Raw genomic sequence first — 50,711 nt, forward strand, 5'->3', positions numbered from 1 at the left:
TGCCGCTTCGTCTAAAAAGCAGGCTCGGCGAACCGGGCCGCAATAAACCGGGCGGGGGCCACGCGTCGCGCCCGCTTGTCAGGGAGAATGCGATGTTAACCAACCACTTCAAGCGTGCGCTGCAGGAAAAACGCCCGCAGATCGGGCTGTGGCTCGGGCTGTGCAGCAGCTACAGCGCCGAGCTGCTGGCCGGCGCCGGTTTCGACTGGCTGCTGATCGACGGCGAACATGCGCCCAACAACGTGCAAACGGTGCTGGGGCAGCTGCAGGCGGTCGCGCCTTACCCGAGCCAGCCGGTGGTTCGCCCGCCGTGGAACGACGCGGTGATCATCAAGCAACTGCTGGACGTCGGCGCGCAAACCTTATTGATCCCGATGATTCAGAATGCCGAACAGGCGCGCGACGCGGTGCGCGCCACGCGCTATCCGCCGCACGGCGTGCGCGGCGTCGGCAGCGCCCTGGCGCGCGCCTCACGCTGGAACCGGGTGCCCGATTACCTGCAGCAGGCCGATGAGCAGATGTGCGTGCTGGTGCAGATTGAAACCCGCGAAGCGGTGAAAAACCTCGACGCCATTTTGCAGGTGGAAGGGGTGGACGGCGTGTTTATCGGCCCGGCGGATCTCAGCGCCGACATGGGCTTTGCCGGTAATCCGCAGCACCCGGAGGTGCAGCGCACCATCGACGATGCCATCGCGCGTATCCGCGCCGCCGGCAAGGCGCCGGGCATTTTGATGGCCAACAAGGTACTGGCGCAGCGCTATCTGGAGGCCGGCGCGCTGTTCGTTGCGGTGGGGGTGGATACCACCCTGCTGGCGCGGGCGGCGGAAGCCCTGGCGGACGAGTTCAAACAGGGCGGGGCGCAAGCGCCTTCATCGGGAGTCTACTGAACCATGAACCACGTCGATTCGCTGCCGCCGGCCAACCCGGCGCAGCAACATAAAGCGTTAACCGCCGCCGAGCAATCGGTGATTAAAAAGTTGTTTCGGCGCCTGATCATTTTCCTGTTCGTGTTGTTTGTTTTCTCTTTCCTCGATCGTATCAACATCGGCTTCGCCGGGCTGACGATGGGCAAAGATCTCGGCCTCAGCTCGACCATGTTCGGGCTGGCGGCGACGTTGTTCTATGTCACCTACGTGATCTTTGGCATACCGAGCAACATGATGCTGAGCCGGGTCGGTGCGCGGCGCTGGATCGCCACCATCATGGTGCTGTGGGGCATCGCCTCCACCTGCACCATGTTCGCTACCGGGCCGACCAGTCTGTACGTGCTGCGCATGATTGTCGGCATCACCGAGGCCGGCTTCCTGCCGGGCATTCTGGTGTACCTCACCTACTGGTTCCCGGCGTTTTACCGCGCCCGCGCCAACGCGCTGTTCATGATCGCCATGCCGGTGACCATGGCGATCGGCTCGCTGGTCTCCGGCTATATCCTGGCGCTGGACGGGGTGATGAACCTGAAGGGCTGGCAGTGGCTGTTCCTGCTGGAAGGCATACCATCGGTGCTGCTGGGCGTGGTGGTGTGGTTCTATCTCGACGACACCCCGGCCAAGGCCAAGTGGCTGACCGACGAGGAAAAAGCCAGCCTGCAGGCGATGATGGAGGCCGACAAGCTGCAGCTGGTGCAGCCCAACGGGCCGAGCAGCCACCGCGCGCTGCAGCAGCGCAGCCTGTGGCGTGAGATCTGCACGCCGATTGTGCTGATGTACACGCTGGCCTATTTCTGCCTGACCAACACCCTGAGCGCGATCAACATCTGGACGCCGCAGATCCTGCAGAGCTTCAACCAGGGCAGCAGCAACGTGACGATCGGCATTCTGGCGGCGATCCCGCAGATCTGCACCATCGCCGGCATGGTGTGGTGGAGCAAACGATCCGACAGGCTGCAGGAGCGCAAGCATCACACCGCGCTGCCGTGCCTGTTCGCCGCCACCGGCTGGCTATTGGCGTCCGCCACCGATCACAGCCTGATCCAGCTGCTCGGGATCGTGATGGCCTCGGTCGGCTCCTTTACCGCCATGGCGATCTTCTGGACCACGCCGGATCAGTCGATCAGCCTGGAAGCGCGGGCGGTGGGGATCGCGGTGATCAACGCCACCGGCAACATCGGATCGGCGCTCAGCCCGCTGCTGATCGGCTGGTTCAAGGATCTGACCGGCAGCTTCAACTCCGGGCTGTATTTCGTTTCGGCGCTGTTGATCGTCGGCGCCGTGCTGGTGTGGCGCATTCCGATGAAGGATTCGCGCCCGAGAGCGACGCCTTGATGCGCAAGTGGGCATGATTGCAGGAGGTCATGAGGTGCGGAAAAGTACCGGCTTTATCGCCAACATCGATATTTGCAAAGAGTATGACGCGCGCTACGCCGCCGACGAGGTGCACTACGAAACCTTCGCCGGGCTGGCGGCATTCTTCGGCCGCGACATGCAGGTGCACTGGCACGACTGCTTCTTCCAGGTGCATTTCCTGGAGACCGGCAAGATAGAGCTGCAGCTCGACGATCAGCACTATTCGGTGCAGGCGCCGCTGTTCATCCTCACGCCGCCGTCGGTGCCGCATGCGTTCTTCACCGAACCGGACAGCGACGGCCACGTGCTGACGGTGCGCCAGGAGCTGATTTGGCCGCTGCTGGAGCGCCTGTATCCCGGCAGCAATCTGGCGCTGGACATGCCGGGCATCTGCCTGTCGCTGGCCGATGCGCCGCAGGAGCTGACGGCGCTCAGCCACTATTGGGCGCTGATCCGCCGAGAGTTCGCGCAGAATCTGGCTGGGCGCGAACAGACGCTGGCGCTGTTGGCGCAGGCGGTGTTCACGCTGCTGCTGCGCAACACCGCGCTGGAAGACAGCGCCAACAGCGGCGTGCGCGGCGAACTGCAGCTGTTTCAACGCTTCAACAAAATGGTGGACGAGCGTTTTCGCGAGCATCTGCCGGTGCCGGAGTATGCGCAGGCGTTGGGGGTGACTGAATCGCGGCTCAACGACCTGTGTCGGCGCTTCGCCAACCGGCCGCCCAAACGGCTGATCTTCGATCGGCTGCTGCGCGAGGCCAAGCGCATGCTGCTGTTCAGCGCCTGTACGGTGCATGAAACCGCCTACAGCCTCGGCTTCAAGGATCCGGCCTATTTCGCCCGTTTTTTCAATCGGCTGGAAGGCTGTTCCCCCTCGACCTACCGCGCGGCGCAACACGCCCTTTCGTAACCGCGATCACAGTTTGCCGCGAAAGCGGCAAACTGACCTGAAAAGTACCGGCGATTGCCGCAAAAGTCTCTTCTCGAAACCGGCTTTGGCAGCTTCAATTAAGCAACCAAAAGAAAACATTATTTTAACAAATGGCCGACTCCACGGCCTGAAAAATGCCGATGACGAGGAAGACCCGATGAAACCAGAAGACTTTCGTGCCGACAGCAAACGCCCGTTCACCGGCGCCGAATACCTGAAAAGTTTGCAGGATAGCCGCGAAATCTACATTTACGGCGAACGCGTAAAAGACGTCACCACCCACCCGGCGTTCCGCAACGCGGCGGCGTCGGTCGGCCAGCTGTACGACGCGCTGCACGATCCGGCCAGCCAGGATCGCCTGTGCTGGAACACCGACACCGGCAACGGCGGCTATACCCACAAGTTCTTCCGCTACGCCCGCAGCCCGGAAGAGATGCGCCAGCAGCGTGACGCCATCGCCGACTGGTCACGCCAAAGCTACGGCTGGATGGGGCGCACGCCGGATTATAAGGCGGCCTTCGGCTGCGCGCTGGGCGCTTATCCGGAGTTCTACGGCCAGTTCGCCGATAACGCGCGCCACTGGTACAAACGCATTCAGGAAACCGGGCTCTATTTCAACCACGCCATCGTCAACCCGCCGATCGATCGTCATAAGCCGGTCAATGAGGTGAAGGACGTCTACATTCAGGTGGAGAAAGAAACTGACGCCGGCATCGTGGTCAGCGGCGCCAAAGTGGTGGCTACCAACTCGGCGTTGACCCACTACAACTTCATCGGCTTCGGTTCGGCGCAGGTGATGGGCGATAACCCGGACTTCGCGCTGATGTTCGTGGCGCCGATGGACGCCGAAGGAGTGAAGCTGATTTCGCGCGCCTCCTACGAGCTGGTGGCCGGCGCCACCGGATCGCCGTTTGACTATCCGCTCACCAGCCGCTTCGACGAGAACGACGCGATCCTGATCATGGATCATGTGCTGATCCCGTGGGAAAACGTGCTGATCTACCGCGATTTCGACCGCTGCCGCCGCTGGAGCACCCAGGGCGGTTTCGCCCGGCTGTTCCCGCTGCAGGCCTGCGTGCGCCTGGCGGTGAAGATGGATTTCATCACCGCGCTGTTGCAAAAGAGCCTCTCGTGCACCGGCGTGCTGGAGTTCCGCGGCGTGCAGGCCGATCTGGGCGAAGTGGTGGCCTGGCGCAACCTGTTCTGGTCGCTGAGCGACGCGATGTGCGCCGAAGCCACGCAATGGGAAAACGGCGCCTACCTGCCGGATTCCGCCGCGCTGCAAACCTACCGCGTGATGGCGCCGATGGCCTACACCAAGGTGAAACACATCATCGAGAAGAACGTCACCAGCGGCCTGATCTACCTGCCGTCCAGCGTGCGCGACATGAACAACCCGGAGATCGACAAGTACCTGGCGCGCTACGTGCGCGGATCGGACGGCATGGATCACGTCGAGCGCATCAAGATCCTCAAGCTGATGTGGGACGCGATCGGCAGTGAGTTCGGCGGGCGCCACGAGCTGTATGAGATCAACTACGCCGGCAGCCAGGATGAGATCCGCCTGCAGTGCCTGCGCCATGCGCAGGGATCCGGCAATATGGATCGCATGATGCAGATGGTCGACAAGTGCCTGGCCGATTACGATCAGCACGGTTGGAAGGTGCCGCACCTGCGGAACAATGACGATATTAATCAGTTGGATAATCTGCTGAAGTAATTCAGGAGGAGGTTGTATGTCTCAGGAAAATGAACAGCGCCTGCGCTTTCGCGACGCCATGGCCAGCCTGTCGGCGGCGGTGAATATCGTCACCACCGACGGCCCGGCGGGGCGCTGCGGCATCACCGCCACGGCGGTGTGCTCGGTAACCGATACGCCGCCGACGCTGCTGGTGTGCATCAACCGCAACAGCGCGATGAACCCGGTGTTTCAGGAAAACCGCAGGCTGTGCGTCAACGTGCTCAACCACGAGCAGGAGCTGATGGCGCGCCACTTCGCCGGCATGACCGGCGTCAGCATGGAAGATCGTTTCCGGCTGGAAGAGTGGCAGCTCGGCGCACTGGGGCAGCCGGTGCTGCGCAATACCCTGGCCAGCCTGGAAGGGGAAATCGAGCAGATCCAGAGCATCGGTACCCACCAGATGTACCTGGTGCAGATCAAGCAGATCGCGTTGAGCGAAGCCGGCAACGGCCTGATCTACTTCAAGCGCAACTTCCATCCGGTGATCCATCAGATGGCGGTGCTGGCCTGAGACGTGGGGGCGCAGCCAGCTGCGCCCCACATATCAACTCTTGTTGGCTGCCAGATCGCTCACCAGGCGGTTGACCGGATCGCTCATGTTGGTGAACTTGCTCAGCTCCGAGCGGGTCACCACCACGAACACCCCGACATTTTTCGCCGGGATCATCGCCATGTAGGTGATGAACCCGCCGCCGCCGCCGGTCTTCTGAATGATGCCCGGCAGCCCGTCCTTCGGCGCCATATACACCCAGCCCAATCCTAATGCATCCGCTTGCCCCGGCACGTCCATGCCCTTCAGCGACACCAGATCGTGGCGCTGGAAGTACATGGTTTGTTCGCTGGCGGCGGTGGCTTTGCGCGGGCCGCTGGCGCTGGAGGAGAGGAACTGCTGCATCCAGCGCTGCATGTCGCGCGGGGTGGAGTAGACGCCGCCGCTGCCGGCTGCGGCGGTGGTGTCGCGGCAGGCGCTCGGGCCGGCCGCCGCCACCATCAGGCGCGAACACTGTTCAGGGCTCGGCGTCAGCGTGGTATCCACCATGCCGAGCGGCGCGGTGATGTTCTCTTTCAGCAGCGCGTTATAAGGCTTGCCCGCGGCGCGCGACAGCGCATCGGCCAGCAGATCGTACGCCAGGTTGGAATACGCGGCGTGCACGCCCGGCGGCGTCGTGATGTTGGCATGCGCCAGCCACTGCCAGCGCTGGGCCTTGGTCGGCCAGGTGAACACCGGCGTTTTCGGCGGCTTCTTGCCCGGCTGCTCGCGCGGCAGCGCGCTGGTGTGAGTGGCCAGGTTCAATAAGGTGATCGGCTGGCCGGCGTTGTAAGCCGGCACATAGGCGCCTTTGGGGGCGTACTTGCGCAGCGGATCGGTCAGTTTGACCTGGCCTGCCGCCGCCATTTTTACCATCACTTCACTGGTCATCAGCTTGGTGATCGACGCGATGCGGATCAGCGAATCCGGGCGCGGGCGCAGGTTGTTGCCGGGCTTGGTGTCGCCGAAGCTGCGGTTAACCACCTGATTGCCGTCGATCACCACCAGCGCCATGCCGGTGGCGCCGCTGTTGTAGAAAATATGTTCGGCATACTGGTCGACGATTTGCGAAGCCAGCTGCGGGGGCGCGGCCTGCACGGCCAGCGGCGCGGCGCACAGGCCCAGCGCCAGCAATAAAGCGGAGACAGAGTTCTTCAACGGTCGTTATCCATTTAACAATGCAGCGGGGAAAGGGCTTATTCGTCGCCCAGTGTAATGCCCCCAGGCCCCGGCTGCATGTAGAAAAAAGAGCGGTGGCGATAAAATTTTTTCACCGCCGGCGGCCTACTGCGCGCGGGCGAAAATGGCGATCACTTCGTCCAGGTGCGCCTTCATCGCCTTGCGGGCGCCGCGCACGTCGCGCGCTTCGATCGCCGCCAGGATCGCCCGGTGTTCCAGCTCGGAGCGGTGCGGCATGTCGTCCGGCGTATAGTGGCGCTGCAGCACGCGGAACATGCTGCCGTAACGGTGGCCGAGCAGGTGGCCGATGATGAACGCATAGGCCGGGTTGCCGCTGGCCTGGGCGATGCGGATGTGGAACAGCCGATCGCCGGGGTGGGTGGCGGAACCGGCGCGGTTATCGCGGCAGTTCTGTTCATAGGCGGCGCGGATACCCGCCAGCTCTTCGTCGGTGGCGTGGCGCGCGGCCAGCGCGGCGGTCTCCGGTTCGATCAGCAGGCGGGTTTGCAGCAGAGAAAACGGCGGCAACTCGGCGTTGAAATCCAGCTCGATGTTCAGTTCGTCGTCGATCTCCGCCCACTGGTTGCGGCCGGCCTGGGCCATCACCGGCTCCTGCGACGGCGCCAGCGGCGTTGGCGAGCGCACGATCACCCCGTTGCCGACCTTGACGTCTACCAGGCCGATCACTTCCAGCGCGATCAGCGCCTCGCGCACCGACGCGCGGCTGACCTGCAATTGCTGGGCGAGATCGCGCTCCGAGGGCAGACGGCTGCCCGGCGGAAATTCGTTATTTTCGATAAGACGTTTGAGTTGGTCAGCTATCTGTCTGTAAATTCTTGGGTTTTCCAGTCGGGTAATCGGCATTTTTGACCTTTGACGATTCGGCGTTCAGTGATTTGGCGCACAATTATGCGATAAGGCGCTTGAGTAATCGTTATTCAAGTGTAAAAAAATGGTTAATTGAAATGCGGTTTCAAGGCTGTTTTTATTAACTTCTTCCCCCAACGATAACGCGTAAAGCGTCTTTTGTCATGTTAGAGGCCTGACCTTTAACCGCCTTTAATGGCCTGACCATTAGACCTTTAGGCCGAGGAGTCAAGATGGATTTAACCGGGAAACGCGTACTGATCACCGCCGCCGGGCAAGGGATCGGTTTTACCACCGCCAGGCTGTTCGCCGCCGCCGGCGCTGAAGTGATCGCCAGCGACATCAACCTCGAGCGCCTGCAGGGCTCCGCCGGGATCCGCGCGCTGACGCTGAACGTCACCGATCCGGCCGCCATCGCGGCGGCGGCGGAAGCGATCGGCCCGATCGACGTGCTGTTCAACTGCGCCGGCGTGGTGCACAGCGGATCGATCCTCGACTGCAGCGAAGATCAGTGGGCGTTCGCGCTCGATCTCAACGTCACCGCGATGTTCCGCATGATCCGCGCCTTCCTGCCGGGCATGTTGGCGCGCGGCAAAGGCTCGATCATCAACATGTCTTCGGTGGCCTCGAGCGTGAAAGGGGTGCCGAACCGCTTCGCCTACAGCGCCAGCAAGGCGGCGGTGATCGGCCTAACGCGCTCGGTGGCGGCGGATTACGTCACCCAGGGCATCCGCTGCAACGCCATTTGCCCCGGCACGGTGGAATCGCCGTCGCTGCGCCAGCGCATCGCCGAGCAGGCGCGCGAGCAGGGGCGCAGCGAGCAAGAGGTGTATCAGGCGTTCGTCGCCCGTCAGCCGATCGGGCGCATCGGCACCACCGAGGAAATCGCCCAATTGGCGCTGTATCTGGCCTCCGACGCCAGTTCGTACACCACCGGCACGGTACAGATCATCGACGGCGGCTGGAGCAACTGAGCCGCCATTTTTGAGAGAGGAACGCATGAAACTTTTACGTTATGGGGAACCCGGGCAAGAGCGCCCCGGCATGTTGGATGAGCAGGGCCGCCTGCGCGATCTGTCGCAGCATATCGCCGACGTGGGCGGCGCCGCGTTATCGCCGGCGTCGCTCGCCAAACTGCGCGCGCTGGACAGCGCCGCATTGCCGCTGGTCGAGGGGCAGCCGCGTCTCGGCGCCTGCGTCGGCGGCATCGGCAAGTTCATCTGTATCGGCCTGAACTACGCCGATCACGCGGCGGAAACCGGCGCGGCCATTCCTGAAGAACCGGTGGTGTTCAACAAATGGACCAGCGCGGTGGTCGGCCCCTACGACCGGGTGGAGATCCCACGCGGCTCGCAGAAAACCGACTGGGAAGTGGAGCTGGGCGTGGTGATCGGCCTGGGCGGGCGCTACATCAGCGAAGCGGATGCGATGCGCCACGTCGCCGGTTATTGCGTGATCAACGACGTCTCAGAACGCGAATATCAAATTGAGCGCGGCGGCACCTGGGACAAGGGCAAAGGCTGCGACACCTTTGGGCCGATCGGCCCCTGGCTGGTGACCGCCGACGAAATCGCCGATCCGCACAGCCTGAACCTGTGGCTGGAGGTGGACGGCAAGCGCTATCAGGACGGCAACACCAGCACCATGATCTTCCGCATTCCACAGATCGTCAGCTACCTCAGCCGCTTTATGAGCCTGCAGCCGGGCGACGTGATCTCCACCGGCACGCCGCCGGGCGTTGGCATGGGGCAAAAACCGCAGCCCATCTACCTGCGGGCGGGCCAGACGATGCGTCTGGGCATTGAAGGGCTGGGCGAACAGCGCCAGCAAACCGTACAGGCTTAACCGGGAGCGCCGCCATGACCACCATTACCGCACTGCGGGTTGAAGACATTCGTTTCCCCACGTCGCTGGGGCTGGACGGATCCGACGCCATGAATCCGGATCCCGACTATTCCGCCGCCTACGTGATCCTGGAGACCGATCGCGCGGATCTCAGCGGCCACGGGCTGACGTTCACCATCGGCCGCGGCAACGAGATCTGCTGCGCGGCGATCCGCGCGCTGGAGCATCAGATCGTCGGTGAGCGGCTGGAGACGATCGCCGCCGATATGGGCGCCTTCTGGCGGCGCTTCACCAGCGATAGCCAGCTGCGCTGGATCGGGCCGGACAAAGGTGCCATTCACCTGGCGACCGGCGCGGTGGTCAACGCGGTGTGGGATCTGTGGGCCAAATCGGTCGGCAAACCGGTGTGGCGGCTGGTGGCAGAGATGACGCCGGAGGAGCTGGTACGCTGCATCGACTTCCGTTACATCACCGACTGCATCACGCCGCAGGAAGCGCTGGCGCTGCTGAAACAGCGGGCCGAGGGCAAAGAACGGCGCCTGGAGCGGCTGCTGCAGGAGGGGTATCCCTGTTACACCACCTCCGCCGGCTGGCTGGGCTACCCGGACGACAAGCTGCGCCGCCTGTGCCAGGAAGCGGTCGACGCCGGTTTCTCCTACCTGAAGCTGAAGGTCGGGCGCGATCTGGAAGACGACATCCGCCGGGTGCGCATCGCCCGCGAGGTGATCGGCCAAGATCGCCGGCTGATGATCGACGCCAACCAGGTGTGGGAAGTGGACGAAGCCATTCCGTGGGTGAAGCATCTGGCGTTCGCCAAACCCTGGTTTATCGAAGAGCCGACCAGCCCGGACGACGTGGAAGGGCATCGCCGCATCCGCGAAGGGGTGGCGCCGGTCAAGGTGGCCACCGGTGAGATGTGTCAGAACCGCATCATGTTCAAGCAGTTCATCATGCGCGGCGCGGTAGACGTGGTGCAGATCGACGCCTGCCGTCTCGGCGGCGTCAACGAAGTGCTGGCGGTGATGCTGATGGCGGCCAAATACCAGCTGCCGGTCTGCCCGCACGCTGGTGGCGTCGGGCTGTGCGAGTACGTGCAGCACCTGTCGATGATCGACTACCTGTGCATCGCCGGCACCCACGAAGGCCGGGTGATCGAGTACGTCGATCATTTGCATGAACACTTTGTCGATCCCTGCGTGATCAACGGCGCGGCCTACATGCCGCCGAGCCGTCCCGGCTATTCGATCGAGATGCATCCGTCGTCGATCGAGCAGTATCGGTTCCGCGGGTGAGGCGGGAGGATCGCATGCCGCGCATCGACGCGCATCAGCACTACTGGCGCTATCACCCACGGCACTACCCGTGGATCGACGAGCGGATGCGCGTGCTGCGGCAGGATTTCGATCCGCCCCGGCTGCGGCCGCTGTTGCAGGAACACGGTTTCGACGGCGCGCTGGCGGTGCAGGCGCGCCCCAGCGAGGACGAGACGCTGGCCCTGCTGGCGCTGGCTGAGCAGAGCGAGGGCGTATGCGGCGTGGTGGGCTGGCTGGATATCGCCGCGCCGCAGCTGGCGCAGCGCCTGGAGGCCTTGCGGCCTTACAGCGCGCTGCGCGGGGTGCGCCATCAGGTGCAGGACGAAGCGGATCCGGTGGCCTGGTTGGCGCGGCCGGAGGTAGAACGCGGCATGCAAACGCTGCAGCGCGCCGGGTATGTGTACGAGATCCTGGTGACGCATCGGCATTTGGCGGCCGCGGCGGCGTTCGCCGCCCGCCATGACGAACACTGGCTGGTGCTGGATCACCTTGGCAAGCCGGACATCGCGTGCGGCGTGCGGCACTGGGCGCAGCAAATCCGGCCGCTGGCGGCGCTGCCGCACGTGGCCTGCAAGCTGTCGGGGCTGATCACCGAGGCGCCGGGCGGCCGGTGGCGGGCGGAAGAACTGCTGCCGTTCTTCGACGCAGCGCTGGAGGCGTTCGGCCCGGAGCGGCTGATGTTCGGCTCCGACTGGCCGGTGTGCCTGCTGGCCGGCGACTACCGCCAGGTGGTGCAACTGTGCGAACGGGCGCTGTCGACGCTGGGGGCCGCCGAGCAGGCGGCGATTTGGGGCGGCACCGCCTGGCGAATTTACGGTTTAACGGAGTCTGGTTATGGATCTGTATCTGCAAGATAAGGTGGTGCTGGTCACCGGCGGCGGTGCCGGCATCGGCGCGGCGATTGCTCATGTGCTGGCCGAGGAGGGGGCGATCCCGGTGCTGGTCACCAACGCCGCGCCGGAGGCGGCGCTGCTGGCCGATTTGCAGCGGCTGCAGCCGCGCACCGAGGTGATCCTCACCGAATTGTGCGACGAGGCGGCCTGCCGCCGGGCGGTCAGCCAGACGCTGGCGACCTTCGGCCGCATTGACGGACTGGTGAACAACGCCGGGGTCAATGACGGCGTCGGGCTGGAGGCGGGGCGTGAAGCGTTCGTCGGCTCGCTGGAGAAGAACCTGGTGCACTACTACCTGATGGCGCACCTGTGCCAGGCGGCGCTGCAGGAAAGCCGGGGCGCCATCGTCAATATCGCTTCCAAGACCGCGCTCAGCGGGCAGGGGGGCACCAGCGGCTACACCGCCGCCAAGGGCGCGGTGCTGGCGCTGACGCGCGAATGGGCGGTGTCGCTGCGCCATGACGGGGTACGGGTGAACGCGGTGGTGCCGGCGGAGGTGATCACCCCGCAGTACCAGCGCTGGCTCAACACCTTCGCCGAGCCGCAGCGGCAGATGGAGAAAATCACCGCGCGCATTCCGCTCGGGCAGCGCATGACCACGCCGCAGGAGATCGCCGATACCGTGGCGTTTTTGCTGTCGTCGCGGTCATCGCATACCACCGGGCAGTGGCTATCGGTGGACGGCGGCTACCTGCATCTCGATCGGGCGCTGACGTGAGCGGCGCGGCGGCAGGGCGGCGCCGTTTCTGCCAGGCGCTCGATCTGATTGACTCACCGGCGCTGATTGCGGAGTACCAGCAGCATCATCAGCGCATCTGGCCGGGCATCGCCGCGCATTTGCGCAAGCACGGCATTCTGGACATGGAGATTTACCGGTTGGGCACCCGGCTGTTCATGATCGTGGAGGTCAGCGCCGATTTCGACGCCGCGCGTTTTGACGCCGCCAGCCTGAACAACCCCGAAGTACAGCGATGGGAAGCGCTGATGTGGCACTACCAGGCCGCCACCCCCTGGACGCCGCAGGGCGAAAAATGGGTGGAAATGGCGCGGATTTTCTCTCTGCAACAGCAATAACGCCAACATCATCATCGCCAGACGATACGAGGGTATCACCATGCTTGCTGAAAAAAGTGCGGCCTCCGCGCAGCCGGGCGTCCCCGTGACCGCCAATCTGCGCTGGGCCTTTATCCTGGTCACCAGCCTGTTCTTCATGTGGGGGCTGTCCTATGGCCTGCTGGACGTATTAAACAAACATTTTCAGGAGACGTTGCACGTCACCAAGGCGCAGTCGGGGCTGCTGCAGGCGGCCTATTTCGGCGCCTATTTCCTGGTGGCGCTGCCCGCCGGGTACTTTATGGATCGCAAGGGCTATAAGGCGGGCATTCTGGTCGGGCTGTGCCTGTATGCGCTGGGGGCGCTGCTGTTCGTGCCGGCGGCGTCGGCCAACAGCTTCGGCGTATTCCTGTTCGCGCTGTTCGTTATCGCCAGCGGCCTGGGCTGCCTGGAAACGGCGGCCAACCCGTACGCCACGGTGCTGGGCGATGCGCAGGGCGCCGAACGGCGGCTGAATCTGGCCCAGTCGTTCAACGGCCTCGGGCAGTTTATCGGCCCGCTGATCGGCGGCACGCTGTTCTTCTCCGCCAGCCAGTCCACCGGCGGCGGCGATCAGAGCGCGGTGAAGATGACCTATGTGGCGATCGCCGTGCTGGTGCTGCTGATCGCGCTGTTGTTCAGCCGCACACGGCTGCCGGCGATCCGCGAAGAGGAAAAACCGGTGCACGGCGTGATAGCGCAAGGATTGTGGCAGCATCCGCATTTCGTCGGCGGGGTTATCACACAGTTCTTCTACGTGGCGGCGCAGGTGGGCGTCGGGGCGTTCTTCATCAACTACGCCACCGAGCACTGGCGCGAGGTGTCTAACCAGAGCGCCTCTTACCTGCTGTCGATCGCCATGATCTGCTTTATGGTCGGACGCTTCTTCAGCACCTGGCTGATGGGGCGAGTCAAACCGGCGACGCTGCTGGCGGCCTATGCGCTGATCAACATCGCGCTGTGCGGCGTGGTGATGCTGAGCGTCGACGGCGTATCGGTGGTGGCGCTGATCGCGGTGTTCTTCTTTATGTCGATCATGTTCCCGACCATTTTCGCCCTGGGGGTGAAAAATTTGGGTAAACACACCAAGCGCGCCAGCTCCTTTATGATCATGGCGATCGTCGGCGGCGCCATCATGCCGTACTTTATGGGGGCGCTGGCCGATCGTTACAGCACCGCGCTCTCTTATCTGCTGCCGCTGCTGTGCTTCGCGGTGGTGCTGGTTTACGGCCTGCGGCAGCGCCGCGCTTGATTCAACCCGGCGGCGAATCGGCCTTCGCCGCCGTTGCCAGCGCCTGCGGGCGGGTTCGTATCAGGATCGCCAACGCCAATAGCAGCACCATGCCGGACAGCACGCCGTTTATCGTCAGGCCTCCGGTGTCCACCACCAGCCCACCCGCCAGCGAACCGCAGGAAATCGCCAGATTAAACAGCGCGATATACAGAGAAGAGGCGACCTCGACCGCATCGGGGGCCGCCTTGAGCATCCATGCCATCAGCGAAACGGAAACGCCGCCGTAGGCGATGCCCCACAGCAGGAGGAAGGCACTGCCGCTCAGCGGCGCGTGGCCCAGCAGCGGCAGCAGCAGGACGGCGAGCGCCAGCCCGAGGGCGATCAGCGCCAGGGTGCGGCGCAGCCGTTTGGCGGCGGCCTGGCCGGCGATGAAATTCCCGGCGATACCGGCGACGCCGTAGGCGAACAGCAGCGGCCCCACCCAGCGGCCCTCGATGCCGGCGACCGTCTGCAACAGCGGGCGAACAAAGGTGTAAGCCATAAAGTGGCCGGCGACCAGCAGAAACGTCAGCAGCAGCCCAAGGAGCAGTCGGCGATTCGCGCGCTGCGCGGTGAACGACCGCCAGCTTATCGCCTGCGTGACCGGCAGCGACGGCAGCACGCACAGCAGCAACAGCAGGGTCAGCGCCGCCAGGACGGCGACGGCCAGAAACGCCATGCGCCAACCCAGCGCTTCCCCGAGGAACACCCCGAGTGGCACGCCGAACACCGAGGCCGCCGCTACGCCACCGAAGATGACGGACAACGCCAATCCGACGGAGGCCGGCGGCACCAGGCGTTCCGCCAACCCGCCGGCGATGGCCCAGATACCGCCGATGCAAAAGCCCAGCAGGATGCGCGCGGCGAACAGCAGGGCCAGGGAGGTGGCAGCGGCGGCCAGCAGGTTAGCGGCGATCAGCAGCAGCAGAAAGCCCACCAACAGGCTGCGGCGATCCGTGCGCCGGGCGCCCAGCACCACCAGCGGGGCGAACAGCGCGGCGAACAGGGCCGGCAGGGAAATCAGCAGCCCGGCACGGCCTATCGATGCGTTCAAGGTGCTGACGATCGGAGTCAGCAGCCCGACGGGCAGCATTTCTGCGGTGACGACGGTAAAGGTGGACAGGCCGACCGCGAAGGTCGCCAGCCAGGGTTTTGCGCCGCCGTCGGCGTGTAAGGCATTCATAAGGATCCTCCCAACAGATGAATAACCTCAGTGTATCCGCGCCAAAATGGCTGATAAACTGGCCTGATTGCGCAACATTGGGGACAAATCGTGGCTAATTTACCGTCTATGCCGTTGGATAACCTGACAGACCTGCTGGTGTTCATCCGCGTCGCCGACGCTTGCAGCTTCACGCTGGCGGCCGAGAGGCTGGGCATCTCCCGATCGGCGGCGGGCAAATGCGTGAACCGATTGGAGGAGCGATTGGCGACCCGGCTGCTGCAGCGCACCACGCGCAGCGTCAGCCTGACCGAAGACGGCGCGGTGTTTTACGAGTATGCGCAGCGCATCCTGTCGCAGGCCGAAGAGGCGGAAACGGCGCTCAATACGCGGCGGCAAACCCCGCGCGGGCGGCTGCGGTTGGATCTGCCGGTCTCGCTGGGGCGGTTGCATATCCTGCCGATTTTACGGGAGTTTTTGGCACAGTGGCCGGAGGTGGACGCCGACGTCAGCTTCTCCGATGAGTACAGCGATCTGGTGCGCGACGGCATCGACGTAGCTATCCGGGTCGGCGGCAGCGACGACAGCCGGCTGGTGCGGCGAGTGCTCGCGCCGCATCGCCTAATCACCTGCGCGGCGCCGGACTATCTGGCGCGCTACGGCACGCCTGCAAAACCGGAGGCGTTGGGCGATCACGAGACGCTGGTCTTCAGCCATCAGGGGCTGCCGGCGCCCTGGCGCTATTTGGTCAACGGCCAACTGCACGAACAGCCGGTGCGCGGCCGGATGCGTTTCAACAACGTCGAGGCCTTGCGGGATGCGGCCGTCGCCGGGGCCGGCCTGTGCCAAGTGGGGGCGTTTCTGGTCGGCGAGCAGATTGCGGCCGGCACGCTGGTGCCGGTGCTGGAGCGCTATTGTCGCCCGGGGCCGCCGATCTGCGCCGTCTATCCCAGCCGGCGCCATCTCTCCCCCAAGGTGAAACTGTTTCTGACGGCGATCGAACGGCGCTGGCAGGGCAAGGCGATTTGGGAAACCGCTTAGCGCGGGCGATTCACGCCGCTTTCAAGGCCAGCGTTCGCTGCATTAAGCGGTAGCCGCCGGCTGCCACCAGCAGTACGACCAGGCCGGCCGTGAGCGTGACGCCAAAGCCGGCCGTTATCCCCGCAGCGTCGATCGCCAGGCCCGCCAATGCGGCGCCGAGTGCCACGCCTATCCCCAGGCCGGTGACCATCCAGGTCAACCCCTCCGTCAGCCGGGAGGGCGGCACGATGTTTTCAACCAGCCCCATGGCAACGATCATGGTCGGCGCAAAAAACAGTCCGGCGACAAACATCGCCGCCGCCAGCGTTAAGACATTGTGCACCCACAGCAGCGGCAAGGTGGTGAAAGCGGTGGCGAACGCCGCGTATAAGAACAGACGAGGCAAGGGGACGGGGATCTTCATTGCGCCGAAAATCAGCCCGGCCAGGCAGGAGCCGAACGCGTAAACCGACAGTACGAGGCTGGCGGCGGCCGGCTGCCCTTGCTGCTCGGCGAAGGCCACGCTGATGACGTCCACGGTGCCGACGATGGTGCCGAGGGCGATCAGCGCCAGCACCAGGATCTGCATCGACGGCATGGTCAGGATGGCGCGCTGCCGCTGGTTATTGTGGGCGTAAACCGGGGGCTGGGTGCTTTTTTGCGCGGCGAATGCCGCAACGCCCGCCACCAGAAGCAGCGCGGCCACCAGAGGGCCGGCCTCTGGGAAGAGTGAAACGCTAAGCCCCACGGCGATCGGAGGGCCGACGATAAAGGCCACCTCGTCCAATACGGACTCGAATGAAAATGCCGTGTGCAGCTGTGGCGTGCCGCGATAAATTTCGCTCCAGCGGGCCCTGACCATCGCGGAGATGCTGGGCATGCCGCCCGCGAGCGCGGCGAAGACAAACAGCGTCCAGTCCGGTGCCCGATAGTGGGTGCAGAGCAACAGCAGCAGCAGGGCGATCGCGCTGATCCCGGTGGCATACGGCAACACGCGGCTTTGGCCGTGACGATCCGCCGCGCGCGCGATTTGCGGCGCAAGCAGCGCCATGGAAAAGGCGAACGTCGCTGCCACCGCGCCCGCCAACCAATAGGAACCGCGTACCTGCGAGAGCATGGTGATGATGCCGATACCGGTCATCGAGACCGGCAGGCGCGCGATTAGCCCGGCAGAGGAAAACGCCTTGCTGCCCGGGGCGTTGAACAGTTTGAAATAAGGATTTGCCATGGAAAGGGCTCCGGAATGTTGGCGGCTCGGTATTCGCTCAATGTCCATCATTGACATACGCCACGTATGTTACGTTAATTGACATACATGGCGTATGTCAATTATAACGTCATCAATAATGAGGCGGAGTGGACCCATGGCACGTAAAGCGCGCACCGAAATGATTGAAGAAACCCGACAAAAGCTGGTGGCGGCGGCCCGCCGGCAGTTTGGCAGCGTGGGGTATGCCGAGACGGTGATGGATGATCTCACCGCCCAGGCCGGCCTGACGCGCGGCGCGCTCTATCACCATTTTGGCGATAAAAAGGGGCTGTTCCTGGCGGTGGTGCAGGCGATAGACGCGGAGATGGATGCGCATCTGGCTGACATAACCGCGAGTACTGCGGATGACTGGGAGGCTTTTGCGGCGCGTTGCCGCGGTTATCTGATCATGATGACGGAGCCGCAAGCGCAACGCATTCTGTTGCGTGATTCACCTTCGGTGCTGGGAGCTGAATATCTGCGGGCCAGCAAGCTGGCGTGCATCAGCTGGATGACGGGCGCATTGCAGGCCTTGATGGCGCAGCGGCGCATCGCCGTCGCCGAGCCGGAATCGCTGGCGCATTTAATCAACGGCGGACTGATGGATGCCGCGCTGTGGGTCGCCCATCATCCGGAAAAAGACGTGGGGCTGGAACAAGCCTTGGTCAGTTTGAACCTGTTGCTGAACGGGCTGCGTTCCACCGCCGTATAGCCGTATAAGTGTTGATGTCAGCCGCCGCGCCGTTACGGCGGCGGCTTAAGGGTGAACGGCGGCGGGCTCGACGTTTTGCGCCAGCTGAATATTGTTGCGGCCGCTGTGCTTCGCCAGATAGAGCGCGGCGTCGGCTGCGCCTATCGCCGATTCGATGTCCAGTTTTTCCAGCGCGGAGATGCCGGCGCTGAGCGTCAGCGTGCCGCTGTGCTGCGGACTGGCGCCGTGTGGGATGTTCAGCTCCGCCACCCGCTGGCGCACCCGTTCGGCCAGTTGCGCCGCGTAGCCTTCGTGCACGTTGGTCAGCAGCACCAAAAACTCTTCCCCGCCGTAACGCACCACGATGTCGCGCGAACGCACCGCATCGCGAATGGCGACCGCTACCTGCACCAGCGCCCGGTCGCCCATGGCGTGGCCGTAGCTGTCGTTGTAGACCTTGAAGTGGTCGATATCCAGCAGCAGCACGTAGTGGCGGCCGGTTTGCGGTTCCAGCAGCATAGTGATCTTATTTTCCAGGCCACGCCGGTTATAAAGGCCGGTCAGGGGATCGAGCATGCTCAAATTATTGAATTTGTCCCGCTCGTTATACAGGTTGGCCACCAGCGCGTGGGTAAAGATTTCACTGCGTTTCAACATCAGGTGATGAATGGAGAAAGCGATAATAGGTAATAGCGTGGTGAATAATATCCGCAGGGTATTATGCATGCCGTCTAAAGCCAGGATCACCATTGCGGAAGGCACGGCGTGTAAACAAAAGGCGGTAAAGTTATCCGTCAGAGAAATAGCGCTGATAAAAAAGATGCTGAACAAACTAATTAATAAAAAATCTTGGTTATTCGGCAAGCAATATTGACTTTTAACGTAAATATGTGCGGCCCACAGCAGGCCAAGCACGCTGGAGAATAGGTTGAGTTTGCACAAATATTTACGTGGCGTTTGCAGAGAAAATAGCGCTGCTACCAGACAAAATAGCGGTATACATAATAAAGGTAGGGTAAATGCGGGCGTATCCCTAAAAGGGAACAATAATGTAAATACGGAAGAGGCGGCATTCATTATCAGAAAAAGAAATAATGCCAGGCGCTGCTTGCTGTTCAGTAATTCCTGATAAGAACGGGCGTTCATACGGAGGTCACTCTTTGCAAAGTCGTTCTGTCGAATAATTAAGGTTGAGAAGCATTCCCTTGGCGCGAATATCCACTTGAATTGCATGGTTGAGGATTGTGATTATTATCATGCAAACAGGACTAGGAATTTTCTTATGTCAAATTATCATTTTTTCCTGCTGGTGTCATCTGAGTTTGGTCAGCGCAGTGAAAATGATGCGGCGGCCAAAAAAGTGTTATATGATATTGGTTATCATTATCACTTGAGGAGGGTTGTCATGCTCACTGCCATGATTGCCGCGTGCGGACTGTGGGGCGTCAGTTGGTGCCTCGGCGATCGCCTGGCCAGCGCCTGGGGCGTTTTGCTGCCTTGTGCGTTGATGCCGCTGTTGGCCCTGATCAACCTGGATATGCTGCAGTTGCGCACCCTGATCGTGATAGCGATGTTGGCCACGCTGGTGATGCTGTTCAACAGCCGGCTGCGCCACTATCTGCTGCTGCCTTCCTGTATGGCGCTGGCGGGCGGCCTGGCGGCTGTCAGCCTAAACTTCAGCTTCGCGTAAACGCTGGAAACGGTAAAACCACGCTTAAGCGTGTTGTTCATCAATGCGTTGGTATTTTTTCGGGGAGACTACCGGAGAGAACATCAATTGGTGCGAAGAGAGGGACTTGAACCCTCACGTCCGTAAGGACACTAACACCTGAAGCTAGCGCGTCTACCAATTCCGCCACCTTCGCACAGTCGATGTTGTTGCTTTGATTTATATTACGTCGCCAGCGTGGTGCGAAGAGAGGGACTTGAACCCTCACGTCCGTAAGAACACTAACACCTGAAGCTAGCGCGTCTACCAATTCCGCCACCTTCGCATCGATGCTGAGTGCAATATAAATCATGTGGTTATTTGGTGCGAAGAGAGGGACTTGAACCCTCACGTCCGTAAGGACACTAACACCTGAAGCTAGCGCGTCTACCAATTCCGCCACCTTCGCGTACCAGAAACATTACCGGAGTAACGTTACCACGGAGGCGAATTCTAGAGATTTTGGCGGGCACGTCAACAGTTATTTCCCCGCTTTGCGGGCGTTTGCTGGAAAAACAGCCATATCGCCGCTTTTCTGCTGGTCAAACAGCCAAATCAGCCAATCAATCAACACCCTGACCCGTGGCGCCAGGAAACGGCCAGGCGGATACATGATGTAAATCGGCATCGGCGGGGGCGGCGTTTCCGTCAATACTTCCACCAGTTCGCCCTGTTCCAGCCAGGGGGCAAGCGAATAGCGCGCCGCCTGTATCAATCCCATACCGGCTCGCGCGCCGGCGATATAGGCGTCGGCGCCGCTGACGCTCAGCCGGGCGGGGAGTTCGCGTAGTTCCAGCTTGCCGCCGCGGCAGAACTCTAGCGGGTAATCGCGGTTGCTGGCCAGCGAAAAATACCCCACCGCGCGGTGCGGCGCCAGGCTATCGATGTCGAGCGGCGTGCCGCAGGCCTGCAGGTAAGCGGGGGAAGCGCAGGTGATCTGTGGCAACTGGGCGATGCGCCGCGCCACCAGGCTGTCGTCTTCGGTTTCCCAGGCGCGCAGCACGCAGTCAACGCCTTCGCGCAACAGATCGACGTGGGTGTCGTTGGCACCCAGCGCCAGGGTGATGTCGGGATAACGCCGATAAAAGTCGTCCAACGCCGGAATGACGATCTGGCGCGCCAGCGAATGGGGCATATCGATGCGCACCTTGCCGGACGGCTGCAGCTTATGGTGACTGAACAGCGTGTCCGCCTCCTCCAGTGCCCCCAGCAACTGCACGCAGCGTTGATAGTAGAGGCTGCCTTCGCTGGTCACCTGTACCTGGCGGGTGGTGCGGATCAGCAGGCGAACGCCCAGCCGCTGCTCCAGCCGTTTTAACGCGTTGCTGACCGTGGCGCGCGGCAGCTGCAGGCGTTCGGCCGCCCGGCTGAAGCTGCCCAGTTCGACGATGCGGGTAAAAATGCGCATGGCTTGAACCTGATCCATGTCCACTCCGGATTGTTGGTGATTGTTGAACAGTGATGTGCAATCTGCATTATTTATCTTTGTAGTGTAAACAACCAGACTTTGCTGCGTTATCCATTCACCGCATGAGGGCAGCACAATGCAACAACGTAAACTGGGTTCCCACGGTCCCGTCGTCTCCGCCCTGGGGCTGGGATGCATGGGCATGAGCGACTTCTACTCCACCGGCGCCGATCGGCAAGAAGCCATCGCCACGCTGCACCGGGCGCTGGAGCTGGGCGTCACGCTGCTCGACACCGCCGACATGTATGGCCCGCACACCAACGAGGAGCTGGTGGGGGAAGCGATCAAGGGCAAACGGCAACGGGTGTTCCTGGCCACCAAGTTCGGCATCCTGCGCGATCCGGCGGATCCTTCGGCGCGCGGCGTCAGCAGCCGCCCCGAGTATATCCGGCGCTCCGTCGAGGGCAGCCTGCGGCGCTTGGGCGTGGAGGAGATCGATCTTTATTATCAGCACCGGGTCGATCCGCAAGTGCCGATCGAAGACGTCGTCGGCACGATGGCGGATCTGATCCGCGAAGGCAAGATCCGCCATATCGGCCTGAGTGAGGCGTCGGTGGCCACGCTGGAGCGGGCGCACAAGGTACATCCGATCACCGCGCTGCAGACCGAGTATTCACTGTGGACGCGCGACGCCGAGCAGGGCGTGCTGGCGGCCTGTGAGCGCCTGGGCATCGGCTTTGTGCCTTACAGCCCGTTAGGGCGCGGTTTCCTCACCGGCGCTATCCGGCGGCCGGAGGATCTGGCCGAGGACGATTTCCGCCGAGGCAACCCGCGTTTCCAGGGGGAAAACTTCGCCCGCAACCTGGCGCTGGTGGAGAAGGTGGGCGAGCTGGCGGCGCAGAAGGGCGTCAAACCTTCGCAGCTGGCGCTGGCCTGGGTGTTGGCGCAGGGCGAGCACATCGTGCCGATCCCCGGCACCAAACGCCGTCGCTACCTGGAAGAGAACGTCGCGGCGGCGGAGATAACGCTGAGCGCGGCTGAGCTGGCGGCGATCGACGCGGTGTTCCCACTGAGTGCGGCGGCCGGCGAACGCTACGGCGCCGAGTCGATGACCTATATCAACGGCTAAAAAAAAAGCGCGGCCTCAGGCCGCGCTCTGTCGTTTTCCGCCAACGGCGAATTATTTCTTCTTCGGCGCGCGCGGCGGGCGGCCGACGGTGGCCTGATACACCTTGAAGCGGCCGTTCTGCGCCAGCACTTCATGGCTGCCGAAGGTGGCGTCCAGAATGTCCGGGTACGGCAGGAAGGCGTTGGCGACGATGCGCAGTTGGCCACCGATCGGCAGGTGCTTCACCGCGCCGCGGATCAGGGTTTCAGCAGCGGTCAGGCTGGTCTGCAGCCCGTCGTGGAACGGCGGGTTGGAGATGATCATGTCGAAACGGCCGGTGATGTCGGAGTAAACGTTGCTGACGATCACTTCGCCTTCGATGCCGTTGGCGGCCAGCGTTGCGCGGCTGGATTCCACCGCGGCGGCGTTGACGTCGCTGAGGGTCAGTTTCACCTTCGGCGACAGCTTGGACATTACCGAGGCCATGACGCCGGCGCCGCAGCCGATGTCCAGCACCTTGCCTTTCATGTGTTTTTCCAGCGTCGACAGCAGCAGCGAGCTGCCGACGTCCAGACCGTCGCGGCTGAACACGCCCGGCAGCGTTTTCACTTCCAGATCGTGCAGCTGATAGCTGTCCCACCAGTCGTTCAGGTCGAACTCGGTCTGCGCGTCCAGGCGGCCATGATACAGGCCGCAGCGGCGCGCACTGTCGATTTTCACCAGCGTGACGTGGCCTTCCAGCGTTGGCTCGGCGCTGCGCACGCCGCTGCGGTTTTCACCGACCACGAACACGTCCGCGCCCACCGGCAGCAGCGCCAGGAGGTTGCACAGCTGGAATTGCGCTTCCTGCTTGCTCTTCGGCCAGTAGTAAACCAGCGTGTCGCAGTCGGCGACGAAAGCGGGATCGACGGTCAAACCGAACTGCACGTTATCGCCCATCGTCCGGTTCAGTAACTGCCAGTGATGGTATTGCTGAGTGTGGACGCGCACGTCCGCGGCCTCGAATTGGGCCGGCAGGCTGTCCTGCAGGTCGCCGGCAAACAGCACGCGGCGTTCGATAAATTCATCACTGTGGCGCAGCATGACTTCACTGGCGGGGGTTAATGCAGACATCAGATATTGGCTCCTGGAAATGAGACCGGGGATTATAGAGCTTTGTGGCGATATGTTCGACGGGTTTGTTGGCGCGGGCTGCGCGGGTTTGTTAGCATAGCGCGGCGCATGGCAGGCATGGCGCACCACAACGGGTAGGAATCGGCATGGCATCAAAACGCGACTGGCTGTTACAACAACTGGGTATTACGCAGTGGACATTGCGCCGCCCGAGCGTGTTGCAGGGCGAAGTGGCGGTCAGTCTGCCGCCCGAGGCGCGCCTGCTGGTGGTGGCGCAGACGCTGCCGGCGCCCGACGATCCGCTGTTTTGCGACGTGCTGCACAGCCTGGGGCTGACGCCGGCGCAAACTTACAGCCTGACGCCGGAACAGGCGGCGATGCTGCCTGAAGAGACCGCATGCAACAGTTGGCGGCTGGGCGTGGCGGAACCGCTTGCGGTCGCCGGCGCGCAGCTACACAGCCCGGCGCTGGCCGAGCTTTCCCAAGACGCGGGGGCCAAACGCGCCCTCTGGCAGCAGATTTGTCATCATGAACACGATTTCTACCCTGACGGCGGCCGATCTGGCCACGGCCTTCACCATTGAGCAAGCCAGCCACGCTTTTCCCTGGACGGAAACCACCTTCGCCAGCAATCAGGGCGATCGCTACCTTAACCTGAAGCTGAGCGCCGACGGGGCGATGGCGGGGTTCGCCATCACGCAGATCGTGCTGGACGAAGCCACGCTGTTCAACATCGCCATCCATCCGCAGTACCAGCGCCGGGGCTTTGGCCGCCTGCTGCTCAACGCGGTGATCGAACAGCTGGAGAGCCGCGGCGTGGTTACGCTGTGGCTGGAGGTGCGCGCTTCCAACCAGGCGGCGATCGCGCTGTATGAAGATCTCGGTTTCAACGAGGTCACCGTGCGCCGCAATTATTACCCGAGCGCCCACGGCCGCGAAGACGCGATCGTGATGGCGCTGCCGCTGGGGTAATCTAAAACATCCTGTTTATTGTTTGCATTCCCTTTTACAACTAAAAAGTTGTTTCTTCATTAATTTACATCAAAAAAGTTGTTTTTCACTGTCTCGACAACTAGTTTGTTGTTTATTGCTGGTGAGACAATCAATGCGTTGTTTGGAGGCGCGGATGAGAAAATTATCCGAAGTATCAGCGTTGCTGAAAGAAAAACGCAGTGAGTTGGGTTGGAGTCAAAAAGACTTTTTAATGAAGATTGGCATGACCCAACAGCAATATCAGCGTATTGAAGCGGGGAGCGATCTGCGGGTAAGCACGTTGCTACGAATATTGGCGGCGATGAATTTGGAATATGTCATCGTGCCAAAAAAGTCTGCCCGTGATGTGGAGTGCCTGCTGCAACAGGAAGTGAGTAGCGCACCGGAAGTCGGTAAGCCGCAGGATTTTGAAAAAAAACTGAAAGATCTCGAGGACTAGCTGATGAAAGGGCTGCGACAGGTTGAATCGGTACAGGCATTAGCCTTGATATTGCATGGCGTGCGTGTTGGCGTGCTGGCGCATTACAGCGGCGGCAGAAACATCCTGACGTTTGATCCACACTACCTCGCTTTGCCGGAGCGTGTTCGTCCTTTGTTTACGCTCAGGCAGAAGGCGCACGCGGGGTATCTTGAGCAAGTTTTACAGTCATCGCAGCGTCTGCCGCCCGTTTTATCCAACTTGTTACCCGAAGGCGCACTGCGCGCTTGGGTGGCACAGTCGTTGAAAGCCCATGTGAATGAGGAGTTTCCTTTAATTGCCTGGGCCGGTGGAAACTTGCCGGGAGCGCTTGAAGCACGGCCGTTGGCTGCCAGTGACATACCCGCCTGGGCGTTAAGGTCGCGCGGCGAGTTGGAAGCCGTGCAAATTGATGTTGGGATGGAGGCGCAAAAGTTTTCTCTGGCAGGGGTACAAATGAAATTTTCCTCTGTGCGCAAAGAGGGCCGCTTCAACATTTCTTCTCAGGTGGGCGCTGATAGCTGGATCATTAAAACGCCTTCAACGGTTCATCGTCATCTCCCTGAAAATGAATATACGGCAATGCGTTTGGCGCAAGCCATCGGCGTGGATATTCCTGATATTGAGCTGGTTGAACTGACACGACTTGAACACTTGCCTGATATTCGCTTGGCGGATGAACCCTATGCTTATGCCACCCGTCGTTTTGACCGCAGCGAAAGCGGGCGAGTGCATGCAGAAGATTTTGCCCAGATATTCGAGATTTACGCGCACGATAAATACCGCGGCAAAAATTACGATCAAATAGCGGCTTATCTCTATGAGTATGGCAGTGAATCTTTAGCGGATGTGCAGCAAATGGCGCGCCGTCTGTTGGCGAATATTTTGCTCGCCAATGGCGATGCGCACGTAAAAAATTGGTCCATGTTCTATCCAAACCAGACTGATATTCGGCTTTCTCCCGCTTATGACATCGTCACTACGTTGGCTTATATTCCTGGTGAGTCTGAGGCTGCGCTCAATATGGCGAAGGAAAAGCGCTGGGATAGGATCTCAATGCAAACCTTCGAACGCTGGGCTGAGCGGGTCGATATTCCCTGGTCTGCGATACGGGTGCACCTGGTGGATGCCATCGACAAGGCGCGAAATTTGTGGCCGGCCTTATTGGAAGAGCTGCCGATGGCGGACGATCACAAATCGGTATTGCGCCGGCATTGGGCCGCTTTGTCTCCCGATTTCCGCCTGCGTTAGCGGGAAATCGGATCCATTGATTGTCACCGGTTGGCAAATCGGCGAAAATGCCCGGCTGTTATCTTTTATTCACCGCTTTGCCCGGCGCCGCGATCGGCGCGTTCTGATGATGTCGCAGGGCGGACTAACCGTAGAACCTGAAAACCATGTCTCCTAGTGAATTTGCCCGCGAAGTCTCCAAAAGAAGAACTTTCGCCATCATCTCGCACCCCGATGCCGGTAAAACCACCATTACCGAAAAAGTGCTGCTGTTCGGACAGGCGATCCAGACCGCCGGTACGGTAAAAGGCCGCGGCTCCAGCCAGCACGCCAAATCCGACTGGATGGAAATGGAAAAGCAGCGTGGGATCTCGATCACCACCTCGGTGATGCAGTTCCCGTATCGCGACAGCCTGGTCAACCTGCTGGATACCCCGGGGCACGAAGACTTCTCCGAAGATACGTATCGCACCCTGACCGCCGTGGACTGCTGTCTGATGGTGATCGACGCCGCCAAGGGCGTTGAGGATCGTACCCGCAAGCTGATGGAAGTCACCCGTCTGCGCGACACGCCGATCCTGACCTTCATGAACAAGCTGGACCGCGACATCCGCGATCCGATGGAGGTGATGGACGAAGTCGAACGCGAACTGAAAATCGCCTGTTCGCCTATCACCTGGCCGATCGGCTGCGGCAAGCTGTTCAAAGGCGTTTACCACCTGTACAAGGATGAAACCTACCTGTACCAGACCGGTAAAGGCCACACCATTCAGGAAGTGCGCATCGTCAAAGGCCTGAACAACCCGGAACTGGATATCGCCGTGGGCGAAGATCTGGCGGCGCAGCTGCGCGATGAGTTGGAACTGGTGCAGGGCGCTTCCCACGAGTTCGATCAGGAGGCCTTCCTGAGCGGCGAGCTGACGCCGGTGTTCTTCGGTACCGCACTCGGCAACTTCGGCGTGGATCATATGCTGGACGGCCTGGTGGCCTGGGCGCCGGCGCCGATGCCGCGTAAAACCGACACCCGTGAAGTAACGGCGGCGGAAGAGAAATTCACCGGTTTCGTGTTCAAGATCCAGGCCAACATGGATCCGAAGCACCGCGACCGCGTGGCCTTTATGCGCGTGGTGTCCGGCCGTTACGAGAAAGGCATGAAGCTGCGCCAGGTGCGCACCGGCAAAGACGTGGTGATCTCCGACGCGCTGACCTTTATGGCCGGTGACCGTTCGCACGTGGAAGAAGCCTACCCGGGCGACATCATCGGTCTGCACAACCACGGTACCATTCAGATCGGCGATACCTTCACCCAGGGCGAAGACATGAAGTTCACCGGCATCCCGAACTTCGCGCCGGAACTGTTCCGCCGCATTCGCCTGCGCGATCCGCTGAAGCAGAAACAGCTGTTGAAGGGGTTGGTGCAGCTGTCCGAAGAGGGCGCGGTGCAGGTGTTCCGCCCGATCGCCAACAACGATCTGATCGTCGGTGCGGTCGGCGTGCTGCAGTTCGACGTGGTCGTGGCGCGTTTGAAGAGCGAGTACAACGTGGAAGCGCTGTATGAGTCGGTCAACGTGTCGACGGCACGCTGGGTCGAGTGCGACGACGTGAAGAAGTTCGAAGAGTTCAAGCGCAAGAACGAGATCAACCTGGCGCTGGACGGTGGGGACAACCTGTCCTACATCGCGCCGACCATGGTGAACCTCAACCTGACGCAGGAACGCTATCCTGACGTGACCTTCCGCAAAACCCGCGAACACTGATAACTCTGCAGGGCGCCCGGTGCGCCCTGCCAGCTCCCCGTATTCTCACTCCGCTAATTAATAAAACTTCCTCATATTTTATCCTGCGAATCGACATCGCCAAGGCGAGACGCGATTGGCCTGCGTTTTCCGCCGCATGGTCTATCTTTAACGAGATGTCCGCACATTGCTTGAGAGTAAATCACTGCAATATGCTGATTGTTTGGTGAGTTATTCTGATGTGTTGCCGATAGGAGACAGTCTGTTTCCTTAAATATCAATGAGATGACTATTTTATCGTTTCGTGTCACTTAGTCTGTCGTCAATAGGCGACAGTTTTTTGATTAAAAATCCGACTCAACGCTTCTTTTGCTTGATTTTAAAGGTGTTTATTGAGTTGGCACGGCTGTTGCAATATTCCTATCGTGAACGCTTAATCGTATAGCGATGATGAAGTATTTACCGAGAGGCCGCGTGAAGGTGGCTGAAGGGTTCCGGCACTCTGGCGCTGCGGGCCCCCAACAAAAGGAAGAGATCGATGAAAAAGACCAAATTTGCACACTCGCTGATGGCTGTTGTTTTGGGTTCTGCTTTGGTGAGCGGCACTGCGCTAGCCGAAGACAGTCTGCTCAACAAGGCGTCTAACGCCGCGGACAGTGCCGGTGCCAAAATCGATAGCTCCATGAAAAAAGTTGACGGTTACATGGATGACAGCGCGATAACGGCTAAAGTTAAAAGTGCGTTGGTGGACGATAAGACCATCAAAAGCACTGACATTTCGGTGAAAACCGAAAAAGGGACCGTGATCCTGAGCGGGTTTGTCGGCAGCCAGGCGCAGGCGGAGCATGCAGTTGCGGTTGCCGGCAAGGTGGAAGGCGTCAAAACCGTTAGCGACAAGCTGCACGTGAAAGATGAAGCCAATCAATCGATCAAATCGTATGCCGGCGACACCGCCACCACCAGTGAGCTGAAAGCCAAGCTGCTGGCCGATGACATCGTGCCGTCGCGCAATGTGAAAGTGGAAACCACCGATGGCGTGGTGCAGCTTTCCGGTGAAGTGAAAACGCAGGCGCAGTCTGAGCGTGCCGAAAGCATCGCCAAGGCTATCGATGGCGTGAAAAGCGTGAAAAACGACCTGGTGGTTAAGCAGTAATCCCGCCAGGCGCCCGTAACAAGTAACAACAAGCCGCATCTGTCGGGCCGTCAAGGCGGCCCGACGTGTACCACCAAAAAAAGAAACTGATTTGCCGTCGATGTCCCGTTGTCGGGGCGGTAGACGGCAGCGAATTTTTTCACAATGGTAAGGAGAAGCTTATGTTTCGTTGGGGCATTATCTTTTTAGTTATCGCGCTTATCGCTGCGGCACTGGGGTTCGGTTCGCTGGCGGGCACCGCCGCCTGGGCGGCTAAAATCGTGTTCGTCGTCGGCATCATCCTATTCCTGGTCAGCCTGTTCACCGGCCGCCGGCGCCCTTAGCCGGCCGGCATTTTCCCGTAAACTGTAACAAAGCTTAACTCCTTTTCTCACGTCGGGGAGGGCCGGACATGAACAGCGACATCATCGTCGGGCGCTGGAAACAGCTGAAAGGCCAGGTATGGCAGGCGTGGGCCGAATGGTCCGGCAGCGATTGCGCCTGGCTGGCCGGCAGCAACGATTTCCTCGCCGGCGTACTGCAAGAGGATTACGGAAGAGAGCGAGACGCGGTATCCTCGGAGAAAACGTCTCACTGAGGATGCCAAGTTGGGATACAGAATACCCATCACGCTCGGCAATATAGAACCGCTGGCGTCTAAACCCTTTCGGCCAGGCAAAATGGCGCTGGTCTGCGAAGGCGGCGGCCAGCGCGGCATTTTCACCGCCGGCGTGCTGGACGAGTTTCAGCGCGCGGGCTTTAACCCTTTCGATCTGTTGATCGGCACGTCGGCCGGCGCCCAGAATCTGTCTGCCTATATCTGCGGGCAGATGGGCTACGCGCGCCGGGTGATCACCCGTTACACCACTTCGGCACAGTTCTTCAATCCGCTGCGCTTCGTGCGTGGCGGGCATCTGATCGATCTCGATTGGCTGGTTGATACGGCGGCGGCTCAGATGCCGCTGGCGATGGACGTGGCGGAACAGCATTTTACCGACGGGCGCGAATTCTTACTGTGCGCCTGCCGCAGCGACGATTTCGAGCCGACCTATCTGCCTGCGCAGCGCGAACGCTGGCTGCCGGCCATCAAGGCATCCAGCGCCATTCCCGGCTTCTATCGCCAGGGCGTGGAGCTGGACGGCGTCAGCTATCAGGACGGCGGCATCAGTGATGCGATCCCGGTGGAAGAGGCCTATCGCCGCGGCGCTGACACTATCGTGGTGATCCGCACCGTGCCTTCGCAGATGTACTACACCCCGCAGTGGATGAAGCGCATGGAGCATTGGCTGAGCGACAGCAGCCTGCAGCAGATGGTGCGCATCCTGCAGCATCACGAGCAAAGCTATCACCGCATCCAGCGCTTTATCGAAAAGCCGCCGGGCAAGCTGCGCATCTTCGAGATCTTCCCGCCGAAGCCGCTGGCCAGCAATGCGCTGGGCAGCCGATTGGGAGCGCTCAATCAGGATTATCACCTGGGGCGCCGCTGTGGCCGCTACTTTCTGGCCACCGTCGGCCAGTGGATGGCACAGCCGGAGCCCGACGGCATCAAGGTGCGAAAAGCGTTGTCGCGCCGCCTGATCCAGCCGGAGAACGTCAGAATGCCTTCGCCGATCGTGACCGACATCGCCATGCCCACCGAGCGGGCGGCGCAGCCGGAGGCGGCAGTAGCGGCGCCGAAAATCATCCTGCCGGGCGATCTGCCGCCGGGTGAAGGGGGGGCGCTGTGAGTTACGCCTTTACCGATACCCACTGCCATTTCGATTTCCCGCCCTTTACCGGGCATGAAGTCGAGAGCCTGGCGCGGGCGGCAAGCGCCGGCGTGCAGCGCATCATCGTCCCGACGGTCACTGCCGATCGCTTCGCGCGGGTGCTGCGGCTGGCGCAGGAGCATGCGCCGCTGTTCGCCGCGCTGGGTCTGCACCCGCTATATATCGCGCAGCATCATGAGCCGCAGCTGGAACAGCTGGCGATGCTGTTGGCCGAACGGCCGCACAAGCTGGTGGCGGTGGGGGAGATCGGGCTCGATCTGTATATGGACAACCCACAGTTCGAGCGGCAGCAAAGCCTGCTGCTGGCCCAGTTGAAGCTGGCGAAACAGTATGACCTTCCGGTGATCCTGCATTCGCGCCGCACCCACGATCAGTTGGCCGCCGCGCTGCGGCGCATGCAGCTGCCGCGTCGCGGTGTGGTGCACGGCTTTGCTGGTAGCCTGTCGCAGGCGCAGGCGTTTATTCGCCTCGGCTATTACATCGGCGTGGGCGGCACCATCACTTATGAGCGGGCGCAGAAAACGCGCGGCGTGATGGCGCAGCTGCCGCTAGAGGCGCTGCTGCTGGAGACCGATGCGCCGGACATGCCGCTGGCCGGCTATCAGGGGCAACCGAATCGCCCCGAACGCGCCGCCGAGGTGTTTCAGACGCTGTGTGAACTGCGGCCGGAGCCGGCCAACGAGATCGCCGCCCACCTGCAACGCAATACCCAAACGCTGTTCGCCATGCCAAATTGAAGTCAACATAACGTGACTTGTATCACGTTATAAGATTTTCATTTGCGTCTCGTTGTATACATTTGTGACATAAATCGGTGCGAGGGTGACCTCGCTCAGTATAATCCCCCCGAAACTCTCCAATAGCAGACCTCTCTTCATGAGCAGGGATGTATTTTATTTTTTGCAACAGGGAAACTTTGCATGCAACTCATCATGAGTCTGGTTGGCATGGCGGTGCTGATCGCCATTGCGGTGCTGCTCTCCAGCAACCGCCGGGCCATCAAATTGCGCACCGTCGTGTGGGCGTTCATCATTCAGATCGGCATCGGCGCGCTGGTGCTGTACGTGCCGCTGGGCCGCAGCATCCTCGGCAGTATGTCTAACGGCGTGGCAAACGTTATCGCCTACGGCAATCAGGGCATTTCGTTCATCTTCGGCGGGCTGGTGTCCGACAAGATGTTCGAAGTGTTCGGCGGCGGCGGCTTCGTGTTCGCGCTGCGCGTTCTACCGGTGATCGTGTTCTTCTCCTCGCTGATTGCGGTGCTGTACTACCTCGGCATCATGCAGTTGGTGATCCGTGTGCTGGGCGGCGGCCTGCACAAGCTGCTGGGCACCTCGCGCACCGAATCGCTGTCGGCGACCGCCAACATTTTCGTCGGCCAGACCGAAGCGCCGCTGGTGGTGCGCCCGTATATCGCCACCATGAGCCAGTCAGAACTGTTCGCCGTGATGTGCGGCGGCCTGGCCTCGGTGGCCGGTTCGGTGTTGGCGGGGTACGCGCAGATGGGCGTACCGTTGGAATACCTGATCGCCGCGTCCTTCATGGCCGCGCCGGGCGGGCTGCTGTTCGCCAAGCTGATGGTGCCGGAAACCGAGCAGACCCACGATAAAGACGATGCGATGAAACTGATCGCCGAAGAAGAGCGTCCGGCCAACGTGATCGACGCGGCGGCTTCCGGCGCGGCCTCCGGCATGCAGCTGGCGCTGAACGTCGGTGCGATGCTGCTGGCGTTTATCGCGCTGATCGCCTTGCTCAACGGCATTCTCGGCGGCATCGGCGGCTGGTTCGATTACCCGCAGCTGTCGCTCGAACTGATCCTCGGTTGGGTGTTCTCACCGATCGCCTTCCTGATCGGCGTGCCGTGGAGTGAAGCGATGACCGCCGGCTCGTTTATCGGCCAGAAGATCATCGTCAACGAGTTTGTCGCCTACATGAACTTCGGCGCCTATCTGCGCCCGGACGATGTGGTGGCGGCAGAAGGCCTGCAGGTGCTGTCAACGCACACCAAGGCGATCATCTCCTTTGCGCTGTGCGGTTTCGCCAACCTCTCCTCGGTGGCGATCCTGCTGGGCGGTTTGGGCAGCATGGCGCCCAACCGTCGCCATGACATCGCGCGCTTCGGTCTGAAAGCCGTGGCGGCGGGCACGCTGTCCAACCTGATGAGCGCCACCATCGCCGGTTTCTTCCTGGCGCTGTAAGCCTTCACGGAGCCCGCGACGGCGCGACCGATCGCGGGACTCCGCCTATACTCTAAGCAACGTGGGTGTTTGTCGCCCCCGCGATCTTCAGCCGCTTCTTTAGCGAATTTGTGAACGATATCGCGTTATTTTGTGATGTTCTTCACATATAATTCCGGTCTGTTACAGTGCTATTTCATATAGTGTGACGATGAACGCGAATCGCCCCCGGCATTCGTGTTCAAATAGCTATTACTGGCCGGCCGCAAGGCGGGTGGCCATGTGCGGTGAGAAGGATCTCAGTTGCCGCCGCGGGAACGCCGTTCCCCTGCGCTATCTTCATGGAACCAAGTCCGCTCGCCAACACCCAGGTACTCAGTTGGAGAGTTTTATGACCGAATTAACCGCAGCAGCGCAACGTGCGCTGAACTTGATGGATTTAACCACGCTGAACGATGATGACACCGACGAGAAAGTGATCGCCCTCTGTCGTCAGGCCAACAGCCCGGCCGGCCACACGGCGGCCATCTGCATCTACCCGCGTTTTATCCCGGTGGCGCGTAAGGCGCTGCGCGAGCAAGGCACGCCGGACATCCGTATCGCCACCGTGACCAACTTCCCGCATGGCAACGACGATATCGACATCGCGCTGGCGGAAACCCGCGCGGCCATCGCCTATGGCGCGGATGAAGTGGACGTGGTGTTCCCTTACCGCGCGCTGATCGCCGGCAACGAACAGGTCGGCTTCGAGCTGGTGAAACAGTGCAAGCAGGCATGCCAGGCGGCCAACGTGCTGCTGAAAGTGATCGTCGAAACCGGTGAGCTGAAGCAGGCCGATCTGATCCGCAAAGCGTCCGAGATCGCCATCAAGGCCGGGGCGGACTTTATCAAGACCTCCACCGGCAAGGTGCCGGTCAACGCCACCCTGGAGAGCGCCGAGCTGATGATGTCGGTGATCCGAGATATGGGCGTGGCGAAGACCGTGGGCTTCAAGCCGGCCGGCGGCGTGCGCACCGCGGAAGACGCGCTGCATTATCTGCAACTTGCCGATCGTATTCTGGGCGAGGGGTGGGCCGACGCGCGGCATTTCCGCTTTGGCGCTTCCAGCCTGCTGGCCAGCTTGCTGACCGCGCTGGGCCACCAGACCCAGACCGCCGGCGGCGGTTACTGATCGATTTCGTTGGCGGGCGCCTGGCGCGCCCGTCTGCACCGACTCTCGGCGACACAGGGGGATGCCTTGTTCCTGGCTCAAGAAATTATTCGTAAGAAACGCGACGGCCAGCCGTTAAGCGAAGCGGAAATCCGCTTCTTCATCAACGGCATTCGCGACAACGTGGTGTCGGAAGGGCAGATCGCCGCGCTGGCGATGACCATTTATTTCCATGACATGAGCATGCCGGAGCGCGTGGCGCTCACCATGGCGATGCGCGATTCCGGCACCGTGCTGGACTGGAAGAGCCTGGCGCTGAACGGCCCTATCGTCGACAAGCATTCGACCGGCGGCGTGGGCGACGTGACCTCGCTGATGCTCGGCCCGATGGTGGCGGCCTGCGGCGGCTATGTGCCGATGATCTCCGGCCGCGGCCTGGGGCATACCGGCGGCACGCTGGACAAGCTGGAAGCCATTCCGGGCTTCAATATTTTCCCGGACGATAACGCCTTCCGCAAAATTATTCAGGACGTCGGCGTGGCGATCATCGGCCAGACCAGCTCGCTGGCGCCGGCGGACAAACGTTTCTACGCCACCCGCGATATCACCGCCACCGTGGATTCGATCCCGCTGATCACCGCCTCCATTCTGGCCAAGAAGCTGGCGGAAGGGCTGGATGCGCTGGTGATGGACGTGAAGGTGGGCTCGGGCGCCTTTATGCCGACCTATGCCCTGTCGCAAGATTTGGCGCAGGCGATCGTCGGCGTGGCCAACGGCGCGGGCTGCAAGACCACCGCGCTGCTGACCGACATGAACCAGGTGCTGGCTTCCAGCGCCGGCAACGCGGTGGAAGTGCGCGAAGCGGTGCGCTTCCTGACCGGCGAATACCGCAACCCGCGCCTGCTGGAAGTGACGCTGGCGCTGTGCGTGGAGATGCTGCTGTCCGGCGGCCTGGCGCAAGACGAGGCCGATGCGCGCGCCAAACTGCAGGCGGTGCTGGACAACGGCAAAGCGGCTGAGGTGTTTGGCCGCATGGTGGCAGCGCAGCAAGGGCCGATAGACTTCGTCGAACGTTATGATAGCTATCTGCCGGCGGCAACGCTGAGCAAGCCGGTGTATGCTGAAAAGCCGGGCATCATCAGCGCCATGGATACCCGTGCGCTGGGTATGGCGGTGGTGTCGCTGGGCGGCGGCCGTCGCCGGGCAAGCGACGCCATCGACTACAGCGTTGGCCTGACCGAGGTGGCGCGCCTGGGCGATAAGGTGGATACCCAGCAACCGCTGGCTATGATCCACGCCAACGATGAAGAGAGCTGGCAGCTGGCGGCCGATGCGGTGCGCAGCGCAATGACGCTGAGCGACAAGGCGCCGGAAGCGACGCCGGTGGTGTATAAGCGCATCACGGAATAACCCAAGAATCAGGAACGACCGCGGCTTTTTCGCGGCCGTCCAAAGCGTGAGAACACGCAGGAGAGCACAGATGAAACGTACATTTATTATGGTATTGGACTCCTTCGGTATCGGTGCCAGCGAAGACGCCGAACGTTTTGGCGATCGGGGTTCTGACACCCTGGGCCATATTGCCGAAGTTTGCGCGCGTGGTGAGGCCAACGTGGGCCGCCAGGGCCCGCTGACGCTGCCTAACCTGAGCCGTCTGGGCCTTGGCAAAGCGGCGGAAGAGTCCACCGGCAACTTCCCGCAGGGGCTGGATCGCAACGCCGATATCATCGGTGCTTACGCTTACGCCAGCGAACTCTCTTCCGGTAAAGACACGCCGTCGGGCCACTGGGAAATCGCCGGCGTGCCGGTGCTGTTCGACTGGGGTTACTTCAAGGACGAGCACAACAGCTTCCCGCAGGCGCTGCTGGACAAACTGGTCGAACGCGCCAAGCTGCCGGGCTACCTGGGCAACTGCCACTCATCCGGCACCGTGATCCTCGATCAGCTGGGCGAAGAGCACATGAAAACCGGCAAGCCGATTTTCTACACCTCCGCTGACTCGGTGTTCCAGATCGCCTGCCATGAAGAAACCTTCGGCCTGGATCGTCTGTATGAGCTGTGCGAAATTGCGCGTGAAGAGCTGACCGAAGGCGGTTACAACATCGGTCGCGTGATCGCGCGTCCGTTCGTCGGCGATAAGCCGGGCCACTTCCAGCGCACCGGCAACCGTCACGATCTGGCGGTAGAGCCGCCGGCGCCGACCGTGCTGAAAAAGCTGGTGGACGAGAAGGGCGGCGAAGTGGTGTCGATCGGTAAAATCGCCGACATCTACGCCAACGTTGGCATCACCAAGAAGGTGAAGGCGACCGGCATCGATGCGCTGTTTGACGCGACCCTGATTGAAATGGAAAAGGCCGGCGATAACACCATTGTGTTCACCAACTTCGTGGACTTCGACTCCTCTTACGGCCACCGCCGCGACGTGGCGGGCTACGCCGCCGCGCTGGAGCTGTTCGACCGCCGCCTGCCGGAGCTGCTGAAGCTGGTGAAAGACGAAGACATCATCATCTTCACCGCCGACCACGGCTGCGACCCAACCTGGCCGGGCACCGACCACACCCGCGAGCACATCCCGGTGCTGGTTTACGGCCCGAAAGTGAAACCGGGCTCGCTGGGCCACCGCGAGACCTTCGCCGACATCGGCCAGACCGTCGCCAATTACTTTGGCCTGTCGCCGATGGATTACGGTAAGACCCTGTTCTAAGCTCTGTCTTTCAAGCCGTAGCGTTGTTAGCTTCACGCGTGAACCCCAGTCGCTTACTCAAGTAAGCTCCTGGGGGTTCACCCGCTAGCTGCCTGGCTGCAACTCGACATTCAAGGCTTAGATGTTTGACGTTTTTATTAAATAAGATTTCTAAAGGAAGAAAATTATGGCTACGCCGCACATTAATGCTGAGATGGGTGATTTCGCTGACGTAGTACTGATGCCGGGCGACCCGCTGCGCGCAAAATACATCGCCGAAACCTTCCTGGAAGGCGCGGTGGAAGTGAACAACGTGCGCGGCATGTTGGGCTTCACCGGCACCTACAAAGGCCGCCGCATCTCCGTGATGGGCCACGGCATGGGCATCCCGTCCTGCTCCATCTATGCGCGCGAGCTGATTGCCGAATTCGGCGTGAAGAAGATCATTCGCGTCGGTTCCTGCGGCGCGGTGCGTGACGATATCAAACTGCGCGACGTGGTGATCGGCATGGGCGCGTGCACCGACTCCAAGGTGAACCGTCTGCGCTTCAAGGACAACGACTACGCGGCGATCGCCGACTTCGACATGGTGCGCAACGCGGTCGACGCGGCGGCGGCGCAGGGCATCCCGGCGCGCGTGGGCAACATCTTCTCCGCCGACCTGTTCTACACCCCGGATCCGGACATGTTCCAGGTGATGAAGAAGTACGGCATCCTGGGCGTGGAAATGGAAGCGGCCGGCATCTACGGCGTGGCGGCGGAGCTGTACGAAGAGTTCGGCTGTAAGGCACTGACCATCTGCACCGTGTCCGACCACATCCTGCGTCACGAAGCGACCACGGCGGCGGAACGCCAGACCACCTTTAACGAAATGATCGTTATCGCGCTGGAATCCGTGCTGCTGGGCGACAAAGCGTAATACCGCGGCGGGCGTCGTCATGGCGCCCGCCTGTCAATCTATTCATTCCGCACGGCCAGTTTTGGCTAACGCTTTACCTTTCTGCCGTTTAACGCTATTACTTCCTCTATCAATCTATTCGCCAATCTATTCATCTGATGATCACCGTTGAACAAGTTTTGCGCCATGGGCCGGCTACGGCTCGTCAACTGACAGAAGCGTTAGGCATCAGCCAGCCGACGCTATCGCGCCGTATCCGCGAACTGGCGGGCGCGGTATTGATCCTTGGTAAAGGTAAGGCGACGCGCTATGTATTGCGGCGCGGGATCGGCGGTGAGAGGCAGTTTCCGATGTATCGGGTTGATGAACGGGGTAAGGCGCACCTGTTTGCCACGCTTTGCCCGCTGTATCCTGCCGATAACTGTGCGGTGTGCGATGAGCGCAGCGGAGAGTGGCAGCTCTATGATGGTATGCCATGGTATTTGAACGACCTGCGGCCGATTGGCTTTCTCGGGCGAGCCTGGGGAAAAGCAGCGGCGCGCGAGTTGAATTTGCCGGAGGATGTGCGGCGATGGGATGAAGGCCAACGCTTGTTGGCGCTCTGCCGTTATGGCGAAGACATGACCGGCGATCTGCTGCCTGGTGCCGATAGCTATCAGCGCTGGTTAATGCGGGATACTGCCCTCGCCATCACGGTGGAAGATAAAGCCGAGCGTTACGCCGCATTGTCTGTCCAGGCGCTGGCCGGGGAACTGGTGGGCTCTTCCGCCGGTGGCGAGCAGCCCAAATTTGCCGCCTATGCTGAGCTGGCGTCTGGGCGCCGCGCGCATGTTTTGGTGAAGTTCAGCCTGGCGCCGACGCATGTCATTGCACAGCGCTGGAGCGATTTGCTGATCGCCGAGTCGCTGGCGTTGCAGACGGTCGCCGCTGCGGGATTGCCTGCCGCATCGGCGCAAATCCTGTTCGGTGCCGACCGGCAATGCTTTTTAGAGATTGAGCGCTTTGATCGCATCGCTGAAGAAGGGCGGGTAGCGATGGTGTCGCTGGAGGCGTTGGATGCCGAGTTCAGCGGCAGCGGCCATGCCAACTGGGTCGTGGCCGCCGAGAGGCTATTACAGCAAGGGGTGATCAATCACTCTGCCTACCAACGGATTGCCCTGTATTGGGCCTTTGGCCGGTTGATCGCCAATAGCGATATGCACCAAGGCAACCTGTCGTTCTTGCGGATAACCCAGCGGCCGGTCATGTTGGCGCCTTTGTATGATATGTTGCCGATGGCTTTTGCCCCGGCAAGCAGCGGTAATCTGCGCCACGACGCGGTGGAGATCCGTTTGAGCAACGAGGTGAGCGGCGCCGTCTGGCGGCAAGCGGAGCGATTGGCTCTCGAGTTCTGGCGGCAAACGGCGCAACATGACGACATCAGCGAGGCGTTCCGGGCGATTGCCGAGCAAATGTTGGTGCAACTGCAGAAGCTGCACGAGCGCATTCAGCGCCTGGCCTGAGTTACTCCTTCTTCGGCGCTTCCTGTTTTTTCTCCGGCGCATCCTCTTCGTCATCTTCCACCGTATTGCCTTCTGCCAACGGCGTGTTGGCGGTCAACAGGTACGGCGACTGCTGCCAGCGGCTGCGGCGGTGTTGCAGCAGGGTGCGCGCCAGAATGATGCCGATCGCCAGCGCCAGCAGGATCATCAGGCGCAGCAGGTTGGTGGTGTTGTCCACCTGCTTGGATTCGGTCGCCAGCACGTGGGTGTCGAGGGTGATGCGGATAAAGCCGATCGGGCCGTCTTTGCCCTGAATGGATTCGACCAACTGGTGGTTGAAATAGCTGCCGGCGCGCTTGCCGTCGAGCGACAGGCGATCGCGTATACTTATCTGTTCCCCGGCGTGGGAGACCAGCGTGCCATCCTGCTGATACACGCTGACGTCGAGAATGCGGCTGTGATCGGTGAGCTGCTTGAGGATGGCGTCGATGCGCGGGGTGTTGCCGTCGTCGTCCAGCAGCGGCGCCAGGCTGTAGGCGACCTGTTTGGTCAGCGTCTGCGCCAGCTCTTCCACCTGCTCGGATCGCGCCATTTGGTGACTCAGGCTAAAATAAGAGGCGCCCTGCATCAGCAGCACCAGCAAAGCCAGGCAAATCAGGATAATAGCGGTGCGGTGCAGGCGAAATTTCAGTTTAGCGCGAGCCATGCAGGTTCCTTGGGCATCGGGGACACTTTATGTTGCCAGAACCGCTGGCGATAGGATAGCTTGATGCGTCGTTTTATCATGCAGCGTTTTTGTCCATTCAGGAGTCAATGATGTCAAACAGTCTGACCTATTGCGATCTTCCGGCGGAGATCTCTCAATGGCCGGGTCTTCCCCTTTCGCTCAGCGGCGACGAAGTGATGCCGCTGGACTACCGGGCGGGTAATACCGGGTGGCTGTTATATGGCAGAAAGCTGGACAAGGCGCGCATTACCCAATTCCAACGCAAGCTGGGCGCGGCGATGGTGATCGTCACCGCCTGGGGCGTGGACGATTATCAGGTGGTGCGGCTGGCGGGAACCTTGACGCCGCGCGCCAAGCTGCTGGCGGCGGAGAGCGGGCTGGATGTGGCGCCGCTCGGCAAAATCCCGCACCTGCGCACGCCGGGGCTGCTGGTGATGGATATGGATTCGACGGCGATCGAGATCGAGTGCATCGATGAGATCGCCAAGCTGGCGGGCGTCGGCGAGCAGGTGGCGGAAGTCACCGAACGCGCGATGCGCGGCGAACTGGATTTTACCGCCAGCCTGCGCCAGCGCGTCGGCACGCTGAAAGGGGCTGACGCCAATATCCTCAAGCAGGTGCGCGACGAACTGCCGTTGATGCCGGGGCTGACCAGCCTGGTGGGTAAGCTGCAGGCGATGGGCTGGCATGTGGCGATCGCCTCCGGCGGTTTCACCTACTACGCCGAATACCTGCGCAACCGGCTGCGGCTGGTGGCGGCGGCGGCCAACGAGCTGGAGATCCGCGACGGCAAGCTGACCGGCGAAGTGTTGGGGCCAGTGGTGGACGCGCAGTTCAAAGCCGATACGCTGCTGCGGCTGGCGGAGAAGCTGGAGATCCCGCTGGCGCAAACCGTGGCCATCGGCGACGGCGCCAACGATTTGAAAATGATGCAGGCGGCGGGGCTGGGCATCGCCTACCACGCCAAGCCGAAAGTGTATGAAAAAGCGCAGGTGGCGATCCGGCATGCGGATCTGATGGGCGTGCTGTGTATTCTCACCGGCAGCCTGAAACACGAAGTGCGATAACGAAAGATTGAGGTAAGACGTGGCAAAAGCGGCAAAACGGGCATTTGTGTGCAATGAGTGCGGGGCGGACTATCCGCGTTGGCAGGGGCAGTGCAGCGCCTGCCATGCCTGGAACACCATCACGGAAGTGCGTTTGGCCGCGTCGCCCGCAGCGGCGCGCAACGATCGCCTCAGCGGCTATGCCGGCGACGCCGGCGTCAGCAAGGTGCAGAAGCTGTCGGAAATCAGCCTGGAGGCGCTGCCTCGCTTCACCACCGGCTTTCTCGAGTTCGACCGCGTGCTGGGCGGCGGCGTGGTGCCCGGCAGCGCCATTCTGATCGGCGGCAACCCCGGCGCCGGCAAAAGTACCCTGTTGCTGCAGGTGTTGTGCAAACTGTCCGAACAGATGAAAACCCTGTACGTCACCGGCGAGGAATCGCTGCAGCAGGTGGCGATGCGTGCTCACCGTCTGGGGCTGCCGACCGGCGGCCTGAACATGCTGTCGGAAACCAGCATCGAGCAGATCTGCCTGATCGCTGAGCAGGAGCAGCCGAAGCTGATGGTGATCGACTCGATTCAGGTGATGCACATGGCGGACATTCAGTCTTCGCCGGGCAGCGTGGCGCAGGTGCGGGAAACCGCCGCCTATCTGACGCGCTTCGCCAAGACGCGCGGCGTGGCGATCGTGATGGTCGGGCACGTCACCAAAGATGGCTCGCTGGCCGGGCCAAAAGTGCTGGAACACTGCATTGACTGTTCGGTGCTGCTGGACGGCGACGCCGATTCCCGCTTCCGTACCCTGCGCAGCCACAAGAACCGCTTCGGCGCGGTCAACGAGCTGGGCGTGTTCGCCATGACCGAACAAGGGCTGCGCGAAGTCAGCAACCCTTCGGCGATCTTCCTTAGCCGCGGCGATGAAGTCACTTCCGGCAGCTCGGTGATGGTGGTGTGGGAAGGCACCCGGCCGCTGCTGGTGGAGATCCAGGCGCTGGTGGATCACTCGATGATGTCCAACCCGCGCCGCGTGGCGGTGGGCCTGGAGCAGAACCGGTTGGCGATCCTGCTGGCGGTGCTGCACCGGCACGGCGGGCTGCAGATGTCGGATCAGGACGTGTTCGTCAACGTGGTCGGCGGGGTGAAGGTCAGCGAGACCAGCGCCGATCTGGCGCTGCTGATGTCGCTGGTCTCGAGCCTGCGCGATCGGCCGCTGCCGAACGATCTGGTGGTGTTCGGCGAAGTGGGGCTGGCGGGGGAGATCCGCCCGGTGCCGAGCGGCCAGGAGCGCATCTCCGAAGCGGCCAAGCACGGCTTCAAGCGCGCCATCGTGCCGCACGGCAATATGCCGAAGAAGCCGCCGGCCAACATGCAGGTGTTCGGGGTCAAGAAGCTGGCGGACGCGCTGGACGTGCTGGAAGAGTTTTATTAATGTCGCTGACGGCGAGCAAGATATGCTATTTTGTTTAGCATATTAAACGGAGGTGGCCATGCCGCAATTTGATTACCTGAAGACGTCCATCAAGCAAAAGGGTTGTACTCTGCAGCAGGTGGCGGATGCCAGCGGCATGACCAAGGGCTATCTGAGCCAGCTGTTGAACGACAAAATCAAAAGCCCGAGCGCGCAAAAGCTCGAGGCGCTGCACCGTTTTCTCGGGCTGGAGTTCCCGCGCAAAGAGGTTAAAGTCGGCGTAGTGTTTGGTAAATTTTACCCGCTGCACACCGGCCACATCTATCTGATCCAGCGCGCCTGCAGCCAGGTGGACGAGTTGCACGTTATTTTGTGCCACGACGAACCGCGCGACCGCGAGCTGTTCGAGAACAGTTCGATGTCGCAACAGCCGACGGTCAGCGATCGCCTGCGCTGGCTGCTGCAGACCTTCAAGTACCAGAAAAACATCCATATCCACTCGTTCGACGAGCAGGGCATCGAACCGTACCCGCACGGCTGGAACGTGTGGAGCGACGGCATGAAGGCCTTTATGGAACAGAAGGGCATCGTGCCGAGCTTTATCTATTCCAGCGAAGCGCAGGATGCGCCGCGCTACCGCGAGCATCTGGGCATCGAAACCATTTTGGTCGATCCCGAACGGTCGTTCATGAACATCAGCGGCAATCAGATCCGCCAGGATCCGTTCCGCTATTGGGATTACATCCCGACCGAGGTGAAGCCGTTCTTCGTGCGCACCGTGGCGATCCTCGGCGGTGAGTCGAGCGGCAAGTCGACGCTGGTCAACAAGCTGGCCAACATCTTCAACACCACCAGCGCCTGGGAATATGGCCGCGATTACGTGTTTTCGCACCTGGGCGGCGACGAGATGGCGCTGCAGTACTCCGACTACGACAAAATTGCCCTCGGGCAGGCGCAATACGTGGACTTCGCAGTCAAATATGCCAACAAGGTGGCGTTTATCGATACCGATTTCGTGACTACGCAGGCGTTTTGCAAAAAGTACGAAGGGCGTGAACACCCCTTCGTGCAGGCGCTGATCGACGAATACCGTTTCGATCTGGTGATCCTGCTGGAAAACAACACGCCGTGGGTGGCGGACGGCCTGCGCAGCCTCGGCAGCAGCGCCGATCGCCTGGCGTTCCAGCGCCTGCTGGAGGAGATGCTGCGCGCCAACAACATCGAGTACGTGCACGTTGAGTCCAGCGATTACGAAGAGCGCTTCCTGCGCTGCGTCGAGCTGGTGCAACAACTGCTGGCGGCGGACGCCGGCCGGCTGGCGAATGCGCCCGCCCATCGCCACGCCGCAGGCTGAGGGAAATTAGCTTAATGTGCGATCGCGGCGGCAGAAACGGCCGCCCGGGCGCACATTTAACGGCTTGTTTAAACATGGTTCATTCGACAGCGACTAAGTTAAGATTTTCTTTACAATAACGCTCAGAAGAAGTCATGTCTTATCGCTTACTCGCTCTCTGGTTGGTCTGCTATGCCGCAGCCTGGACGCTGCTGACCGTTCATCTCGATCCTACCCTGCCTTACGACGCCGTTGAGGCGCTCAACTGGGGCCTCAACGGCGAGTGGGGCTCACCGAAAAATCCTTGGTTGGTCGGTGCGGCGATGCAGCCGGCGATCGGGCTCTCGTGGCTGCCGCTGAACGTTTACTGGTACGGCGGCCACTTCATCGCCATCGCCATCGGCATGTTGGGCGTCTGGCTATTGGCGCGCCGCCTGAGCGGCAGCACCTCGCTGGCCTGGATGGCGCTGCTGACGCTCAACCTGTCCGGCATCATCAATTTCGACATCATTCCCTACAACGACAACTACCTGTTGGTGATGTTGTGGCCGTGGATGGCGCTGTTCTTCCACCTGGCGATCTCGCGTTCGGCCAACTGGTGGCCGGCCTTCGCATTGGCCGCCGGGCTGGCGATGATGGCGAAGTACTCGACCTTCGCCTTCGTCTATTTCGCGGCGCTGTCGACGCTGTTCGTACCGCAGATCCGCCGCTGCTACCGCCAGCCGCAGTTCTATCTAGCGGTGGCGATCTGGTTGGCGCTGGTGCTGCCGAACGTGTTCTGGTTGTGGAACCACGACTTTGCCGCCTTTAAGTGGGTGGATTCGCAGATCAAGATGCAGCTCAATCTCGACATGCTGCAGTCGCTGCTGCTGGTGTTTTATCCGTCGCTGGTGCTGTGGGGGATCCTGCGGCGCAGCGGGGCGGTGCTGGCCTGGCCATCGGCCTTGCCGATGCGGGTGTTGCTGTGGGTCTACCTGTTGCCGCTCGGCATCATTACCTTCTGGTTCTCTTTCAACGTCGGCGGCCGGCTGACCGAATGGCTGCAGCCGTTCTTCATGCTGGCGCCCGCGCTGCTGGTCGGTTGCGTGCGTCAGCCGCCGGTGCGTTCGCTGCGCGCGGCGACCATTGGGCTGATGTGTGCGGCGCTGGCGGTCTATCTGGGTTACGCCGCGGTGATGCTGGGCAACGTGCGCAACGCCGGCCAGAAAATGGTGGGTATCAAGGCGTTCAGCGCCGGGGTGGAGCGGCTGTGGCAGGAGCGGTATGGCGTCGACCTACGCTACGTCGGCGGCGAATACCTGTCGCAGTGGATGACGGTGTACGCCGGTTCCCGGCCGCAGACCATTACGCGCTGGTCCAATCATACGCGGCCGAATATCTACAACGTCAACATCAGCTATCCGCAGATTGCGCAGCACGGCGTCGCCCTGTTCGGGCGGTTGGGTGAAGACTGCGCGCATAGCGATTTCGGCGGGGAGCTGGCCCACTGGCCGAAACTGCGCCTCGACTGGCAGCAGACGCTGACCTTCCGCGCCGATCCGCAGGCCGATGAGCAAACGCTGTGCGTCGGTTTCGTTCGTCCGCAATAACGGCGGCGCAGAACGCCGCCGCGATGCGAACTTAGTAAGCGATAACCAGCTTGCCTTGCATATGGCCGCCGAGTAGCTGTTGATGTGCGGCGGTCAGCGTGTCTACCGACAGCCCGTGCAGGGTTTCGCTCAGCGTGGTGCTCAGCTTGCCCTCGTCCAGCAGCTGCGCCACTTGCTGCAGGATCTTGCCCTGTTGCGCGATGTCCGGGGTGGTGAACATGCTGCGGGTGAACATGAACTCCCAGTGCAGCGCGGCGCTTTTCAGCTTCAGCGCGTTTTGATCCAACGGCTGCGCGTTCTCGACGATGGTGCAGATATGGCCGAGCGGCGCGACCAGCTCGGCCATCGCCGGCCAGTGGCCGTCGGTGTCGTTCAGACACAGGATGTAATCCACCTGCTCGATGCCCTGCTGCGCCAGGTTGCCCTTCAGATCGCGGTAATCCACCACCAGATCGGCGCCGCGCTCACGGCACCAGGCGGCGGATTCCGGTCTTGATGCGGTAGCGATTACTTTCACCTTGCTGCGCAATGCGGCCAGCGGAATGGCCAGCGAGCCGACACCGCCGGCGCCGCCGATGATCAGCAGCGTCTTGTGCTCCGGCGCGTCCTGAATGTTCAGGTGTTCGAACAGCGCTTCCCAGGCGGTGAGGGCGGTGAGCGGCATGGCGGCGGACTCGGCCCAGTTCAGGCTGCGCGGTTTGTGAGCGGCGATGCGTGAGTCGATCAGCTGGTGGCTGCTGTTGCTGCCGGGCCGGGTGATGTCGCCGGCGTACCACACTTCATCGCCGGGCTTGAAGCCGCTGACGCTGCTGCCCACGCCCACCACGATGCCGCTGGCGTCCCAGCCAAGGACGCGTGGCTGCTGCAGGCCGCTTTTCTGCAGACCGGCGTGCACTTTGGTGTCCACCGGATTGACCGACGCCGCTTTCACTTCCACCAACAGATCGTACTGACCGGGTACCGGCATCTCCGGTGAGATTTCGATGAAACCGGCGGGGTTCTGCGGGTCTACGGCAATGGCTTTTATCGACATGATTGTACTCCTTTCAAATGATGCCTCCAGTGTAGACCCGCAGCAGTGGGGTGATAAGATGGACAATATCTAACGGAGTGTTCGTTTAAGGTGAACAATGGAATTCAAACAGCTGCAGGACATGGCGCTGTTCGCGCTGGTGGCGGAGTGCGGCAGTTTTACCGCCGCCGCGCAGCGCGTCGGGCTGCCGAAGTCCAGCGTCAGCCAGCGTATCAGCCAGCTCGAACAAACGCTGGGGCTGCGATTGCTCAATCGCACCACGCGCCAGCTGAACCTGACCTTCGCCGGTGAGCGTTATCTGGAGCATTGTCAGGCGATGATGTCCGCCGCCGAACGCGCCGATCTGGCGCTGCAGCGGCTGCGCGATAACCCGAGCGGCCGCCTGCGCATCTCGACGCCTGCCGGGCTAGGGGCAACCCTGGTGGCGCGGCTGGCGGCGGATTTTCAGCGCCAGTACCCGGACGTTTCGCTGGAGGTGTCGGTGTCCGACGCCATGGTGGATCTGGTGCAGGAAGGTTACGACGCCGCACTGCGTACCGGCAAGCCGCAGGATTCTTCACTGATCGGCCGCCGCCTCGGGTACGCGCCGCGCTATCTGTTGGCTGCGCCGTCCTATCTGGCGCAGCATCCGCCGATCGAACACCCGCAGCAACTGCAGCAGCATCGTTGCATCGCCCATCGGGCTTGGACGGCCTGGAACCTGCGCTGCGGCGACGATTATTACCGCTGGCAGCTGCCGCTGGCGCACACCACCGACAACCTGCTGTATGCACGCGAATGTGCCATTGCCGGTGCCGGCATCACGCTGCTGCCGGCGTTTCTCAGCCGCGAGGTGGTGGCGCAGAAGCTGTTGGTGGAGGTGTTGCCGGCGTGGCGTGCGGAAGGGAACGAGCTGTATCTGGTCTACCCGAGCCGCAAGCTGAATTCCCCGGCGCTGGCCTGTTTCATCGATGTGGTGCTGCAGCATCCGGCGTTCGACGACTACGCGCGCGAGCTGGCGCGGGAATGATGGCCGGGGCGCGCAGAGCCTTCTCTTCAGACGGAGGGCCGCGCCACCTGAACGATGCGCTTCCCTCTATTTTTGCCCGCCAGCAGGCCGACCAGCGCAGCGGGCAGCAGTTCGAAACCGGTGATCAGGTCTTCGATGACCGCAAGTTTTCCTTCAGCGATCCAGACCGTGAGCGCCGCCAGCGCCTGTTCTTGGCGGTGAAGGAAATCGGCCAACAGGAACCCACGCATCGTCAAGCTGTTGACGATCAACACACCGGGGATCCCGGCAGGTGCTGCCGGCGGAGAGGCCGTATCGTACTGCGATACCGCGCCGCAGCAAACGATGCGCCCCTGTTTTGCCATGTGCTGCAGACTGGTCGCCAAAATATTGCCGCCGACGTTGTCGAACAGCACATCGATGCCGTTGGGGCACGAGCGGCGCAGGGCGTCATGCAGATTTTCCGCTTTATAATCTATCGCCGCGTCGAACCCCAGCCTGTCCGTCAGCAGCGCCGTTTTGGCGCCGCCGCCGGCAATGCCCACCGTGCGGCAGCCGTGAAGCCGGGCGATTTGTCCGGCGAACATGCCTACCGCCCCCGCGGCGGCGGATACGACGACGGTTTCACCGGCCTTGGGGCGTCCGCATTCCAGCAGGCCGAAGTAAGCGGTGAGTCCAGGCACGCCGTAAACGCTGAGCAAGTGCGTATGCGGAACGATATCCGACTGCTTGAGCGCGCCTGCCGCCGGTACGACTGCGAAGGTTTGCCAGCCGGTTTCTGCCAGCACTAAATCTCCGGCGGCCAGCAGGGGAGAGCGCGACTCGACGACTTCGGCCAGCACGGTCGCAGCCATGACGTCTCCCGCCTGCAGTCCGGAACGATAGGTGACGCCCTGCATCCAGGCTCGGCTGGCCGCATCCAGAGGCACGTAAAGCGTGCGCAACAAAACCTCTTCAGGGCCGGGGATCGGCATGGGGGCCTCCCGAGTCTGAAAACAATCGACGGTCAGTTTTCCTTGCGGGAGTTTGACGAGGATGATTTGGCGATTCTGCATCGGTGGGCTCCTGATTAAATCTTGCCGAAGGCATCGACGCCGGTGAGTTGCGCCGAGAGTTTCCACAGGCGTTGGGCCTGTTCAGGATCGACGGCGTAGCTTTTTACGCCGCTGAAGGAAAAGCCGGTGTCATCGTTGCGCCGGGCGACATCGCAATCTTCGCAATACAGTCCGCCAAGGCCATTGAGTTGGGGCGATGTCGCCGCCCAGACCTGGGTTGCCGCTCCTTGTTGCGGGGTCTTCAGCATTTCCGGGTGGGCGGGTTTGCCGTTGGCGTCGATCCAGTCCAATGCGAGCATCTCTTCCTGCGAGAGATAGCGCTGTAGCGGCGTTGGGATCATGCCGGGATGCAGCGAGAAGGCGCGCACGCCGGCGTTTTTCCCCAGCTTGTCAAGCTGGAGGGCGAAGAGCGCGTTAGCGGTTTTCGATTGGCCATAGGCCAGCCACTTGTCATAGCCGCTGTGAAACTGAACGTCATTCCAGCGTATGGCGCTGGCATGGTGACCGGAAGAGGAGATGACGACAACGCGGGCGCCGCCCGCCAATGCCGGCCAGAGGTGGCTCACCAGTGCGTAATGCCCCAGGTGGTTGATCGCGAATTGTGCCTCCCAGCCTGGGCCGATACGGGTTTCAGGACAGGCCATAATGCCGGCACCGCAGATCAACATATCGAGGTGGACGCCGGTCGCCAGAAGTTGTTGCGTGAACTTTCTGATGTTGCTCAGGTCGGCCAAATCAAGCTCATAAATGTCGATGTTGCTGATACCGGCGATGGCCAGACGGGTACGGGCGATGACGGGATTGCGGGCGGCGACGATCACCTGTGCTCCCGCTTGCGTCAATGCGCGAGTCGTTTCCAATCCCAGGCCGGAATGACCGCCGGTTATCAGCGCCGTCATGCCGGCCAGTTGCCTATCTTTGAGCACGTCGGCGGCGGTGGTGGTGGCGTTAAAGCTGGTGTTGAGGGGCATTTGTCGGTTCATTGGGCGTTCCTCGCTGCGGTTGGCTGTGACACTGGGAGTGTAAGTCGGCTCTATCAGCGGCTGAATGCAACAAAAACCTAATTTCTGTCGCCATCGTCCTAAGGCCTTTGGCTGGAGCATCGCACGGGCTATGCTCTTGAAAGGGCCTTGGGGGGAGAGGGTATGGATCCTTTATCGGAAGTGCTGGCGCCACTGAACAGCCAGAATGCGTTTTTCGGCGGCCTGAAGGCCGGCGGCGACTGGGCCGTTCATTTTCCCGCTCCGCAAGGCGGGAAGTTCAACGCGGTGGTGCGCGGCGGCTGTTGGCTGGCGGCGGAAGGGCAGGCCGAGCCGCTGTGGCTGGCGGCCGGCGACTGTTTATTGCTGACTCGCAGCCTGCCGCTGACCGTTGGCAGCGACTTGTCACTGCCGGCGCTCGACGCCGACGCGCTCTATCTGCAGGCGAAAAACGGCATGGCGAGCTGCGGCGAGGGGGAAACGTGCCTGTTTATCGGTGGCCGCTTTAGCTTCGGCCAGGAAGTGGAACGGCTGTTTGGCAGCCTGCCCGCGCTGATGGTGATCCGCGGAGGCACGGAAGAGGCTGCCGTGCTGCAATGGGCGTTGCAACGGCTGGCGGATGAGCTGGTTAGGCCTTCGCCGGGCAGTACGTTGATGACGCATCATCTGGGGCAAATCATGTTGACCCAGGCACTGCGGATTTACCTGATGGGGGAGGAGAGTGCGGCGTCGGGTTGGCTGCCCGCCTTGTTCGATCCGCGCATCGGCGCCGCGATGCTGGCGGTGCACGCCGATCCCGCCCGGCGCTGGACGGTGGCGGCGTTGGCCGACGCGGCGAGCGTTTCCCGTTCGACGTTGGCGCTGCGCTTCAAGCAGAAGGCCGGCATGGCACCGCTTGAATACGTGTCGCGCTGGCGCATGTTGCTGGCGGCGCGGGCTTTGCGTACCGGCAGCGAACCGGTGTCCGTCATCGCGCAGCGTTTGGGATACGACTCAGACAGCGCGTTCAGCCACGCCTTTAAGCGCATGATGGCATGCTCGCCGCGCGACTATCGGCGGGCGCGGTGACTAGTCCTGATATAGGTTGACACTTTTCAACCGGATAACGCCCGATGAACCTCATCGGGCGTTTTGTATTTCAGCGACAAGTGCGGCCGCCGCGTGTTGTAGAGGTTCACCGACTCCCTGACCATCTTTCTTGCCTGCGCGATATCTTCTGGCCTGCCGAGCAGGTATTCCGTTTTGAGTATCCCGTTTATCCGTTCCGCCAGCGCGTTCTGATAACAGTCATACCCGTCCGTCATCGAGCAGATGACGCCATACTGATGATGTAACGCCTGATATTCCTGCGAGCAGTACTGGATACCCCTGTCCGAGTGATGCACCAACGGCAACGCCGTGCGTCTGCCGGCCAGTGCCATTTTGAACGCGCAGGCGACATGCCG

50 protein-coding genes, 3 tRNA genes and 1 pseudogene (1 of these 54 only partly in view) are annotated in these 50,711 nt (G+C 61.5%); 39 read left to right on the plus strand and 15 right to left on the minus strand.

Annotated elements, in window-relative coordinates:
* The 6 genes from hpaH to hpaC form a co-directional block, all read left to right on the plus strand.
* Positions 1–15, plus strand: the end of a protein-coding gene (gene hpaH, locus ACJ8IL_RS21080; protein WP_043136119.1) for a 2-oxo-hept-4-ene-1,7-dioate hydratase. It extends 789 nt beyond the left edge of the window; the window shows 15 of its 804 coding nt (coding positions 790–804); the start codon falls outside the window, past its left edge; its stop codon occupies positions 13–15.
* 77 nt (positions 16–92) lie between these two features.
* Complete coding sequence (hpaI, locus tag ACJ8IL_RS21085) at positions 93–887, plus strand: 4-hydroxy-2-oxoheptanedioate aldolase (protein WP_099816600.1); 795 nt, start codon at positions 93–95, stop codon at positions 885–887.
* Between the two features lie 3 nt (positions 888–890).
* On the plus strand, positions 891–2,261 hold the full coding sequence (gene hpaX, locus ACJ8IL_RS21090) for a 4-hydroxyphenylacetate permease (RefSeq protein ID WP_442516816.1): 1,371 nt from the start codon (positions 891–893) through the stop codon (positions 2,259–2,261).
* A 34-nt stretch (positions 2,262–2,295) separates the two neighbouring features.
* Entirely contained in the window at positions 2,296–3,192 is an 897-nt protein-coding gene (gene hpaA, locus ACJ8IL_RS21095) for a 4-hydroxyphenylacetate catabolism regulatory protein HpaA (RefSeq protein ID WP_004933161.1), read from the plus strand.
* Between the two features lie 178 nt (positions 3,193–3,370).
* Positions 3,371–4,933 carry a 4-hydroxyphenylacetate 3-monooxygenase, oxygenase component gene (hpaB, locus tag ACJ8IL_RS21100; RefSeq protein WP_043136111.1) on the plus strand — a complete coding sequence of 521 codons (1,563 nt, stop codon included), beginning with the start codon at positions 3,371–3,373 and terminating at the stop codon, positions 4,931–4,933.
* A 16-nt stretch (positions 4,934–4,949) separates the two neighbouring features.
* Positions 4,950–5,465, plus strand: a complete 516-nt coding sequence (gene hpaC / locus ACJ8IL_RS21105; RefSeq protein WP_025305188.1) for a 4-hydroxyphenylacetate 3-monooxygenase, reductase component — start codon at positions 4,950–4,952, stop codon at positions 5,463–5,465.
* A gap of 33 nt (positions 5,466–5,498) precedes the next feature.
* Here hpaC and ampH read toward each other — a convergent pair whose 3' ends face one another.
* Both ampH and ACJ8IL_RS21115 read right to left on the minus strand, forming a co-directional pair.
* A complete protein-coding gene (gene ampH / locus ACJ8IL_RS21110; RefSeq protein ID WP_442516817.1) occupies positions 5,499–6,641 on the minus strand; it encodes a D-alanyl-D-alanine-carboxypeptidase/endopeptidase AmpH in 1,143 nt (380 codons plus the stop codon).
* Positions 6,642–6,767: 126 nt separating this feature from the next.
* Positions 6,768–7,526, minus strand: coding sequence for a FadR/GntR family transcriptional regulator (locus ACJ8IL_RS21115; RefSeq protein ID WP_025305190.1), 759 nt, complete (start codon positions 7,524–7,526; stop codon positions 6,768–6,770).
* Between the two features lie 236 nt (positions 7,527–7,762).
* Here ACJ8IL_RS21115 and ACJ8IL_RS21120 point away from each other — a divergent pair, with 236 nt between their 5' ends.
* The 7 genes from ACJ8IL_RS21120 to fucP are packed head-to-tail and all read left to right on the plus strand — an operon-like array spanning position 7,763 to position 13,924.
* Positions 7,763–8,503, plus strand: coding sequence for an SDR family oxidoreductase (locus ACJ8IL_RS21120; RefSeq protein WP_043136107.1), 741 nt, complete (start codon positions 7,763–7,765; stop codon positions 8,501–8,503).
* A 25-nt stretch (positions 8,504–8,528) separates the two neighbouring features.
* The gene (locus ACJ8IL_RS21125; RefSeq protein WP_025305192.1) at positions 8,529–9,374 is read left to right on the plus strand and encodes a fumarylacetoacetate hydrolase family protein; all 846 of its coding nucleotides are present in this window, start codon (positions 8,529–8,531) and stop codon (positions 9,372–9,374) included.
* Between the two features lie 14 nt (positions 9,375–9,388).
* A complete protein-coding gene (locus ACJ8IL_RS21130; protein ID WP_197769288.1) occupies positions 9,389–10,666 on the plus strand; it encodes an L-fuconate dehydratase in 1,278 nt (425 codons plus the stop codon).
* A gap of 14 nt (positions 10,667–10,680) precedes the next feature.
* Positions 10,681–11,544, plus strand: coding sequence for an amidohydrolase family protein (locus ACJ8IL_RS21135; RefSeq protein ID WP_308369822.1), 864 nt, complete (start codon positions 10,681–10,683; stop codon positions 11,542–11,544).
* Positions 11,522–12,298: an SDR family oxidoreductase gene (locus ACJ8IL_RS21140; protein WP_043136096.1), complete on the plus strand. Its 777-nt coding sequence runs from the start codon at positions 11,522–11,524 to the stop codon at positions 12,296–12,298. The genes ACJ8IL_RS21135 and ACJ8IL_RS21140 overlap by 23 nt, the downstream gene beginning before the upstream one ends.
* Positions 12,295–12,654 carry an L-rhamnose mutarotase gene (locus tag ACJ8IL_RS21145; protein ID WP_043136092.1) on the plus strand — a complete coding sequence of 120 codons (360 nt, stop codon included), beginning with the start codon at positions 12,295–12,297 and terminating at the stop codon, positions 12,652–12,654. Before ACJ8IL_RS21140 ends, ACJ8IL_RS21145 begins: the two co-directional genes overlap by 4 nt.
* 40 nt (positions 12,655–12,694) lie before the next feature.
* On the plus strand, positions 12,695–13,924 hold the full coding sequence (fucP, locus tag ACJ8IL_RS21150; protein ID WP_167324827.1) for an L-fucose:H+ symporter permease: 1,230 nt from the start codon (positions 12,695–12,697) through the stop codon (positions 13,922–13,924).
* A 1-nt stretch (position 13,925) separates the two neighbouring features.
* Here fucP and ACJ8IL_RS21155 read toward each other — a convergent pair whose 3' ends face one another.
* Positions 13,926–15,128, minus strand: a complete 1,203-nt coding sequence (locus tag ACJ8IL_RS21155; protein ID WP_342095826.1) for an MFS transporter — start codon at positions 15,126–15,128, stop codon at positions 13,926–13,928.
* Positions 15,129–15,236: 108 nt separating this feature from the next.
* Between ACJ8IL_RS21155 and ACJ8IL_RS21160 the strand changes: the two genes are divergently transcribed.
* Complete coding sequence (locus ACJ8IL_RS21160) at positions 15,237–16,148, plus strand: LysR family transcriptional regulator (protein WP_060448188.1); 912 nt, start codon at positions 15,237–15,239, stop codon at positions 16,146–16,148.
* A 10-nt stretch (positions 16,149–16,158) separates the two neighbouring features.
* Here ACJ8IL_RS21160 and ACJ8IL_RS21165 read toward each other — a convergent pair whose 3' ends face one another.
* Positions 16,159–17,355, minus strand: a complete 1,197-nt coding sequence (locus ACJ8IL_RS21165; RefSeq protein ID WP_261464196.1) for an MFS transporter — start codon at positions 17,353–17,355, stop codon at positions 16,159–16,161.
* A gap of 136 nt (positions 17,356–17,491) precedes the next feature.
* Between ACJ8IL_RS21165 and ACJ8IL_RS21170 the strand changes: the two genes are divergently transcribed.
* Positions 17,492–18,088: a TetR/AcrR family transcriptional regulator gene (locus ACJ8IL_RS21170; RefSeq protein WP_016929176.1), complete on the plus strand. Its 597-nt coding sequence runs from the start codon at positions 17,492–17,494 to the stop codon at positions 18,086–18,088.
* Between the two features lie 45 nt (positions 18,089–18,133).
* Here the strand turns inward: ACJ8IL_RS21170 and ACJ8IL_RS21175 are convergent, their stop codons facing one another.
* Positions 18,134–19,213 (minus strand): GGDEF domain-containing protein, encoded by a 1,080-nt coding sequence (locus ACJ8IL_RS21175; RefSeq protein WP_025305202.1) that lies wholly within the window; start codon positions 19,211–19,213, stop codon positions 18,134–18,136.
* Positions 19,214–19,472: 259 nt separating this feature from the next.
* Between ACJ8IL_RS21175 and ACJ8IL_RS21180 the strand changes: the two genes are divergently transcribed.
* The gene (locus ACJ8IL_RS21180; protein WP_049204639.1) at positions 19,473–19,757 is read left to right on the plus strand and encodes a DUF1435 domain-containing protein; all 285 of its coding nucleotides are present in this window, start codon (positions 19,473–19,475) and stop codon (positions 19,755–19,757) included.
* 88 nt (positions 19,758–19,845) lie between these two features.
* Here ACJ8IL_RS21180 and ACJ8IL_RS21185 read toward each other — a convergent pair.
* From ACJ8IL_RS21185 to ACJ8IL_RS21200, 4 genes are all read right to left on the minus strand, one after another.
* A tRNA-Leu gene (locus tag ACJ8IL_RS21185) sits at positions 19,846–19,932 on the minus strand.
* Positions 19,933–19,974: 42 nt separating this feature from the next.
* Positions 19,975–20,061, minus strand: a tRNA-Leu gene (locus ACJ8IL_RS21190).
* A gap of 36 nt (positions 20,062–20,097) precedes the next feature.
* A tRNA-Leu gene (locus ACJ8IL_RS21195) sits at positions 20,098–20,184 on the minus strand.
* A gap of 72 nt (positions 20,185–20,256) precedes the next feature.
* Positions 20,257–21,201 (minus strand): LysR substrate-binding domain-containing protein, encoded by a 945-nt coding sequence (locus tag ACJ8IL_RS21200; protein ID WP_442516818.1) that lies wholly within the window; start codon positions 21,199–21,201, stop codon positions 20,257–20,259.
* Positions 21,202–21,319: 118 nt separating this feature from the next.
* Between ACJ8IL_RS21200 and ACJ8IL_RS21205 the strand changes: the two genes are divergently transcribed.
* On the plus strand, positions 21,320–22,312 hold the full coding sequence (locus tag ACJ8IL_RS21205) for an aldo/keto reductase (protein ID WP_197769291.1): 993 nt from the start codon (positions 21,320–21,322) through the stop codon (positions 22,310–22,312).
* A gap of 51 nt (positions 22,313–22,363) precedes the next feature.
* Here ACJ8IL_RS21205 and rsmC read toward each other — a convergent pair whose 3' ends face one another.
* On the minus strand, positions 22,364–23,404 hold the full coding sequence (gene rsmC, locus ACJ8IL_RS21210) for a 16S rRNA (guanine(1207)-N(2))-methyltransferase RsmC (protein WP_060434174.1): 1,041 nt from the start codon (positions 23,402–23,404) through the stop codon (positions 22,364–22,366).
* A 146-nt stretch (positions 23,405–23,550) separates the two neighbouring features.
* On the opposite strand from rsmC, the gene ACJ8IL_RS21215 reads away from it, so the two are divergent.
* The 16 genes from ACJ8IL_RS21215 to yjjJ all read left to right on the plus strand — a co-directional run bounded on the left by ACJ8IL_RS21215 (position 23,551) and on the right by yjjJ (position 39,131).
* The gene (locus ACJ8IL_RS21215) at positions 23,551–23,988 is read left to right on the plus strand and encodes a DNA polymerase III subunit psi (RefSeq protein ID WP_060434175.1); all 438 of its coding nucleotides are present in this window, start codon (positions 23,551–23,553) and stop codon (positions 23,986–23,988) included.
* Positions 23,933–24,376, plus strand: a complete 444-nt coding sequence (rimI, locus tag ACJ8IL_RS21220) for a ribosomal protein S18-alanine N-acetyltransferase (RefSeq protein WP_049294806.1) — start codon at positions 23,933–23,935, stop codon at positions 24,374–24,376. The genes ACJ8IL_RS21215 and rimI overlap by 56 nt, the downstream gene beginning before the upstream one ends.
* Before the next feature lie 154 nt (positions 24,377–24,530).
* The gene (locus tag ACJ8IL_RS21225; RefSeq protein ID WP_442516819.1) at positions 24,531–24,836 is read left to right on the plus strand and encodes a helix-turn-helix domain-containing protein; all 306 of its coding nucleotides are present in this window, start codon (positions 24,531–24,533) and stop codon (positions 24,834–24,836) included.
* A gap of 3 nt (positions 24,837–24,839) precedes the next feature.
* Positions 24,840–26,105: a type II toxin-antitoxin system HipA family toxin gene (locus ACJ8IL_RS21230; protein WP_043136059.1), complete on the plus strand. Its 1,266-nt coding sequence runs from the start codon at positions 24,840–24,842 to the stop codon at positions 26,103–26,105.
* A 146-nt stretch (positions 26,106–26,251) separates the two neighbouring features.
* A complete protein-coding gene (gene prfC / locus ACJ8IL_RS21235) occupies positions 26,252–27,841 on the plus strand; it encodes a peptide chain release factor 3 (RefSeq protein WP_025305208.1) in 1,590 nt (529 codons plus the stop codon).
* A gap of 517 nt (positions 27,842–28,358) precedes the next feature.
* Positions 28,359–28,973, plus strand: coding sequence for a molecular chaperone OsmY (osmY, locus tag ACJ8IL_RS21240; protein ID WP_025305209.1), 615 nt, complete (start codon positions 28,359–28,361; stop codon positions 28,971–28,973).
* A 161-nt stretch (positions 28,974–29,134) separates the two neighbouring features.
* Positions 29,135–29,296, plus strand: coding sequence for a DUF1328 domain-containing protein (locus ACJ8IL_RS21245; protein ID WP_004857650.1), 162 nt, complete (start codon positions 29,135–29,137; stop codon positions 29,294–29,296).
* Between the two features lie 68 nt (positions 29,297–29,364).
* Positions 29,365–29,550, plus strand: coding sequence for a CsbD family protein (locus ACJ8IL_RS21250; protein WP_025305210.1), 186 nt, complete (start codon positions 29,365–29,367; stop codon positions 29,548–29,550).
* A 10-nt stretch (positions 29,551–29,560) separates the two neighbouring features.
* Positions 29,561–30,679, plus strand: a complete 1,119-nt coding sequence (locus ACJ8IL_RS21255) for a patatin-like phospholipase family protein (protein WP_025305211.1) — start codon at positions 29,561–29,563, stop codon at positions 30,677–30,679.
* A complete protein-coding gene (locus ACJ8IL_RS21260; RefSeq protein WP_442516820.1) occupies positions 30,676–31,458 on the plus strand; it encodes a TatD family hydrolase in 783 nt (260 codons plus the stop codon). Before ACJ8IL_RS21255 ends, ACJ8IL_RS21260 begins: the two co-directional genes overlap by 4 nt.
* A gap of 183 nt (positions 31,459–31,641) precedes the next feature.
* Complete coding sequence (locus ACJ8IL_RS21265) at positions 31,642–32,919, plus strand: NupC/NupG family nucleoside CNT transporter (RefSeq protein WP_038630188.1); 1,278 nt, start codon at positions 31,642–31,644, stop codon at positions 32,917–32,919.
* 370 nt (positions 32,920–33,289) lie between these two features.
* The gene (gene deoC, locus ACJ8IL_RS21270; protein ID WP_025305214.1) at positions 33,290–34,069 is read left to right on the plus strand and encodes a deoxyribose-phosphate aldolase; all 780 of its coding nucleotides are present in this window, start codon (positions 33,290–33,292) and stop codon (positions 34,067–34,069) included.
* A 66-nt stretch (positions 34,070–34,135) separates the two neighbouring features.
* The gene (deoA, locus tag ACJ8IL_RS21275; protein WP_043136047.1) at positions 34,136–35,458 is read left to right on the plus strand and encodes a thymidine phosphorylase; all 1,323 of its coding nucleotides are present in this window, start codon (positions 34,136–34,138) and stop codon (positions 35,456–35,458) included.
* A gap of 70 nt (positions 35,459–35,528) precedes the next feature.
* Positions 35,529–36,752, plus strand: a complete 1,224-nt coding sequence (gene deoB / locus ACJ8IL_RS21280) for a phosphopentomutase (RefSeq protein ID WP_043136044.1) — start codon at positions 35,529–35,531, stop codon at positions 36,750–36,752.
* Between the two features lie 166 nt (positions 36,753–36,918).
* Positions 36,919–37,650 (plus strand): purine-nucleoside phosphorylase, encoded by a 732-nt coding sequence (gene deoD, locus ACJ8IL_RS21285; protein WP_004933059.1) that lies wholly within the window; start codon positions 36,919–36,921, stop codon positions 37,648–37,650.
* Between the two features lie 137 nt (positions 37,651–37,787).
* Complete coding sequence (yjjJ, locus tag ACJ8IL_RS21290) at positions 37,788–39,131, plus strand: type II toxin-antitoxin system HipA family toxin YjjJ (RefSeq protein ID WP_230507070.1); 1,344 nt, start codon at positions 37,788–37,790, stop codon at positions 39,129–39,131.
* A gap of 1 nt (position 39,132) precedes the next feature.
* On the opposite strand, the gene ACJ8IL_RS21295 is transcribed toward yjjJ, so the two are convergent.
* Positions 39,133–39,816, minus strand: a complete 684-nt coding sequence (locus tag ACJ8IL_RS21295; RefSeq protein ID WP_197833287.1) for a YtjB family periplasmic protein — start codon at positions 39,814–39,816, stop codon at positions 39,133–39,135.
* A 110-nt stretch (positions 39,817–39,926) separates the two neighbouring features.
* Here ACJ8IL_RS21295 and serB point away from each other — a divergent pair, with 110 nt between their 5' ends.
* The 4 genes from serB (at position 39,927) to ACJ8IL_RS21315 (ending at position 45,210) form a co-directional block, all read left to right on the plus strand.
* Positions 39,927–40,904, plus strand: a complete 978-nt coding sequence (gene serB / locus ACJ8IL_RS21300) for a phosphoserine phosphatase (protein ID WP_016929162.1) — start codon at positions 39,927–39,929, stop codon at positions 40,902–40,904.
* Positions 40,905–40,923: 19 nt separating this feature from the next.
* A complete protein-coding gene (gene radA / locus ACJ8IL_RS21305; protein ID WP_025159617.1) occupies positions 40,924–42,309 on the plus strand; it encodes a DNA repair protein RadA in 1,386 nt (461 codons plus the stop codon).
* A 58-nt stretch (positions 42,310–42,367) separates the two neighbouring features.
* Positions 42,368–43,642: a multifunctional transcriptional regulator/nicotinamide-nucleotide adenylyltransferase/ribosylnicotinamide kinase NadR gene (gene nadR / locus ACJ8IL_RS21310; protein WP_025305219.1), complete on the plus strand. Its 1,275-nt coding sequence runs from the start codon at positions 42,368–42,370 to the stop codon at positions 43,640–43,642.
* A 134-nt stretch (positions 43,643–43,776) separates the two neighbouring features.
* Complete coding sequence (locus ACJ8IL_RS21315) at positions 43,777–45,210, plus strand: glycosyltransferase family 39 protein (protein ID WP_049207236.1); 1,434 nt, start codon at positions 43,777–43,779, stop codon at positions 45,208–45,210.
* A 31-nt stretch (positions 45,211–45,241) separates the two neighbouring features.
* Here ACJ8IL_RS21315 and ACJ8IL_RS21320 read toward each other — a convergent pair whose 3' ends face one another.
* Entirely contained in the window at positions 45,242–46,243 is a 1,002-nt protein-coding gene (locus ACJ8IL_RS21320; protein ID WP_049205434.1) for a zinc-binding alcohol dehydrogenase family protein, read from the minus strand.
* Positions 46,244–46,340: 97 nt separating this feature from the next.
* Here ACJ8IL_RS21320 and ACJ8IL_RS21325 point away from each other — a divergent pair, with 97 nt between their 5' ends.
* Complete coding sequence (locus tag ACJ8IL_RS21325) at positions 46,341–47,252, plus strand: LysR family transcriptional regulator (protein ID WP_025305222.1); 912 nt, start codon at positions 46,341–46,343, stop codon at positions 47,250–47,252.
* 26 nt (positions 47,253–47,278) lie between these two features.
* Here ACJ8IL_RS21325 and ACJ8IL_RS21330 read toward each other — a convergent pair whose 3' ends face one another.
* Positions 47,279–48,286, minus strand: coding sequence for an NADP-dependent oxidoreductase (locus ACJ8IL_RS21330; protein ID WP_060434188.1), 1,008 nt, complete (start codon positions 48,284–48,286; stop codon positions 47,279–47,281).
* A gap of 14 nt (positions 48,287–48,300) precedes the next feature.
* A complete protein-coding gene (locus tag ACJ8IL_RS21335; RefSeq protein WP_089181657.1) occupies positions 48,301–49,269 on the minus strand; it encodes an SDR family NAD(P)-dependent oxidoreductase in 969 nt (322 codons plus the stop codon).
* A 162-nt stretch (positions 49,270–49,431) separates the two neighbouring features.
* Between ACJ8IL_RS21335 and ACJ8IL_RS21340 the strand changes: the two genes are divergently transcribed.
* Positions 49,432–50,334, plus strand: a complete 903-nt coding sequence (locus ACJ8IL_RS21340; RefSeq protein WP_197811223.1) for a cupin domain-containing protein — start codon at positions 49,432–49,434, stop codon at positions 50,332–50,334.
* On the opposite strand, the pseudogene ACJ8IL_RS21345 reads toward ACJ8IL_RS21340, so the two are convergent.
* Positions 50,335–50,711: pseudogene (locus tag ACJ8IL_RS21345) on the minus strand (transposase); the annotation flags it as partial.

This window comes from Serratia sp. CY47444 (assembly GCF_052168635.1).
Taxonomy (GTDB): Bacteria; Pseudomonadota; Gammaproteobacteria; order Enterobacterales; family Enterobacteriaceae; genus Serratia; species Serratia bockelmannii.

Excerpts from the sequence above, each read along its gene's own strand:
- hpaI (WP_099816600.1), top strand. The coding sequence starts at position 93 with ATGTTAACCAACCACTTCAAGCGTGCGCTGCAGGAAAAACGCCCGCAG.
- hpaX (WP_442516816.1), top strand. The coding sequence starts at position 891 with ATGAACCACGTCGATTCGCTGCCGCCGGCCAACCCGGCGCAGCAACAT.
- hpaB (WP_043136111.1), top strand. The coding sequence starts at position 3,371 with ATGAAACCAGAAGACTTTCGTGCCGACAGCAAACGCCCGTTCACCGGC.
- hpaC (WP_025305188.1), top strand. The coding sequence starts at position 4,950 with ATGTCTCAGGAAAATGAACAGCGCCTGCGCTTTCGCGACGCCATGGCC.
- ACJ8IL_RS21115 (WP_025305190.1), bottom strand. The coding sequence starts at position 7,526 with ATGCCGATTACCCGACTGGAAAACCCAAGAATTTACAGACAGATAGCT.
- ACJ8IL_RS21120 (WP_043136107.1), top strand. The coding sequence starts at position 7,763 with ATGGATTTAACCGGGAAACGCGTACTGATCACCGCCGCCGGGCAAGGG.
- ACJ8IL_RS21125 (WP_025305192.1), top strand. The coding sequence starts at position 8,529 with ATGAAACTTTTACGTTATGGGGAACCCGGGCAAGAGCGCCCCGGCATG.
- ACJ8IL_RS21130 (WP_197769288.1), top strand. The coding sequence starts at position 9,389 with ATGACCACCATTACCGCACTGCGGGTTGAAGACATTCGTTTCCCCACG.
- ACJ8IL_RS21135 (WP_308369822.1), top strand. The coding sequence starts at position 10,681 with ATGCCGCGCATCGACGCGCATCAGCACTACTGGCGCTATCACCCACGG.
- ACJ8IL_RS21140 (WP_043136096.1), top strand. The coding sequence starts at position 11,522 with ATGGATCTGTATCTGCAAGATAAGGTGGTGCTGGTCACCGGCGGCGGT.
- fucP (WP_167324827.1), top strand. The coding sequence starts at position 12,695 with ATGCTTGCTGAAAAAAGTGCGGCCTCCGCGCAGCCGGGCGTCCCCGTG.
- ACJ8IL_RS21155 (WP_342095826.1), bottom strand. The coding sequence starts at position 15,128 with ATGAATGCCTTACACGCCGACGGCGGCGCAAAACCCTGGCTGGCGACC.
- ACJ8IL_RS21160 (WP_060448188.1), top strand. The coding sequence starts at position 15,237 with ATGCCGTTGGATAACCTGACAGACCTGCTGGTGTTCATCCGCGTCGCC.
- ACJ8IL_RS21165 (WP_261464196.1), bottom strand. The coding sequence starts at position 17,355 with ATGGCAAATCCTTATTTCAAACTGTTCAACGCCCCGGGCAGCAAGGCG.
- ACJ8IL_RS21170 (WP_016929176.1), top strand. The coding sequence starts at position 17,492 with ATGGCACGTAAAGCGCGCACCGAAATGATTGAAGAAACCCGACAAAAG.
- ACJ8IL_RS21175 (WP_025305202.1), bottom strand. The coding sequence starts at position 19,213 with ATGAACGCCCGTTCTTATCAGGAATTACTGAACAGCAAGCAGCGCCTG.
- ACJ8IL_RS21180 (WP_049204639.1), top strand. The coding sequence starts at position 19,473 with ATGCTCACTGCCATGATTGCCGCGTGCGGACTGTGGGGCGTCAGTTGG.
- ACJ8IL_RS21200 (WP_442516818.1), bottom strand. The coding sequence starts at position 21,201 with ATGGATCAGGTTCAAGCCATGCGCATTTTTACCCGCATCGTCGAACTG.
- ACJ8IL_RS21205 (WP_197769291.1), top strand. The coding sequence starts at position 21,320 with ATGCAACAACGTAAACTGGGTTCCCACGGTCCCGTCGTCTCCGCCCTG.
- rsmC (WP_060434174.1), bottom strand. The coding sequence starts at position 23,404 with ATGTCTGCATTAACCCCCGCCAGTGAAGTCATGCTGCGCCACAGTGAT.
- ACJ8IL_RS21215 (WP_060434175.1), top strand. The coding sequence starts at position 23,551 with ATGGCATCAAAACGCGACTGGCTGTTACAACAACTGGGTATTACGCAG.
- rimI (WP_049294806.1), top strand. The coding sequence starts at position 23,933 with ATGAACACGATTTCTACCCTGACGGCGGCCGATCTGGCCACGGCCTTC.
- ACJ8IL_RS21225 (WP_442516819.1), top strand. The coding sequence starts at position 24,531 with ATGAGAAAATTATCCGAAGTATCAGCGTTGCTGAAAGAAAAACGCAGT.
- ACJ8IL_RS21230 (WP_043136059.1), top strand. The coding sequence starts at position 24,840 with ATGAAAGGGCTGCGACAGGTTGAATCGGTACAGGCATTAGCCTTGATA.
- prfC (WP_025305208.1), top strand. The coding sequence starts at position 26,252 with ATGTCTCCTAGTGAATTTGCCCGCGAAGTCTCCAAAAGAAGAACTTTC.
- osmY (WP_025305209.1), top strand. The coding sequence starts at position 28,359 with ATGAAAAAGACCAAATTTGCACACTCGCTGATGGCTGTTGTTTTGGGT.
- ACJ8IL_RS21245 (WP_004857650.1), top strand. The coding sequence starts at position 29,135 with ATGTTTCGTTGGGGCATTATCTTTTTAGTTATCGCGCTTATCGCTGCG.
- ACJ8IL_RS21250 (WP_025305210.1), top strand. The coding sequence starts at position 29,365 with ATGAACAGCGACATCATCGTCGGGCGCTGGAAACAGCTGAAAGGCCAG.
- ACJ8IL_RS21265 (WP_038630188.1), top strand. The coding sequence starts at position 31,642 with ATGCAACTCATCATGAGTCTGGTTGGCATGGCGGTGCTGATCGCCATT.
- deoC (WP_025305214.1), top strand. The coding sequence starts at position 33,290 with ATGACCGAATTAACCGCAGCAGCGCAACGTGCGCTGAACTTGATGGAT.
- deoB (WP_043136044.1), top strand. The coding sequence starts at position 35,529 with ATGAAACGTACATTTATTATGGTATTGGACTCCTTCGGTATCGGTGCC.
- deoD (WP_004933059.1), top strand. The coding sequence starts at position 36,919 with ATGGCTACGCCGCACATTAATGCTGAGATGGGTGATTTCGCTGACGTA.
- yjjJ (WP_230507070.1), top strand. The coding sequence starts at position 37,788 with ATGATCACCGTTGAACAAGTTTTGCGCCATGGGCCGGCTACGGCTCGT.
- ACJ8IL_RS21295 (WP_197833287.1), bottom strand. The coding sequence starts at position 39,816 with ATGGCTCGCGCTAAACTGAAATTTCGCCTGCACCGCACCGCTATTATC.
- serB (WP_016929162.1), top strand. The coding sequence starts at position 39,927 with ATGTCAAACAGTCTGACCTATTGCGATCTTCCGGCGGAGATCTCTCAA.
- nadR (WP_025305219.1), top strand. The coding sequence starts at position 42,368 with ATGCCGCAATTTGATTACCTGAAGACGTCCATCAAGCAAAAGGGTTGT.
- ACJ8IL_RS21315 (WP_049207236.1), top strand. The coding sequence starts at position 43,777 with ATGTCTTATCGCTTACTCGCTCTCTGGTTGGTCTGCTATGCCGCAGCC.
- ACJ8IL_RS21320 (WP_049205434.1), bottom strand. The coding sequence starts at position 46,243 with ATGTCGATAAAAGCCATTGCCGTAGACCCGCAGAACCCCGCCGGTTTC.
- ACJ8IL_RS21325 (WP_025305222.1), top strand. The coding sequence starts at position 46,341 with ATGGAATTCAAACAGCTGCAGGACATGGCGCTGTTCGCGCTGGTGGCG.
- ACJ8IL_RS21330 (WP_060434188.1), bottom strand. The coding sequence starts at position 48,286 with ATGCAGAATCGCCAAATCATCCTCGTCAAACTCCCGCAAGGAAAACTG.
- ACJ8IL_RS21335 (WP_089181657.1), bottom strand. The coding sequence starts at position 49,269 with ATGAACCGACAAATGCCCCTCAACACCAGCTTTAACGCCACCACCACC.
- ACJ8IL_RS21340 (WP_197811223.1), top strand. The coding sequence starts at position 49,432 with ATGGATCCTTTATCGGAAGTGCTGGCGCCACTGAACAGCCAGAATGCG.